This is a genomic window from Pseudonocardia sp. N23 (assembly GCF_002583555.1).
GTDB lineage: Bacteria > Actinomycetota > Actinomycetes > Mycobacteriales > Pseudonocardiaceae > Pseudonocardia.
In genome coordinates, this window is record NZ_BEGX01000052.1 from 266,068 (window position 1) to 321,717 (window position 55,650).

Sequence of the window (55,650 nt, forward strand, 5' to 3'; positions counted from 1 at the left end):
CGCACTGCGCGACCGCGAGGCCGCCAGTGTCGACCACTACCGGCGGCTCTTCGGGCGACGGCTGCGCGAACGCCTCGCCGACCGGCCCGACGGCGAGCTCGCGGCGGCCGTCACCGCCGCCGCGGTCGTCGCCGCGCACAACCACGCGCTGCGGACCTGGCTCGTCGACGGCGCCCGCCCCGGGGCCCGCGACGCCTGCCGGGCCGCGTTCCGCCGCGTCGAGACGATGCTGCCCGTCGCCCCCGACCGCTCCGCCGACGACCTTGCCGACGGCCTCACCGCGATCGCGACCCGCCTCGAACGCGCGGCCGCCCGCCTGGAACGGGCCGGCCCGCCGGACCGTTCCGGAACTGTCGGCCCGCCGTCGTAGGGTGCCCGGTATGTCGGAACTGGGCACTTCTTCTGAACTCAGCGGCCCCGCCGAGTACAGCGGCCCTTCTGCCTACATCGCCGCTCTCGACGAGCCCGGCCGCGGCGACGTCGCGGCGCTCGACGCACTGATCCGTGAGGCGCGCCCGACCTCGATCCGGTGATGGCCGGGCGGATGCTGGGCCCGGCCCGGCCCGGCCCGGGCAGTGCCGTGAGCGGGAGCCGACCGGCCCCGGACATACATGATCCCCGGGCCGCACCGGAGTGCGTGATCGGGCTGGACGGGCCCGAACCCGGGGATCACGGGTGACTGCCTGGAATTCGCCGGTACCACATTCCGGCTTCCATCGGCCGTCGGAGATCGTCCCGTGGTACTAGCGGACAGCCACCTCACATGAAGTCCAGTAGCTATTCAACGTTGGACCACCTCCTCTCCTGTGTGCCGCCACGCTACGTCCGGATCCGGCGCCTCTGCAACGACAATTCCGGGAGTCGTCTCAGAGGGTGCGAGGACGCTCCGGGGAGGTACGCGCGGCCTGCCGCAGCCGGGCGGCCTCGCGGGTCAGGTGGTCGCGTTCGGCGACGCTCGTCGCGGCACCGGCGGCCTCGACGTACCCGGTGGCGGCGCCCTCGAGATCACCGGCGCGTTCGAGGAGGTACGCCCGGGCCGCGGCGTACCGGGGCAGGCCGGGATCGACGTCGGCGAGCGCCGCGAGACCGGCCCGCGCACCGTCCGCCTCGCCGACGGCGACGGCCCTGTTGAGTGCCACGACGGGCGAGCCCGTGAGGGCCAGCAGCTCGTCGTACCACTCGACGATCTGCGTCCAGTCCGTCTCCGCCGCGGTGGTGGCGTCGGCATGCAGCGCGGCGATCGCGGCCTGCGCCTGATACTCCCCCAGCCGGTCACGGGCCAGGGCCGTCTGCAGCAGCGTCACGCCCTCCGCGATCATGCCCGTGTCCCAGCGCGACCGGTCCTGCGCGGCCAGCGGCACCAGCCGCCCACCCGGACCGGTGCGCGACGCCCGCCGCGCGTGGTGCAGCAGCATCAGCGCGAGCAGACCTGCGGCCTCGGGTTCGTCGGTGAGCGCGACGAGGCGCCGGGCCAGCCGCACCGCCTCGGCCGCCAGGTCGACGTCACCGCCGTACCCCTCGTTGAACACCAGGTAGAGCACGCGCACGACCGTCGACAGGTCACCGGGCGCGTCGAGCGGCACGCCCTCCAGCTTGCGTTTGGCCCGGCTGATCCGCTGAGCCATGGTCGCCTCGGGCACCAGGTGGGCGGTGGCGATCTGACGTGTCGTCAGGCCGCCGACGGCCCGCAGCGTCAGCGCGACCGCAGCCGCCTGAGGCAGGGACGGGTGGGCGCACAGGAAGTACAGCTGCAGCGTGTCGTCGGTGGCGGGCACCGGCCCGTCGGGCGGCTCGGCGTCGACGGCCAGCTCACGTCCACGGCGCGCCGACTCGGACCGGACGGCGTCGAGGAACTTGCGCCACGCGGCCGCGATCAGCCATGCCTTCGGATCCCGCGGCGGGTCCTGCGGCCAGATCTCGTACGCCCGGATCAGCGCCTCCTGCACGGCGTCCTCGGCCGACGCGAAGTCGGCACCGCGGCGGACGAGGACACCGATGACCGCGGGCACGAACTCCCTGACCAGCTCTCCGTTCAGCCCGAGGGTGTCCACCGACGGGTCACTCGCCGCCGGACGGGGCGTGGTTGAGGAACGGCCGCACCTCGAGCCACTCGTGGATGGGCTCACCGTCGGGGCCGGGCGCCGACGACAGCTCGCCCGCCAGCTCGACCGCCCGCTCCCACGACTCCACGTCGATGACCATCCAGCCCGCCACCAGGTCCTTCGTCTCGGCGAACGGGCCGTCGGTGACCGGCGGGCGCCCCTCGCCGTCGAACCGGACGAACGCGCCCTCCTGCGCGACGGCCTGCGCATCGACGAACTCCCCGGTCTCGACGAGCTTGTCGGCGAAGTCCCGCATGAACTGGATGTGCGCGTCGACCTTCTCGGGCGCCCACTGGTCGAGCGGCGCGAAGTCGACGACGGGGGCCGGTCCGCCGCGGTAGTGCTTGAGCAGCAGGTACTTCATGGTGTTCTCCCTCTCCTCCGACGACCCGGCAGGCCGATCGTGTACCAGGGACGGAGCCGGCGCCGGGTTCTCGACACCTCTCCCGGACTTCTTCGGGAGATTTTTCCGCTACTCGCCGCGGGCCGCGCGCAACGCCGCGTCCTTGGCCAGGACGGAGTCGGCGAGGTCACGCTGGAAGCGCACCATCCGGGCGCGCAGCGCGTCGTCGGACGCCGCGAGGATGCGCACCGCGAGCAGGCCCGCGTTGCGGGCGCCCCCGACCGCGACGGTGGCGACCGGCACACCCGCCGGCATCTGCACGATCGACAGCAGCGAGTCGAGCCCGTCGAGACGCGCCAGCGGGACCGGGACGCCGATGACCGGCAGCGGCGTCGCCGACGCGACCATGCCCGGCAGGTGCGCCGCGCCGCCCGCCCCGGCGATGATCACCCGCAGCCCGCGCGACTCGGCCTCGACGGCGTAGTCGAGCATCCGCTGCGGCGTGCGGTGCGCGGAGTAGACGCCCACCTCGCAGGCGATGTCGAACTCCGCGAGCGCCTCGGCGGCGGCCTCCATCACCGGCCAGTCCGAGTCGCTGCCCATGATGACGCCGACCTGCGGCTCCTCGGTGCTCGTCGCGGCGGCCATCAGGCACGCTCCGTTCCGGTCCGGGCGCCCGTCGCGGGGCCGTCGTGGACCGACCAGCCGTCGGCCCAGGTCGCGGTGGACAGCCAACGCGCCGCCAGCGCCGCTCGCTCGCGCACCGCCGCCGGGTCGTCGCCCAGCGCCGTCACGTGCCCGACCTTGCGCTGCGGCCGCTCGTCCTTGCCGTACAGGTGGACCTTGACGTCCGGGAAACGCGCCATCAGGTGGTGCAGGCGCTCGTCGGTCGACATCTCCGGCGCCTCCGCCGCGCCCAGCACGTTGGCCATGACCACCGCGGGCGCCGTCATCGCGACCGCGCCGAGCGGGTAGTCGAGCACCGCGCGCAGGTGCTGCTCGAACTGCGACGTCCGCGCGCCCTCGATCGTCCAGTGGCCCGAGTTGTGGGGGCGCATCGCCAGCTCGTTGACGACGAGCCCGTCCGCGGTGTCGAACAGCTCCACCGCGAGCAGGCCGACGACGTCGAGCTCGTGCGCCAGCCGCAGCGCGAGCTGCTGCGCGGCGATCGCGTCGGCCTCGGCGAGCCCCGGCGCGGGCGCGAGGACCTGCACGCACTGGCCGTCCTCCTGCACCGTCTCCACGACCGGCCATCCCGCGGCCTGGCCGAACGGTGACCGGGCGACCTGCACCGCCAGCTCCCGGCGCATCACGACGGCCTCCTCGACCATCAGCGGCGTCCCCGCGGCCAGCAGCTCGCCGACGAGCTCCGGGTCGGCGGCCGGCAGCATCCAGACACCACGGCCGTCGTAGCCGCCGCGCACCGCCTTGAGGACGACCGGCCAGCCGTGCTCGGCGCCGAACGCCTCCACCTGCGCGGGCTCGGTGATCTCGGCGTAGGCCGGGACGGGCGCGCCCATCGTCTCCAGCCGGCGGCGCATGACGAGCTTGTCCTGCGCGAACAACAGCGCGTCCGGCCCGGGACGCACCGCAGCACCCGCGGCCGCCAGCTCGCGCAGCCGCTCCTGCGGCACCTGCTCGTGGTCGAAGGTGACGACGTCGCAGCCGACGGCGAACGCCTTCATCGCCGCGGCGTCGTCGGCACCGCCGAGGTGCACGTCCGGCGTGACCAGCGGGGCAGGCTCGTCGGGGCGCACCGCCAGCACCCGCAACGACTGTCCCAGCGCGATCGCGGCCTGGTGGGTCATCCGGGCGAGCTGCCCGCCCCCGACCATCCCGACGACCGGCATCCGCGGTGTCCCGTCGCGCCCCACGCAGGCACCTCTCCCTCACCCGGGCGTCCTCCGAACGGCCACCCCGTCAAGCGCGTCAGCCTAGTTCGGACACACCGCACGGTTCCGGACCGGGGCAGGCCCCGGCGTCCGCGCTGCCGGCCGCTCTGGCACGATCGTCGAGGTGTCAGTGGTCGAGTCCGTCCTGCTGAGCATTCCTCAGCCCTACCGCGCTCTCGCGATCAAGCATCGCGAGCTGGTGAAGTTCGCCGTCGTCGGGGGCACCACCTGGGTGATCGACACCGCGGTCTTCCTGGTCCTCAAGGCCGGCGTGCTCGAGTCGAAGCCCATCACCGCCAAGGTCATCGCGGTCCTGGTCGCGACGATCGTGTCCTACGTCCTCAACCGCGAGTGGTCGTTCCGGACCCGCGGCGGCCGTGAGCGTCACCACGAGGCGGCGCTGTTCTTCGTCATCAGCGGTCTCGGCGTCGCCGTGTACACCGCGCCGCTGGCGATCTCGCGCTACCTGCTCGACCTGCAGGTGCCCGACGTCTCGATGTTCACCCAGGAGGTCGCCGACTTCGTGTCCGGGCAGATCCTGGGCGTGCTGGCCGGCATGGCGTTCCGCTGGTGGGCGTTCCGCCGCTTCGTGTTCCCCGACACCGATGTCCGCCGCCAGGTCGAGGAGCCGACGGGCCGCGACTGAGGGCCTCGCGCTCAGCGCGGGATCGCCGAGGGACGCGCCTTCCCGACGACGTCCTCTGCCCGCGCCACCGGCAGGAAGATCGTGAACAGCGGGGGCCGCGCCCGTGACAGCTCCAGCCGGCCGCCGTCGGCCTCCACGAGCGCACGCGCCAGCGCGAGGCCGATACCCGTCGACGAGTTCCCGGAGACACCCCGGTCGAACACGTGCGGGACCAGCTCTTCCGGGATGCCCTGACCGCTGTCGCTGACGTCGATGATCAGCAGGTCGTCGCGGGCGCGGGCACTGATCGTCACCGGCCCGGCGCCGTGGTGCATCGCGTTCTCCACCAGCGCGCCCACCGCCTCCCGCAGCCGCGCCGGCGTGACCCGGGCCATCAGGCCGTCGGGCACCCGGAACTTGAGCTGCCGGTTCTCGGCGCGCAAGGTCGGCCGCCACTCGTCCGCGACGTCGCCGAGGCCCTCCTTCAGGTCCAGCGGCTCGGCACCGGCGGCTCGCGCGAGCCTCGCCGCGTCCAGCAGCTCGTCGAGGACCGCGGTCAGCTTCTCCGTCTGCTCCAGCGCGGCCAGGGCCTCCCGGCGCGCGCTGGGGTCCGGGTGGGTGGACAGCTCGTCCAGGCGCAGCTGCAGCGCCGTCAGCCGGCTGCGCAGCTGGTGCGACACGTCACCGACCAGGGATCGTTCCCGCTGGACCAGCTCGGCCAGCGCGGTCGCCGACGCGTCGAGGACGTCGGACACCCGGTCGAGCTCAGGGATGCCGTGCCGGTGCGGCGCCGAGCGGAAGTCACCCGCGCCGAGCCGCGCGGCCCGGTCGGCGACGTCGGAGAGCGGATTGGCCAGCCGGCGCGCGGTGACCGTCGCGACGAACGCCCCCACCCCCACCGACAGCAGTACCAGCAGCAGCACGATGACCGTCACCTGTATCTGCTGGGTGCGCATCGTCGACAACGGCTCGGCCAGCGTCAGCGACGCGCCCGACCCGAACGGCAACGTCTCCGAGACGGTCGCGGCCTCGATCTCCGGGCCCACCGTGCCCACCGGCCGGCCGGGGATGCGGATCGTCAGCTGGCCGCCCGCGGGCACCGCCAGGCTGACCGCGGCCTGGTCGGCCTGGTCGAGCATCTGGTCGTCGTCGACGCGCGCGACGATCCGTTCCAGCGCCGACGTCAGCTCCGCGCGCGTGATGTCCTCGACGAGCCGCCACGTCGTGAACGCGAGCGGGCCACCGAGGACGAGCGCCGTGATCATCACGACGAGCAGCGTCGACTGGAGGATGCGGCGGCGCACGGGTCAGGCTGTCCTGGCCGGTCGCGGCCGGAGAGTCGTGCACTGGCGGGTCATGCTGCGACGCTAGTCGTGGTTGAAGCGGAACCCGACGCCCCGCACCGTGGCGATGCGCTGCTCACCGCCGATCTTGCGGCGCAGCCAGGACATGTGCATGTCGAGTGTCTTCGACGTCTTCAGATCCGGGTCGTTCCACACCTCGCGCAGGATCTCCTCGCGGGTCACGACCTGGCCCGCGCGCAGCAGCAGCACACGCAGCAGCTCGAACTCCTTGTTGGCCAGCCCGACCTCGACCCCGTCGACCAGCACCCGACGCCCCGACAGCTCCATCCGCACCCCCCCGACCTCGACGGTCTCCGGGGTGAGCCGCCGCAGCAGCGCCCGCACCCGGGCCAGCAGCTCGGCGAGCCGGAACGGCTTGCCGACGTAGTCGTCGGCCCCCGCGTCCAGCCCCACCACGAAGTCGACCTCGTCGGTGCGGGCCGTGAGCATCAGGACGGGCAGGTCCGGGAAGTCGATCCGCAGCCGCCTGCAGACCTCCAACCCGTCCATCCCCGGCAGCCCGAGGTCGAGGACGAGAAGATCGACCCCACCCTCACGGACATGGTCGAGCGCCGACGCACCGTCGCCGGCCACATCGACGTGGTACCCCTCACGTTGCAAGGCACGGGACAGCGGCTCGGCGATCGCCGTGTCGTCCTCGGCCAGCAGGACGGTCGTCACCAGCGCAGCTTATGCCCGTCCTCTGCCGGAGTGCGCGGACCCGCACAGCGACACCGGCCCGGAGCGCACCGGCCCTGGGCGTCGGGCCCTGGCGCAGCGTCGAGCAGGTCGGGATCGCCACCCTCGAGCACGTCGACCGGGCCAACCACCGCCGCCCACACCGCGCCGCCGCGGACATCCCGCCCGCCGAACCGGCGACCGCCCAGTACCGCCGACGAGTACCCGAACCGAGCCACGGGGCTCACACCGACAGCTCGCCGGACACACCGGGGCGGTTCAGTGGGCCCCTGACCGCCGCTGGAGACTGAACGCCGCGGCTGCGAGATCCTCGCTCGTGCAACTGGAGATGAACAGCGCCGCCACAGCGGTCGGCCTCGATCCGGTCACCAGGTGCCAGGGTCGGGCGATCGGCGTCCGCGCGACGCGGACCTGGACGAGCCGCCCCTCGGCGAGGTCGTCGGCGACCGCGTCGGCATGCACCAGGGTCACGCCGAGGCCCGCCTTCGCGCCGGCGATGACGGCACCCAGCGACCCCAGTGTCAGGGTGTGGGGATCGGCGTTGGCCTGGTCGAACAAGGACAGCGTGGTCTCGAGCGTTCCCGAACCCGGACCACGCATCAACCAGGTGGACTCGAACGGAGCACCCTGGTGCCCGGGCGCGGCGACGACGATCAGCCGGTTCGCGCGGGTGGCCCCGATCAAGAGTCCGGAGCCGCGCGGCGGGCGACCGGCGAAGACGACGTCCAGCTCGTGGCTGCGGATGGCGGTGAAGAGGTCGTCGCGGGGACTCACGGCGAGCGACACCTGCACGTCCGGATAGTGCGCGCGAAAGCGACCCAGCAGAGTCGGCACCAGGTACTCGCTCGCGGTGCCGACCGCTCCGAGACGGAGCTGACCCAGCCCCGCCCGCCGCACCGCCATCGCCGACTCCTCGAGCAGGCCCAGGATCTGTCGGCAGTAGTCGACGTACACCCGGCCCGCTTCGGTCATGACGATCCCGCGTCCCGACTTCGCTGTGAGCTGGGTGTGGAGCTGTCGCTCCATGCTCGTGATCGCGGCCGACACCGCCGGTTCCGACACATGCAGCTGCGCGGCTGCCGCCCGGACGCTGCCGGCGTCCGCCACTGCCACGAACGTCCGCATCCGTGACCAGGTGACCGGCTGCTCCATGGCGGGAGCATAACTGGCGTGTGGAGAGTACGACCGGATGGTTCACTGTCAGGTTCATCGTTGTCCCCGCCGATGTTCACGGGTTGTCACGCGCGAGGACACCACTCAGCGACGGGCTCGCACTCCGACCCGGGAAGCGCCGGTCACGTACGTGCGACTGCCGGGATCGAGACGCGGTCGATGTCGACCGCCACTCCCGTCGCCCCCGCCGCGATCGCGGGCCCGAGATCGTCGGGCCCCAGGCCGCCTCGGGCGAAGACCTGCAGCGGGCCGGCCTCGACGAGCCTTCGCAGCCCGTCCCAACCCAGCGGCTCATGAGCAGGACGTGCAGGAGTCGGCAGCACCGGCGATACGAGCGCCGCGTCGGCACCCAGCGCAGTGGCCCGAGCGAGGTCGCCGGAGTGGTGGACCGAGACCACCCACAGCGGGATGGGGGGACGCTCCGTCGCAGCCGACAGGGCCGTCGCGCCGGTGTGCAACCCGTCGGCCCCGGACTGCAGAGCCTCCAGGGGCGTTCCCGAGAGCACCAGCCTCAGCCCCGTTCCTCGGCTCACCCGCATCAGCCGACGACCGAGTTGCACCCGCTGCGCCGACGCGAGATCAGGCGCGCGCACGATCAGGAGGCGCACACCCCGAGTTGCCAGGGTGGGGATCTGATCCATGAGGTTCCCGGGACCGTCGGGGCCGCGGTCCACGCGGGCGACAGCCATCAGGTCGGGCAGGCCCAGGGCCGTCATGGCCAGTTCGTTGCTGGGCAGCAGCGGACCCACCGCAGGTTGCCGCGGATCCACCCATGCCAGCCGCTGCCCCTCCCGACCGGTGGGGTCGCCGGACCAGGAGCGCACGTGGAAGAGGTGGATGCGCAGACGCGCGGACGCGAAGTCGTGCGTGTGGACCCGCCAGGGTTCGAGCTCCTGGACGCGGACACCGAGCTCCTCCCAGAGCTCTCGCACCGCGGCCTGGGCAGGCGTCTCCCCGGGATCGATCTTCCCGCCGGGGAGCTCCCAGTAGCCGGCGCCGACCGTGCCGGGCCGACGTTCCGCGAGCAGAACCCTGCCATCGGAGGAACGGACGACTCCGACCGCGACATCGACCTCGGGACGCCCTACCGGGGCGCGACGACGACCGGGCAGCACTAGTCCGGCCAGACCCGCTCTGAATGCAGGATTCCGGGACGGCGCGGCGGCACCGCCTGTTCGGGCGACTCCGGCTCGGCCACCTCCTGCTCGGCCACCGGCTCAACTACCTCCGGCTCGCCGGGCGCGGCGTCCGTCGAAGCCGTGTCGTCCGCCGGTGTCGAACCGGTCGATGTGCTGTCGGCGTCCGCGGCAGCCGTTCGGCGCCGCCTCGGCCGGCCGGCGGCAGCTCCTGCCGAGCGTGCTCGGGGTGGCATCTCAGACAGCTTCCTTCGCAGAATAGGCCCCGGCGCGGACGGCGAACTCCCGCTCTTCCGCGCCGACTGCTCCTCCGTCGGGCCCGTTCACCGTCACGCGGACGTGGGTGCGGGCGAAAGCGAGATCCGGGTACAGTCCCAATTCCTTCGACAGCTCCTCGAGAAATGTGAGGAATCGACGCGTCTCGTCGTAGGTGTCGAACTCGAATCGGCGGTGCAACAACGATGGCCGCTCGGACTCAGTCCAGCCCGCGGGCACCGGGGACTCCGTCGTCATCACGTCCCTCTCTGTTGGGTGAAAATGGTCGCCGGCGCCAGCCGAGAATACGGCTGGCGCCGGCCGCACTGGAGAGCCTCTGCTCAGCCGACGGGAGCGCTGGGCTGGTTCGGCACAGGCGTGAAGAACTACCGCGCGGGGGTCTGACCGGCGGCGGGGTCGTTCTCGCCGGCGGGCAGGATCTGCTCCACCTCACTGTGCGGGCGGGCGATGATGTGTGCGGCAGCGAGGCCGTCACCAACCCGCTCGCAGGCGTCGGCGCCGGCGCGGACCGCAGCGTTGACCGCACCGGTCTCACCGCGGACCAGGATGGTGACGTACCCGCCACCGACGAACTGGCGCCCGATGAGCCGCACCTCAGAAGCCTTGGTCATGGCGTCGGCCGCCTCGATGGCCGGCACGAGCCCCCGGGTCTCGATCATCCCGAGTGCGATGCCGAACCTCTCGTCGCTGCGCGTCATTACTTTCCTTCCTTCGGACATTCGAGATGTGAACTCTGGTATTGGTCGTACGGAGTGGAGCCGAGACTCATGAGCGCCAACGCTCTTCACTCCAGTGGTCGATGATTCCGCCGATCGTCAGATCGGTCGTGATCGCTGCGTTGCCGGCCGCGTAACGCGCCGCCGACGTCGCAATGGTGAAGACGAAGTCTCCGGGCTTGGTTCCGACCGGGTCGGTGGCCACCTCGACATTGCCGCGGTCGTCCTCGACCACCTGCAACGACGTGAAGCCCAGTCCCGCGACCTGCTCGGTGGCGACGAGGTCGCGGGCGACCCGCTGGATCCTCATCCCTTCGCTCCGCCGCCGGACCCGCGGGCCGACGCCTGACCGGAGGGATGCTCGTCGTCCCAGTAGTCGATGATGCCGACGATCGTCAGGTCACTCGGGTACTCCTTGCTGCCGGCGGCATCACGCGCCGCAGAGCTGCCGACCGCGATCACCCAGTCACCCGGCTTGCAGCCCACCGGGTCGACCGCGACCTGCTTGCTGCTCGACCCGCGCTCCTGGACCACGAGCAGCCGGTGCCGGTCGAGGTTGCCGATGCGGGCGGTCGCGACGAGCGTCCCTTCGACTCTGAAGACCTTCATGCGTGCGCTGCCTCCTTCGGTCGTCCGAGGGTCGAGGTGCTGATCGCCGGTGCGACGGACGTCATGCCGACGCACCACCGGACAGGGTGATCCGGCTGGTCGTGTTGGTGGTCTGGCCCGACTGCCCGGTGATGTTCTGGCGCCGCTCCGACGGCGTGGACTTCTCACGGAAGCGGGTCGCGCCGGCCCAGGCGTGCGACTCACCACGGGCCTCGGTCGGGTTGCGCCCGGCCGAGATGTAGCCCTCGGTACCGGTGACCAGCTTGTTCGACGTCCACGCCGACCCGGTCACCTCGCGACCCTCGGTGCTTCCCTCGCCGGTGATCGACGTCGGCGGGGCGTCGCGACGCCGCCGGGGCCGGAAGACGAACTCGTTGTTGCCGGTGACCTTGCCCTCGGCGACAGCGAACGAACCCGTGACGCGATCCTGGTCCGACGCACCGTCCGGCACCTCGCCGGGGCCGCCGCGGCGGGCCAACGCGATCGGGAACGAGGAATCGGCCGACCATGGCCCCGGCACCGGCTCGGCAGCCCGCATGTCGTGGTGGTAGGACGTCCCGGTCACTGCTTGCGACCGACCGCGCTCGGTTCCCGTCACCGCCTCGGCGTGCATCGGCACGTCGCCGGTCACGGCCACACCTCCGGCGCGTGCGTCCAGTCGTTGCCCGGCCGCGTCACCTTCCGCGGTCTCACACCAGCCGATCGCGGTCCCCGGGCCCTGGTAAGGGGTACCGGTCACCGGTCGGCACGAGCCGGGCTCGTCCCCGGTGACGTTCGGGCTGTGCTCCACGTTCGGGCCGGTCACACGCTGTCCACGCCAGGTCAGCGCCTCCGTCACCTTGCCCCCGGTCACCGGGTCCAGCCGCGACCCGCCATGACCGGCTGCCGGAGCGGTGACACCGTCGGTGCCGGACCATTCGGTGGCGGACGACGGCCGCTGGTACTGGTCACCGGTCAGCGCACGTGATTCGCCGGCCTCGTTGCCGGTGACGCGCCCGCTGCGCCCCACCGCTGTGCCGGTCACATCCCGACCACCGTCGGAGGTCTCCAACGCCGAACCGGAACGAGGGCTCGGCGCCGGTCGCGGATCGTTCTTCCGCGGGAACTGCGCCTTCCGCGGGAACTGCCCCGAGCGATGACCGGCCGCCCCACTGCGCGGCGTGAGGTCGTCGTCGACCTTCTGGTCCGCCTCCCCGGTGATGGCGATGTGCTCGCCGAACTCGTCACCGGTGATCGCCACCTGGCTCCGCACCGCCGTACCCGACACGACCAGGCCCTTCGCGGTGCGCACCAGGCCGACCTTCGGCTTACCGGACACCGACTCCGCGGAACCGTCGGGGACGTACTGCGACCCCGACACCGCCATCCCGCGCCCGGGCTCGTCACCGGTCACCCGGACACCCGGACCGATTCGCACCCCGGTCACGCGCAGCCCGCCCTGGGTCGGCGACTCGAGCACCTTCGGCGCGTTGCCGAGCTGTCCCCCACGTTCTGGGCGGACCCGGCCGGAACCGGTCGCCTGCGCCGATGCCTCGGCGCCGGCGTTCAGACCACGCTTGCCCTGCGTCAGCTGCCGGCGCCGCTGCCGTGCCGAGGCCCGGCCCAGCTGCGCGTCGGCCACTGCACCGGACCCGGCCGGAGCCGGAGCAGGCGCCGGGGAGGCGGGCACCGGCGCCACGACGGCACCGTTCAGACCACGCTTGCCCTGCGACAGCTGCCGACGACGCTGCAGCGAGGACGCCCGGCCCAGCTGCGCGTCAGCGACCGCACCCGACCCCGAGGCGCCGGAAAGGGGCGCGGCGACCGGCGCCACGACGGCACCGTTCAGACCACGCTTGCCCTGCGACAGCTGTCGACGACGCTGCAGCGAGGACGCCCGGCCCAGCTGCGCGTCGGCCACCGCACCCGACGCGGCCCGGATCGGAGCCGGGCTCGGCGACGACACGACGGCGTGCACCCGCATCGGAGCCGAGTCGCTGAGCGACAACACATGACGCCGCGCCTTGGCCGCCGTGCGGCGGCCGGCTGTGGATTCCGGCGCGGCCGGAGCAGCCGACGCGGCGGGAGAGGGACTACCCGCCGACGCCAGGTGCCGCCGCGCCTTGGCCGAAATACGGCCGCCACCTGCGGTACGCGAGCCGGCCCCAGCCGGGGACACAACGCTGGGCGAAGGCACGCGAGCCGCCGGTCCCAGCGCCGCACGACCCGCCGACAACGCACGACGCCGCGCCTTGGCTGCGTCGCGGCCACCGGCTGCCGAACCCCTCGCGGCAGCCAACTCATCCGGGTCTGCGGTCTGCACCGCGTACATGCCCATGGGTCAGCGAGCCCCGTAGACGACGAAGGCCGTGCCCTGCGACTGCGTGAAGTTGTCGTACGCGATCAGGCGCACGAGGTGACCGGGATTGGCCCGGTGGCACGCCTCGAGCTCGCTCAGGACCCGGTCCACCGACTTCTCACCGAAGAACGGCAGCTTCCACAGGTACCAGAAGTTCGAGCCGGCCTTCTCGGGCTCGGTGTGCTCGACCGCCGGGTTCCATCCCTGCTGGAGCAGATAGGTGATCTGCGCACGCATGCGCTCGGGCGTCATCGGCGGAAGGTAGGAGAACGTTTCGACGCGCCCCGTCGTGGGCCCGTAGGCTTCCATGGTCATGTCCATCTCTCTGTGAGGGCTCGGGGGCCGGATCGGGCAGCCGGGTCACGTCAGGCGTCGAGCTTGTCCACCGTGTCGAACTCGAACTTGATTTCCTTCCAGGTGTCCAGAGCGACGGCCAGCTCCGGGCTGTGCCGGGCCGCCTCGGTGAGGATCTCCCGACCCTCACGCTCCACCGCGCGGCCCTGGTTGCGTGCTTCCACGCATGCCTCGAGCGCGACCCGGTTCGCGTGCGCCCCCGCCGCGTTGCCCCACGGGTGACCCAGCGTGCCGCCACCGAACTGCAGGCAGGAGTCGTCACCGAAGATCGCCACCAGCGCGGGCATGTGCCAGACGTGGATACCGCCCGAAGCGACCGGCATCACCCCCGGCATCGAACCCCAGTCCTGGTCGAAGAAGATGCCGCGCGAGCGGTTCTCCGGCACGAACGACTCACGCATGAGGTCGATCCACCCCAGCGTGGCCTGCCGGTCACCCTCGAGCTTGCCCACCACCGTGCCCGAGTGGAAGTGGTCGCCCCCGGACAACCGCAGACACTTGGTCAGGACCCGGAAGTGGATGCCGTGCATCGGGTTGCGGTCGACCACCGCGTGCATCGCCCGGTGGATGTGCAGCAGCATGCCGTTCTCGCGGCACCAGTTCGCCAACCCGGTGTTGGCCGTGAAGCCTGCGGTGAAGAAGTCGTGCATGATGATCGGCGCGCCGAGCGACTTCGCGTACTCGGCCCGCTTGTACATCTCTTCCGGCGTCGCCGCCGTGACGTTCAGGTAGTGGCCCTTCTTCTCACCGGTCTCGGCCTCGGCCTTCTGCACGGCCTCCATCACGAAGTCGAACCGGTGGTTCCAGCGCATGAACGGCTGGCTGCCGATGTTCTCGTCGTCCTTGGTGAAGTCCAGACCACCACGCAGGCACTCGTAGACCGCCCGGCCGTAGTTCTTGGCCGACAGACCGAGCTTCGGCTTGATCGTGCAGCCCAGCAGCGGACGCCCGTACTTGTTGAGCCGGTCGCGCTCGACCTGAATTCCCTGCGGCGGACCACCACAGGTCTTCACGTACGCCAGGGGGAACCGGATGTCCTCCAGTCGCAGGCTGCGGATCGCCTTGAACCCGAACACGTTGCCGACCAGCGAGGTCAGCACGTTGACGACCGAGCCCTCCTCGAAGAGGTCGATCGGGTAGGCGATGAACGCGAAGAACGCGGTGTCGTCGCCCGGAACGTTCTCGATCCGGTAGCACCGACCCTTGTAGTAGTCCAGGTCGGTCAGCAGGTCGGTCCACACCGTGGTCCACGTCCCGGTGGAGGACTCCGCCGCCACCGCCGCCGCGGCCTCCTCACGAGGCACACCCTCCTGCGCAACGACCTTGAACACCGCGAGCAGATCCGTGTCCAACGGCTCGTAGTCCGGCGTCCAGTAGGTAGCGGCGTAGTCCTTCACGCCGGCCTTGTAGGTCTTGTCTGACACGCTTCTCTCCTCGGCTTACGCCCGCTGCTGGGGACGGTCCCTTGCTCCCGCTGCGGGGCCCGCACGCTGGACTGTCTCAACCACCTGATCATCACACTAGGGTCTGGGAACCCTCATGAACAGTGAATCTTCGGTGCTAACACTTCAGTCATCGATTAACTGTTTGAGCGCACTCTGCCCCCTGGACCGACAACACGGATCTGCCGTCAGGGTCGCGAACGTCAGCGTTCGCACGACGTCGATGGACGACGAGGCAGCGCCGACATAGTCGTCGCCATCCCGACCACACCACACCCCCCGGACAGGGGATATCGGTGGGCGCCGTCCCCCACCGGCAAGAGGCCGACCGGTCGGCGTCGACGGCGGCCATGGTCAAGACGATCCGTCCTCGACGTCGACCATCTTCGGCCCCCACACCTCCCAGTAGGTGTCGCGGGGGTGCGGGTCGTCGGTGAACTCGACCGAGACCGGCCAACCGTTTCGCCGGCAGTAGTCGATCTGCAGCGCGATCTCGGCGCCGGTGAGGTCTGGCAGGCAGGAGAAGGCCCCCTGGGCGATGCGCACGTCGGGCTCCTCAGACGTTCGCCGGCGTCGCGGTCACGTCGGGATAGTCGGGAAGTCGGGAAGTCGGGAAGTCGGTGGGCTCGTGGTCGGACGCCACCTCGGTCCGCCTTGCGAGCGCCATCTCGAGCGGGCGGTTGTGCGTGGCCGCCCTCCTGAGGACCTCCGGCCCCTCGCGGAGGACGTCGACACCCTCGTTCCGCGCCTTGACCATCGCCTCGACGGCGACGTGGTCGGCCTCGGCGCCTGCGGCGATGCCCATCGGGTGCCCGGTGGTGCCGCCGTCGACTGCAGGACGACGCCCTCACCGAGGTGGTGCAGCAGGTGGTGCACCTGCCCGGTATGGATCCCACCGGACGCGACGGCATGACGCCGGGGGCCGAGGCCCAGTCCTGGGCGAAGTAAGGCCCCTGCAAGTGCCGCAAGCGTCGTCAACCCGAAGACGTTGCCGGCGACCACGCTCGCGAGGCTCGCGATCGAGCCCTCCTCGAAGAGGTCGAGGTCGAGGTCGTAGGCGATCAGCACGATCCACTGCCCGGGAGTGCCCGGCACGGGCTCGACCCGGTAGCACTTGGCCTGGTAGGTCTCGATGGCCGTGAGGCGGTCGGTCCAGGTGGCCGTTCCGGTGGCGGTGCTCGACTCGCCCGCGACAGCCGCGCCCGCTTCCTCCGGCGGCACCCCCGGCTGCGGTGTGATCCGGAATGCGCACAGGACGTCGGTGTTCTTCGGGACGTAGTCGGGCTGCCAGAACCCCGAGTCCGCGTACGGAATGAGGCCGGCCTGCGAGCGGACTGCCATGGATCAGATCCTTGCGGAGGGTTTTTCACCTGTCCATCGGCCCCTTACCGACTCCGACGTCAACCTGTGGCAAACGGCTTCGTCAACCTGTGTCATGCAACGTCGGACCCCCGACAGATCCTCCGGATGAGGGATGCCCACACGACCCCACGCCCCCAGCTCCTTCCTCCTTGTTCCTTGCTCCTCGACAACGAGTGAAGGGAGCCTGCTCGTGAGTGCGTGCCGGCATTCCGCCGCGCGGATGGTGGCGCCCGGTGAGGCTCCCCCACCGGCTCGACGTGCTGGTCGGCTGACCGGGGCGGGCCGGTCGGGCTCGCCAGGTGGCTTCGTACCGATCCGGTGAGAGCCAGCCGGGGCGGTCCTGGATGCGCTCTCGCGCACCCAGTCACCGATGTTGACGAACAGCGCGTTCTCCGTTTCCTTGCGACTGTCCGGGACGCGCGGTGGACGAACCCGGTCCTGAGCGGAGAGAACAATTCTCTACAAGCGCGTTGTCGTAAGGAATCGCCGAGCGACCCCATCGACGATGGACGAATCCCGTGATCCGCTGAGCGCTGCCGAATCGCAGCGAGTTGCAGTTTCGGGCCCGATCCGAATAAGCCACCCCGAAGCCGTCTTGGGCTCGGCGACGGATTTCACGACCTCTTCCTTGCCGGGTCCACCTCCTGGGCGAAAAGGGCGCTCGCCGCCTCGAGGATTTCGTTTGCCCGGCGGAGCTCGGCGTTCTCCTCGCGGAGCCGACGCGGTTCCTCGGCCTCGGCGGCGGCCGGCCGGTCGTGGCGCCCGCCGTGGTCGGCCCGGTCCCGGCGTCCCCGTTCCGCAACGCCTCGTGGTGCGCCCAGCTGCGCGGCCGGCCGGCGGGTCACGGGAAGGTGAAACGCTCCGTCGCCGACCATCGTCAGTCGTACATCCAGCCAGGCGTGGTCGTGGTCGAAGCGGACGCCGACCTGCCTGCCGCCGACCCACCGGGCCGGGGTCGGCGCGGCCACCTGCCGGGCCGCGCACGCGCGGTGGCTGGCAGAGTGCCCGCCGTGGACGAGTCACTGCCCGCCGACGACGATCTCACCCTCGCGCTGCGCCTGGCCGACATCGCCGACGCGATCACGCTCCCCCGCTTCCGCGCCGCGGACCTGCGGGTCGAGCGCAAGCCCGACCGCACCCCGGTGACCGACGCCGACACCGCCGCCGAGGACGCGCTCCGCACAGAGCTGGGCACAGCCGTTCCTGCCGATGCAGTGCTCGGTGAGGAACGCGGCGGGGAGGTCCCCGCCGGCGGGCGCGGCTGGGTGCTCGACCCGATCGACGGCACCAAGAACTTCTCCCGCGGCAACCCGGTGTGGGCGTCGCTGATCGCGCTGACCGTCCACGGCGCGCCTGTCGTCGGCGTCGTCAGCGCCCCGGCGCTCGGCCGCCGCTGGTGGGCCGCCACGGGGTCCGGGGCCTGGACCTCCGATGCCCCCGGCGCGGTCCCGCGACGCATCTCCGTGTCCGGGGTGGCCGATCTGGGCGACTCCTATGTCTCGACCACCAACCTCAACACCTTCCGCGAGCACGACATCCTCGACAGCTGGCTCGCCCTGACCGACCGCTGCTGGGAGACCCGCGCATTCGGCGACTTCTGGCAGCACTGCCTCGTCGCCGAGGGCACCATCGACCTGGCCGTCGAGCCCGAGGCCAACGCCTGGGACCTCGCCGCGGTGCAGGTCCTCGTCGAGGAGGCGGGTGGGCGGCTGACCGACCTCGGCGGTGTCACCACCTTCGCGGGCGGCAACTCCGTGACCTCCAACGGCGCCCTGCACGACGCCGCGCTCGGCTTCTTCCGCGGCTGAGTCCCCGCGAGGCGCGGGATCCGAGACAGCAGGCCGGTCCGAGGCAGCAGCGTGACACTGCCGCGGGTCAGCGGGCACGGTCCCGCTCCGGGTCGGTGGCGCCGCGCGATCCGAACAGGGAATGCGCTCCGGCTCCGGCCGCGAGCAGCGCGGCCCGGCGCACCGGCGCCGTGCCGTCGGGCAGCGCGGTGTGATCCGAGCCGGGCCCGCGGCGCAGACGGGACCGGCGACGTAGGGTCCGCCCATGCCGGAGCTCGCCTTCGAGGACCTCACCCCGGGCCGTGTGTTCGACCTCGGAACGATCACCGTCGACCGCGACGAGATGATCGCGTTCGCCCGCAGGTTCGACCCACAGCCGTTCCACTACGACGACGAGGCCGGAAAGAACTCGGTCTTCGGCGACGTCGCCGCGTCGGGCTGGTTCACCGCGTCGCTCTGGATGCGCGCCTACGCCGACGCCGTCCTGTTGCGCGCGACCAGCATCGCGTCGCCGGGCGGCGAGGAGATCCGCTGGCCTGCACCGGTGTTCGGCGGTGACGTACTCACCCCGACCCTGGAGATTCTCGACGCTCGGCGTTCCCGCAGCCGTCCCGAGATGGGCCTGGTGACCCTGGGCGCGCGGATGCACCGCGGTGACACCCTCGTCTACAGCGCCCGCTTCACCGGCATGTTCGGCCTCCGCGAGCCCTGACGAGATCCGGCGCCTCCGCCGAGGAGCGTGCCGGCCGGGCCCGTGCGAGACGGCACGTACGACACAGGCGCAGCCGGAGGACAGGCCAGAACCACCAGGCCCCCGGTCAGCGCCTCACGAGGAATGAAGTCCTGGTTCCGTACGCCCGGGTGTCGAGATCGGCGCGACGGCTCCGTCCCACGGACAGGGAGCGAGCACGGTTCGCTGGAAAGAGCTGAAAGGACCTCGGACATGGCCGTCGCCGATGATCTCGACCGCGCCACCGACTCGCAGTGGGACCGGGTCGCCGAGCAGACCAGGCGCTACCTCGCCTCGGACGGAACCGAGGGACACGAGACGGACGGGGTGCGCACACTCGTCCTCGTCACGACCGGACGCGTCTCGGGCAGGCCGCGGCGCACCTGCCTGGCCTACGGGCCGCCGGACGCCTCGGAGGGCGGCGCGGACGCCCGCAGGAGCGAGCGCCCGATCCCGGTCGTCCTGTCGGCACCTCGGGCCTGGCCCGTTCGACCGACCCAGCCGTGACACACGAGGAGCAGAGCTGATGCCCATCACGTTCGAGAACGTCGCCATCGCCGTCCGCGATCTCGAGGAGACGATCGCCTTCTTCACCGACCTCGGGCTGACCGTTCTCGGTCGCGACACGGTCAGCGGGGAGTGGACCGACACCGCCGTCGGGCTCGACGGCAACCACGCCAAGATCGCCATGCTGCAGACCCCGGACGGCAAGGGCCGCATCGAGCTCTTCGAGTACATCCATCCCGACGCGATCGAGACGAGCCCGACCCTGCCCAACGAGATCGGGATGCACCGCATCGCGTTCTCGGTCGACGACATCGAGGAGTCCCTGGCGATCGCGGCACGGCACGGCTGCCACCCGTTGCGCGGTGTCGCGACGTACGGGGACGTCTACAAGCTCACCTACGTCCGCGGCCCGAGCGGCATCATCGTGATGCTCGCCGAAGAGCTGAACAAGGGCTGACCACAGGTCGACGATCCGCTGCCGGTCGCCCGCCCCGCACGGGCGACCACAGTGGACGGCCGGCGGGCCTACATCTCCTCGACCGCCGTCAGCCGTCCCACGTCCGGGATCTGGGCCCGGGAGATGACGAGCAGCGCCTCGGCGGTGCCGTCCTCGGCACGGTACATGTGGGGGCCGTCGGCGGTGAAGCGGATGTAGTCGCCCGCGTGCAGGGTGACGGGGTCGGCGGTGGGCCCGGCGAGGATGGTGCCGGAGAGCACGTAGAGGCTCTCGACGGCGTTGGCCTCGTGCCCGTCGTCGGAGTAGCCCTCCTCGCTGATGATCGCGACGAAGACGTAGACGAGGTCGGCCCCGTACATCGTGCCGAGCGGCCGGATCCGCAGCGTGCCGAGCGGGTGCCACTCGGCGTCGGCCATGCGGCGCACGGTGGTGGCGACGCCGCTGGTGGCGTCGGTGAGCAGGTCGGTGATGGTCACGCCGAGGGCGGTGGCGAGCGCCTGCAGGGTGTCGACTGTCGGATTGGCCTTCCCCAGCTCGATCGAGAGCACGGTGGCCTTGGAGATCCCGGCCTTGCGGGCGAGCTCGGAGGCCGACATCTTGCGCTCGATCCGCAGGCCGCCGACGTTGCGGCCGACGACGGCGTTCGCGCTGGACATGACGTCCATCGTCGCAGGTCCGCGACGCCGTCGAGCCGCGGGCCCGCCGTGGGCGGAACCGGTGCGGCCTTGCCGAGTCGACGTCACGATGGTTACTGTACCGACCGCACGATCAGTAAAACGACCACCCGGAGGACTCGACGATGAGCGACGACCGAAGCGGCCCCGAGACGAGCTGGTTCCCGGTACCGCGGGTGTCCGACCTGCCGTCGCCCCTGCAGTCGTTGTGCGGCAAGGCCGAGGAGCAGCTCGGTTTCGTCCCGAACGTCTTCCGCGGCTACTCGCACCGCCCTGAACGGTTCTCCGCGTGGTTCGCGCACTACTCACAACTGCACGTCCCGACCGACAACCTCTCGGCGGCCGACCGCGAGATGATCGCGGTCGTGGTGTCGGCGATCCACAGCTGCACCTACTGCCTGACCTCGCACCTGTACGCGCTGCGGGAGGAGCTCGGTGACGTCGTCAAGGCCGATCTGATCATGCACAACTGGCGCCACGCCGGTCTCGACGAGCGCGAGCTGGCGATCTGCCGCTACGCGGACAAGCTCACCCGGGAGCCGGCGACGATCTCCCGCGAGGACCTGGAGACACTGGCGAAGGTCGGCCTGACCGAGGACGAGGTCTGGGACGTCGCCGAGCTGACGGCGATGTACTCGTTCACGAACCGGCTCGCGCTGGCGATGGGCTTCGTCCCGAACACCGAGTACCACCACCTGGCCCGCGCGACCCCGGCGGACGCCGCGGGCGCGGTCGCGGGCTGACGGCCGGGAGGCACAGCATGCAGTCGCAGGCAGCGGTCCTCTTCTCCGCACCCGGCAAGTTCGAGATGACGACGATCGAGCTCGACTCCCCGCGCCAGGACGAGCTCGTGGTGAAGATGGTCGCGTCCGGCATCTGCCATTCCGACGATCACATCGCGGTCGGCGACCTCGAGGTCAACCTGCCGATGGCGGGCGGTCACGAGGGCGCGGGGATCGTCGTCGAGGTCGGCCCGAACACGCGCGGCTACGAGGTCGGTGACCACGTCGTGCTGGCGTGGATCCCGTCGTGCGGCCGGTGCCGCTGGTGCGCACAGGGCAAGCAGAACCTGTGCGACCTCGGTGCACAGACCCTGGCCGGTGCCCGCGCCGACGATCCGGACAGCTACCGGTTGCGGCTCGACGGCGAGAACCTCGCGCAGGCCGCGGGCGTGGCGAGCTTCTCCGAGTACACCCTGGTGTCGACGAGCTCCGCGATCCGCATCCCGAAGCACCTCCCGCTGGACGCGGCGTGCCTGGCGGCGTGCAGCGTCGGTACGGGGTGGGGCTCGGCGGTGAAGGTCGGCAAGGTCTCCGCCGGTCAGGTCGCGATCGTGATGGGCGTGGGTGGTGTCGGCATCCACGCCGTCCAGGGCGCGGCGATGGCGGGCGCGGCACACGTGCTGGCCGTCGACCCCGTCGAGCTCAAGCGGACCGCCGCGCTCGGCGCCGGCGCCACCGCGGCGTACGCCGACATCGTCGAGGCCACCGAGGCCGCGAAGGACCTGACGAACGGGCAGGGCGCCGACGTCGCGATCGTGTGCGTCGGGGTCACGACCCCCGACCACATCGCGGCGGCGTTCGCGGCGATCCGCAAGGGCGGCACGACGGTCGTGACGGGCCTGGGCAAGGGCTCGACCGTGGGTATCCCGGTGTCGCCGATCGAGCTGGCCCTGTTCGAGAAGAAGCTGGTCGGGTCGCTGTACGGATCGTGCGTGCCGACCTGGGACATCCCGATGCTGCTGGACCTCTACGACCAGGGCCGTCTCAAGATCGACGAGTTCATCACCCGCCGCTACCCGCTGGAGCGGGTCAACGACGGCTTCGCGGGCATGCACGCCGGCGAGAGCGTGAAGGCGATCGTCGAGTTCACCTGACGGACGCAGCGGAGTACCCGACACACGTACGGCGAACGACCGGAACCGACGACAACGGAGTTGATCATGACCGAGACCGCAGTGCGCGCCACCGAGCGCATCTCCCGCCTGGGCATCGCCGACGAGGACAACCTGCCCCCGCGGGTGGCCGCCCTCTACAAGAACTTCGAGGGCGCTCCCGGCGGCGTGCCGAACTGGATCAAGGCCCTCGCCGTCCACCCGGATGTGCTGCGCCGGTTCCTCGGCTACTACGAGGCACTGTTCACCCCGACCAACGGCACGATCCCGATGCTGGAGCGCGAGATGATCGCCGCGGTCGTCTCCGGCATCAACGGCTGCACCTACTGCACGATGCACCACACCGGCGGCATGGCGGGGCACCTGGGCAGCAGCGAGCGCGCCCAGCGCATCGCGCACAACTACCGCGAGGTCCAGCTGTCCGACCGCGAGCGCGCGATCTGTGACTTCTCGGTCAAGGTCACCGAGGCACCGGACCGCATGCACGACAGCGACTTCGAGGAGCTGCGCACCGCCGGCCTCACCGACGAGGAGATCTTCGAGGTCCTGGAGGTCGCGGCGTTCTTCTCGTTCTCCAACCGGCTGGCGACGCCGCTGGCGATCCTGCCCGACTCGGCGCTCTACGACTTCCAGCGTTCCTGAGCCCGCACCGACGTCGACAAGGACTGCGATGACCACTCACGGAACACCGACCGCCCACGAGCTGGGCGCTGCGATCTACGACACGGCCGCCTCGTTCATGCTGGCCCCGCCGACGGCGGCGAAGGCCACCGAGCTGGGCTTCCCCGACCCGCTGCAGCTCTACATCGCGGGGCGGCTCGGGGTCCTCGGCGACACCACGCCCGAGGTCGCGGCGGCGGCGCACGGGTTCCTCTCGCCCGCGGCGGCGGCGCAGGCGTGGCCGGGCGTCGCCAAGGTGTGCAGCCGCGAGACCGCGACGCGTGTCTTCGCCGAGGCCTGCGCGGAGTACGGCGAGGACAAGCTGGCGTCGCTGCCCGAGGACGAGGCCTCCCGGCTGGCGGACCTCGCGGAGAAGATCGTCGACGATGCGCCCGCGACGGCCCTGTTCGCCGCGTGGCGGGCGCACCCACGCCCGTCGAGCCCCCGGGCCCGCGCCGCGCACCAGCTGAACCTGCTGCGCGAGTGGCGCGGCGGCGTCCACGTGGCGGCGGTGTCGGCGGCGGGGCTGCGGCCGCTGGAGGCGATCATGTCCGACGGCGGCGAGTTCTACGCCGGAGCGTTCGGCTGGGCGAAGCCGTGGCCGGCGGAGGGATCGCAGTCCGAGGAGATGGCCGCGATCCATGCGCGCGTCGACGAGGCGTGCGGCCGCGTCATCGGCGAGGTCCTCACCGCGGACGAGGCGCAGGAGCTGGTCACGTTGGCGCGCAAGGCCTGCGCCCTGCTGCCCTGAGGTCGCGATGCAGATGAACATCGGTGCCTGGCCCGGCGCTCAGGCCCACCGGAACCCGCACCGCACCGCGCTCGTCGACGGGGACAGCGGCGCCCGCACGACCTACCGGGAGCTCGACGACCGGGTCCTGCGGGTCGCCGCAGCGCTACGCGGGGCCGGGGTGGGCCGGGGCGACCGGATCGCGCTGCTGTCGACCAACCATCCGGACATGCTCGTCGTCATCTTCGCGGTGGCCGCGGTGGGCGGGGTGTGCGTGCCCGCGAACTTCCGGCTCACCGCCGAGGAGATCGCGTTCGTGTTCGACGACGCGGGGGCGTCGCTGCTCGTCGTGTCCGCCGACCTGGTGGGCTCCGGGCGCGACGTGGCCGAGCGCGTCGCGGCGATCGGCCGGACCGTCGTGCTCGGCGGCGAGCCCGCCGCGCCCGACTCGCTCGACACCTTCGTCAACGGAGTGACGCCGCTCGCCGAGCCGGAGCCCGCGACGGCCGACGACCTCGTGTTGATCATGTACACGTCCGGGACGACGGGCCGGCCCAAGGGCGCCATGCTGACCCACGGCAACATCACGTGGAACGCGGTGAACATGCTGTCGGCGGGCGAGGGCCTGCTGTGCAGCGACGTCACGCTCTCGGTGGCGCCGCTGTTCCACATCGGGGCGCTCGGCATCTTCACGTTCCCGCTGCTGTACCTGGGCGGGACCGTCGTCACCGTCTCGAGGTTCGACCCTGCGCAGACCGCGGCGCTGATGGCCCGCGAGCGCGTCACCGTGCAGTTCCTCGTCCCCGCGATGTGGACGATGCTCATGCGCTGCGACGACCTCGACCGTGTCGACGACGCCCGGGTCCGCTGGGTGCTGTCCGGCGGGGCACCGTGCCCGTTGCCGGTGATCCGCTTCTTCGCCGACCGCGGCTGGGCGTTCCTGGAGGGTTTCGGGCTCACCGAGACCAGCCCGACGTGCACGGTCATGGACGCGGCCGCGCTGCCCGACAAGGCGGGATCGGTGGGTCGGGCGCTGCGTCACGTCGACTGCCGGATCGTCGCCGACGACGGCACCCCCGTCCCCGACGGCACCCCCGGCGAGCTGACCGTGTGCGGCCCCAACGTCTTCGCCGGCTACTGGAGGCTGCCGGAGGCGTCGGCGGAGGTACTCGTCGACGGCTGGTTCCACACCGGCGACGTCGCCGTCCGCGACGCCGAGGGCTACGTGACGATCGTCGACCGCAAGAAGGACATGGTGATCACGGGCGGCGAGAACGTGTACCCGGTGGAGGTCGAGCGGGTCCTCACACAGATGCCGGGCGTCGCCGACGCCGCGGTCATCGGGGTGCCCGACGAGAAGTGGGGCGAGCGCGTCACCGCTGTGGTCGTGCCCGCGCCCGGGTCCGGCCTCGGCGCCGACGACGTCGTCGCGTACTGCCGGGAGCGGCTCGCCGGCTACAAGTGCCCGCGCGCGGTCGAGATCGTCGACGAGATCCCCCGCAACGCCACCGGCAAGATCCTCAAGAGGACCCTGCGCGGCCGGTACGGGTCCGAGGCGTCGGTCAGCCGCTGAGCGCGCGCACGACCCGCGACGGCGAGGGCCGGCCCAGCGCCGCCGCCATCCACACGCTGGTGTCGACCAGTCTTCCCAGGTCGGCGCCGTGCGCGATGCCCAGTCCGTCGAGCATCCAGACGAGGTCCTCGGTGGCGAGGTTGCCGGTCGCGGACTCCGCGTACGGGCAGCCGCCGAGCCCGCCCGCGCTGGCGTCGACCGTGGTCACCCCGCGCCGGAGGGCCGCGAGCGTGTTGGACAGCGCCTGGCCGTAGGTGTCGTGGAAGTGCACCGCCAGGGTGTCGACGCCGACACCGGCCGCGGCGCAGGCGTCGATCACCGCGTCGACGTGCCCGGGGGTGCCGGTGCCGATCGTGTCGCCCAGCGACAGCTGCCCGCAGCCCATCTCGACCAGGCGCCGCCCGACCCCGGCGACCTGTGCGGGGTCGACCGTGCCCTCCCACGGGTCGCCGAACGCCATGCTGACGTAGCCGCGCACCCGCAGGCCCTCGGCGCGCGCCCGTGCGACGACGGGGGCGAACATGGAGAACTGCTCGTCGAGGGTGCGGTTGAGGTTCTTGCCCGCGAACGTCTCCGTGGCGCTCGCGAAGATCGCGACGTGCTCCACCCCGGCCTCGAGCGCGCGGTCGAGACCGCGCTCGTTGGGGACCAGGACCGGGTAGTCGACGTCCGCGCGGCGGTCGAGGCGTTCCAGCAGGTCGGCGGCGTCGGCGAGCTGCGGCACCCATTTCGGGTGCACGAAGCTGGTGGTCTCCAACGTCGTCAGGCCGGCATCGGCGAGGCGTTCGACGAACTCCGCCTTCACCTCGACGGGCACGATCCCCGACTCGTTCTGCAGCCCGTCGCGCGGCCCGACCTCGTAGATCGTCACCCGCGACGGCAACCCGTCGGCGGGGACGAGCTGCGGCAACCCGTTCACGCTCACCAGCGGTCCCCGTCCCGGCGTTCGTCGTAGCGGTCGTAGGAGCGGCGCTCGCGGCGCTCGTCGACCTCGGCCATCTGCGAGTAGAGCAGCGAGTGGACCGACTCGACGCCCGGCACGTCGTCGAACTCCAGCGGCTCGTCGGACGCCGACTCGATCACCAGCGTGCCACAACCCAGCATCCGCTCGACGATCGTGTGCCGGAACTGCACGGAGTTGATGCGCCCCATGGGGATGTCGATGCCCTGGCGCGACAGCACGCCCTCGCGGACCAGCACCCGGCGGCTGGTGACGACGAAGTGCGTCGTCCGCCAGCGGATCAGCGGGACGAGGGTGAACCAGGCGACGACCACGACCGCCACGACGGCGATCACGATCCAGGCGACGGGCGCCCAGCTCAGATTGCGCGCCAACGCCGCCAGGTAGGCCGCGAGGCCGACCGTCACCAGGAAGACGAGCACCGGCAGCGCCAGCATCTTCGGGTGCGGATGCTTGTGGACGAGGACCTCCTCGTCCTCGACGAGGAGCTCGTCGGGGTAGGCCATCGGGCCAATCTAACGGTGCCGGGGTCTCCTACCGGTCAGGTGACGGGCCTCAGGTGCACCACGTCGCCCGCCGCCACCGGCCGTCGCGCCCCGGCTGCGCCCAGGACCAGCAGCCGGCCGTGCGCGTCGACGTCCTCGGCCATCCCGATGATCGCGTCGCCGCCCGGCAGCTCGACGCGCACCTGCGCGCCCAGGCTCAGGCAGCCCGACCGGTAGTCCGACCGCAGGCCGACGGCCTCGGCGTCGCCCCGAGCATCGCGCCAGCGCAACTCCCGCTCGGCGAGCCTGCGCAGCAGTGCGACCAACAGCTCCGCCCGGTCGATCCCGGCGGCACCCTCCTCGGCCAGCGACGTCGCCCCCGCGGGCAGCTGCGGGATCGTGGCGTTCACGTTGAGCCCGATGCCGAGTACGACCCCCGGCCCGCCCCCGGTCACCGCGGTCATCTCCGCGAGGATGCCGGCCGCCTTGCGACCTTCCGAGCCGAGCAGCAGGTCGTTGGGCCACTTCAGCCCGGACGGCGCCGCGCACACCTCGCGGACCGTGTCGAGCAGCGCGAGGCCCGCGAGCATCGGCAGCCAGCCGAAGCGGTCGGCCGGGACGCCCTCCGGACGCCACAGCACGCTCACCGTGAGCCCGGCCCCGGGCGGCGACTCCCAGCTGCGGGCCAGCCGGCCGCGCCCGGACGTCTGCCGTTCCGCGACGAGGACCGATCGGTCCGGCGCGCCCGCCGCCGCGGCAACCAGCAGGTCGGCGTTGGTCGACCCGGTCTCGGCGACCAGCTCGACCCTGTTCCACGGCCCGACCGGAGCCACGAGGGCTGGACGCAGCACGTCGATGTCGAGCGGTGCGGCCTGCCTGGTCATGGGCGGACGCTAACCGCTCACCGACGGCCTGCCGCCACGCCGCGAGCGGGCACGCGACGGACGGTGCGCCCCCGTCGCCGAACATGCGCGCGACCCGGCCCGACGTGCGACCGGCGTGACGGAGACCGCTCCCCGACACCCACCTGACGGGGGAATCGTCGGGTTAGGCTCCGAGCCCATGAGCGCCGCGAGCGAACCGACGGGGGTTGCGCCGCACGCCGAGGTCGGCGACGAGGCCCCCGATAACGACATCGACATCCACACCACGGCCGGCAAGCTGGCCGACCTGCACCGACGTTACGACGAGGCCGTGCACGCGGGTGCGGAGGCCGCGGCCGAACGCCAGCACGCGAAGGGCCGCCAGACCGCCCGGGAGCGCATCGAGCAGCTGCTCGACCCCGGGTCGTTCGTCGAGCTCGACGCCCTGGTCCGGCACCGCTCCACGAACTTCGGGATGCAGGACAAGCGACCGTTCGGCGACGGTGTCGTCACGGGCACCGGCACGATCGACGGCCGGCCGGTCGCCGTGTTCAGCCAGGACGCCACGGTGTTCGGCGGCTCGCTCGGCGAGGTCTACGGCGAGAAGATCGTCAAGGTCATGGACGTCGCGGCCAAGGTCGGCTGCCCTGTCATCGGCATCAACGACGGCGGCGGCGCGCGCATCCAGGAGGGTGTCGTCGCGCTCGGCCTCTACGGCGAGATCTTCCTGCGAAACGTCCGCAGCTCCGGGGTCATCCCGCAGATCTCGCTGATCCTCGGCCCGTCGGCCGGTGGCGCGGTGTACTCCCCCGCGCTGACCGACTTCGTCGTCATGGCCGACGAGACCAGCCACATGTTCATCACCGGCCCCGACGTCATCAAGACCGTCACCGGTGAGGACGTGGACATGGAGGAGCTCGGCGGCGGCCGGGCCCACAACACCCGTTCCGGCGTGGCCCACTACCTCGCCGACGACGAGGCCGACGCCCTGTCCTACGTGCGGGACCTGCTGAGCTACCTGCCGTCGAACAACCTGTCCGAGCCACCGTCGTTCGCCGCGCCCGAGCCCGTGGCCGGCTCCATCGAGGACTCGGTCACCGACACCGACCGCGAGCTCGACACGCTGGTCCCCGACTCCCCCAACACCCCCTACGACATCCGCGAGGTCATCTCCCGGGTCGTGGACGAGGGCGAGTTCCTCGAGGTCCAGGAGCTGTTCGCGGCCAACATCGTGTGCGGCTTCGCCCGCATCGAGGGCAACAGCGTCGGCATCGTGGCCAACCAGCCCACCCAGTTCGCGGGCTGCCTCGACATCCACGCCTCCGAGAAGGCCGCCCGCTTCGTCCGCACCTGCGACGCGTTCAACGTGCCCGTGGTGACCTTCGTCGACGTACCCGGTTTCCTCCCCGGCACCGAGCAGGAGTGGAACGGCATCATCCGCCGCGGCGCGAAGCTGATCTACGCCTACGCCGAGGCGACCGTCCCCAAGGTCACGGTCATCACGCGCAAGGCCTACGGCGGCGCCTACGACGTCATGGGCTCCAAGCACCTGGGTGCCGACGTCAACATCGCGTGGCCGACGGCCCAGATCGCCGTCACCGGGGCCTCCGGGGCGGTGGGCATCCTGTACCGCAAGCAGCTCAAGGGCCTGGAGGGCGACGAGCTCGCCGTCAGGCGCGCGGAGCTGCAGACCGAGTACGAGGACACCCTCGCCAACCCCTACATCGCCGCCGACCGCGGGTACATCGACGCCGTCGTCCCGCCCTCGCACACCCGCGGCTACGTGGGCCGGGCGCTGCGGATGCTCTCCACCAAGCGTGGAGAGGTCCCGACGCGCAAGCACGGGAACATCCCGCTGTGAGCACGCCCGAAGAGCGTCGGGCCTTGTTCAGGGTGGTCCGCGGCGAGCCGTCCGACGAGGAGGTCGCCGCGCTGACGGCGGTCCTGCTCGCGGCGGCGGCGGCGTCGGCAGGATCGGGCGACGTCCCGCGCCAGCGCGACCGCTGGTCCGACCCCGCCCGCCGGATGCGCGGGACCCTGCGCCCGGGCCCCGGCGCCTGGCGTGGTTCCGCGCTGCCCCGCTGAGGCCCCGACAGGGTCCCGGCGAGGCACGGGCCGCCGGGTCGGCGGCCGGACGTCAGAGGCCGCGCTCCGCCTCGACCCGGCCGTCGGCGACGGCCGTCACCAGCGCCTGGTGGTCACGCTCGTTCTGGTCCGCGTACGACCGGGCGAAGGTGCCGACAGCCCGGTCGAAGGAGTCCCCCGACCCGAGATACGCCGCGATGGCCACGCGGTCGCCCGAACGCGCGTGCGCCTTCGCCAGGGTCCACCCGCACAGCTCGCCGTAGATGCCCATCCCCGTCGCCACCATCGACCCGACCTCGGCCGACCCCTTCCAGTCCCGCAGCTGCCGCAGGTAGAAGTCCCGCTCCCGTCCGTCGAGTCCCCGCACCCGCACCCAGCCGAGGAAGATGTCACCGGCGCTCTGCATCAGGCGTTGGCCGACCACGACCCGCTGGCCGTGGTTCGGCAACGGGCTCGGCGCGAGGAACTCCTGCAGCACGGAGGGGCCTGCCTCCTTCGCCTGCAGAACCAACGGATCGCGCAGGTCGTCGCCGATGAGCAGCATCATGTACGCGCGCGTCCCGACACTGCCGACGCCGACGACCTTGCGGGCGATGTCCACGAGTCGGTACTGGTCGAACAGCGCCTGGCGTTCCGGGCCGAGACTCGACCGGTACGAGGCCAGGACACCGCGTAGTTCCTCCTCCACACCGCCCTCGTAGATGTCGTCCCCGACGAGATCACGTAGGGGCGTGACCAGCGGAGGGTCCGCGACGAACCGCGGCGCGCCGTCGTGGACGCCGACGAAGCGGTCGAGCGCGCCCAGGTTGTCCTTCGTGTACGCCTTCGCGACCGTGCGGGCGATGTTCTTGCGGTGCCGACGTTCGAGCCGTGGCGCCAGGCGCGTCCGCTCGGCCTCGATGTCGGCGGTCGCGTACCAGACGTCCAGCGTGGGCATCTCCGCGAACTCGCGCATCGCCCGCCGGTAGCCGGCGACCGACGACTCGACGATCTCGCGTCGTGCGTCCCGCGGGTACCCGTTGTCCCGACCTGCGATCTCCAGGCTCGCCGCCAGCCGCTTCACGTCCCACTCCCACGGCCCGGCAAGGGTCTCGTCGAAGTCGTTGATGTCGAACACCAGACGACGTTCCGGGCTGCCGAACAGGCCGAAGTTGGCCAGGTGCGCGTCGCCGCAGGCCTGCACGACGAGGCCGGTCCGGGGCGTGTCGGCGAGGTCGGCCGCCATGGGCAGCGCAGCCCCCCGGAAGTAGGTGAAGGCGGACACCGCCATCCGGCCGTAGCGGACCGGGAGCAGCTCCGGGACGCGCATCGCGTCCTGTCGTCGCAGGAGGGTCAGCGGGTCCGGCCCGTCGGGGCGTCGGCTGAACCCGGAGTGGTCGGCGCGCCTGGCGACGTGTCGGGCGGCCCTGCCCCGTGCCACCCGCTCCTCTCGGCCAGGACGCGGCGGCGTCTCGGTGGTCGGCGGGGTTCGGCGGCGCCGGGTCGCGGAGCGTGGGGGCATCGAAGTCCTTCCGTTCGGTTCGGCCCCGGTCCGGCTCACCTCGAGGTCCGACACCGGGCCGCTCCGTTCGACGATGTGCGGACATGTCGTGCCGAGCGTCCGCACCTACGCGCACCGTGGCATCACCCGGTGAGGGCGATCGGGCGGTACCGCCGGGCGCGACGTTGCGAGCTCGCCCGCCACGGGTGACGCCGCGGCGCCGTCCCCCGACGATGGTTGCGCCGACAGCGGAGGCCGTGGCCCGCGTGAGGCGTGCGGCACGGGAGAGGACTCGTCGCATGGCTGCAGGAGTGCTCCGCAGGCAGGAGCCGGTGCCGGGCCGCGGGACGCGGACACCCGCCGGGCCGCGTCTCGACCCGTTCGCGCCGCAGTGACCGCCGCGTCGCACTCCCCGCAGGAAGGAGCGGACCCCCGTCCCCCGTGGCACGAGCGCGTCGGCCGGCGTTGGTCCGAGGAGGGCGAGCTCTCCCATGCCATCCACGGCATCGTGGTCGGGTCCGCGGTGATGATGGCCGCGAGCCTGCACGGGACCCTCGGTCAGGTCGTCGTCAGCGTCGCCGCCACCCTGCTCGTCTACTGGGCGACCGAGCGCTACGCCGACCTCCTCGCGGCCGGCGCGCGAGGGAAGGGGCTCGACCGGCGCCGTGTCGTGACGGCGCTCGGGCGGGGATGGCCGATGCTGCAGTCCTCCTACGCCCCCGTGGTCGTGCTGCTCGTCGCGTCCGCGCTGGGCGCGGAGCTCCGGTCGGCGGTGCTGACGGCGCTGGGCCTGTCCACCGTCATGCTCGCCGGCCTCGGGTACGACGCCGCCCGCCGACGCGCCCTCGCCCCGGCACGCGCACTCGGCTGGGCCGGGCTGAGCGCGCTGCTCGGTGTCGCGGTGATCGCCCTCAAACTCGTCCTGCACTGAGTCCCGCATCGTCCTGCACCGGGTCCCACCGGGTCCCGCTGGGGGTTCCGCCCCGCCCCTGCGCCGGGGCCGGCCCGCTCAGGGGACCGGGAGCACCGACACGACCGTGATGCCCAGCGCGTGGAACTGGGCGATGATGCCGTGCAGATGCGACTCGTCCAGCACCTCGCCGTCGATCACCACCTGCGGCGGTTCCTCGGTGATCCGCATGTCGGAGAACGCTGCCCGCGCCTCGTCCGTCAGCCGACCGTCGACCCGGAACTCGTAGCGCCTCGTTCCCATCCGGCCACCTCTCGTCGGTGAGCACGGAGCCTGTTCCCCGGACCTCCGTGCCGGCACCCTGCACCGGCGCCTCCCACGGTGGCATCGCCCGGGCCGGATGAGGTGGGCGACGGCCGGTCCCCGGCGCCGGTCTCATCCCGGCCGGGTGACGACATGCCCGGTCGGCATCCGCAGGGTGGGGATCTCGTCAGCCGCTCTGGGAGGTACAGGACCATGAACGTTCCGGAGGACGGTCCGGGCGACGCGCCGGCAGCCGCCGCGGCGCCCTCACCGGCACCGTCGACGCTGCGCCGGGTGGCGGCAGCCGGTTCGTTGCTGGCGTTCGCAGCCGCGATCGCGATCGCCGTCTCCGGCTTCCTGCAGGAGCCCGTCCGGTTGGTCGGGGCGCTGCTGCTGCTCCTCGCGAGCCTGACAGCGGGGTGGACGGCATTGGTGCACCGCGGCGCGGTCCGGGTCGTCACGTCCGTCGTCACGGTCGCGGCCCTGGCCGGGCTCGTCGTGCTGCTCGTCTCCGGCTCACCGGTGCGGCTCGCCCTGCTCGTGGTGCTGGTCCTGCTCTCGTTGGCCGCCGCGCGGGTGGCGGTCGGGCACGACATGGCCGACGCGCCGCCGGGGATACGGGAGGTCGGACCGGCGGCCCACGGCGTCCTCGTCATGAACCGCTGGTCCGGTGGTGGGAAGGTCCACCGGTTCGGGCTCGAGGCGCAGGCGCGTCTCCGCGGGGTCACTCCCGTCCTCCTGGAGCGCGGGGACGACCTGCGGGCGCTCGCCGAGGCCGCGGTGGCCGGCGGCGCCGACGTCATCGGGATGGCCGGCGGGGACGGCTCGCAGGCCCTCGTCGCCGACGTGGCGCGACGCCACGACGTGGCCTTCGTGTGCGTACCGGCGGGGACGCGCAACCACTTCGCACTCGACCTCGGTCTCGACCGCGCCGACGTCGCTGCCGCGCTCGACGCCTTCAGCGACGCCGTCGAGCGACGCGTCGACCTGGCGCTGCTCGGCGAGCGGGTCTTCGTCAACAACGCCTCCCTCGGCGTCTACGCCACCGTCGTCCAGTCCGACGCCTACCGCGACGCGAAACTCGCGACCACCGCGCAGGTCCTACCGGACATGCTCGGCCCGGGTGGGCGCCGCTCGCCGCTGCGCTTCACCGGTGGGGACGGCGAACCCGCGTCGCCCGCCGACGTCCTCCTCGTCTCCAACGGCGCCTACCGGCTCGACTCCCTCAACGGGTTCGGGACCCGGGAGCGGATCGATGCGGGTGTCCTCGGTGTCGTCACCGTGACCGTCGACGGGGCGCGCGACCTTCCCGTCCTGCTCGCCGCGGAGAGCAGCGGGAACCTCGGACGCTTCCGCGGCTACCGGTCGTGGACCACGCCGGAGTTCGAGGTCGACTCGTCGGAGGAGCTGATCGACGTCGGCGTCGACGGTGAGGCGCTGCGGCTGCCCCCGCCGCTGCGGTTCCGCTCGCTGCCCGGCGCGCTGCGCGTCCGGATACCGCGGCACGCCCCCGGGCTCGCGCCGGCCGCGGTCGCTCCCCACGGCATCGGGACTGCGGTCCTCGCCCTGTCCCGGGTCCTCGTCGGACGTTCGGCGCGCTGATGTTCGGCGCGCTGACGTCGGGGCCCGCCGGCTCGGGCGCGGTCCCGGCGCGCCGGGCCAGGCAGCGCAGCGGTCAGGCCGGTCCGGGCAGCCGCCGGACCGACACGACCTCCAGCCCCATCGCCCTGCACAGCGCCAGGAGGCCGGGGAGATCGGCGACCTCGGCCAGCGCGAGCTCCCCGGAGACGATCGTCTGCCGCGGGACCGCAGTGACGTCGAGGGTGCGGAACGCGCTGCGCACCCGCTCGGACACCGCTCCGTCGATCCGGATCTCGTATCGCGTTGAGACCATCGCGCCCGACTCCTCCGACGTGGACCTGGGGCAGCCGACCCTGCCCCCGGGTGGGCCCGCCGGCATCGCCCGCCGAGGATGAACCGGGCGTCGCGTGATCGCCGTCGCCCGCCACCCGGTGGAGCGGACGTCAGACACGCGTGGCGTCCCTGTGCCGGGCCACGACCCAGATCACCGCGACGCAGACGAGCATGATCAGAACGGCGCCGACGGGGAAGGTGATCAGGCGCCCCGACGCGAGGGCCGCCGGCCCGTCGGCGACGTTCCACACGCCGAGCACGACCAGCAGGACGGCGACCGCGACGACCGCCGCGGACCAGCGGTTCCTGCGCTCCCCGGGTGCTGTGCTCATCCGCCTGCCCGACGTCCGCCCGGGCTCTGCCCGGCAGCGCCGGTCACGACGCCGCGTCCCGGTCGTACACGCACAGTGCCCAGATCACGACGATGTCCAGTGCGATCACGAGGAGCGACCACACCGGGTAGTACGGGATGAACGCGAAGTTCGCGAGGGCGCTCAGGGTGGCGAGTGCGATGCCGACGGCCCGTCCCCAGAGCCGCCCCGCGAGGACGCCCGCGCCGGCTGCCGTCAGGAGAATCCCGATCAGCAGGTGGACCCATCCCCAGGTCGTCAGGTCGAAGGTGAACACGTACTCGCGGGCCGCGACGTACACCTCGTTGCGGAAGAGCGCGACGATCCCCTCCACCGCACCGAAGACCCCGATGATGATCATGAGGATGCCGGCGAACCTGCTGGCCCCGACGACCCAGCCGGCGGGGTGGGCCGGACGGTGTGGAGCCGCGGGGGCGCCGGCATCACGCGTCGGCTGCTGGGATGACGACATCCGGACCTCCTGGACGAGACGGCACGTGCGCTGCGCAGGATGGTGTCGCCCGGGCCTCGTCGTCCCCTCATCCGTGGCGGGTGAGCCGGCGGGCGGCGGCGGGAGCCGGGACGTGGCGCCGGCCTCCTTCGAACAGCGGTGTCCGGTACCGACGAATGGCCCTGTCGGGACCCGGTAGGTGCCGAGTTGACTGGATCGGGAGCAGCCGAGGCGCCGGTCACGAACGACCTGTCGGTCCCAGTCACTCAGCACGACCGCGGCCCGCGCACCATCTGCCCTCGACTCGAGGGGAGGACGCAGGTGCATCCCGACGCCGGGCCTGCGTGCGCGGACACGACCGAGGGGCCGGGATGACGGCCGTCCCTGCACGCATCCCGACAGCGGACCGCGCCCCCGCGGTCGACCGTGCCCCCGCGGTGGACCCGGCCGATCCCCGCTTCGCCGTCCCGGTCGTGACGAACGTGGCCGTCCGGCCACGTCTGCACGATCGGATGTCGGCGGCGAACTCGGCACCGTGCACGTTGATCTCGGCACCCGCAGGGTGGGGCAAGACCGTCCTCGCGGGCTCGTGGCTCGTCGGCACGACGGGCGACAGGATCGCGTGGATCGCACTCGATCCGGCGGACGACGACCTGCGCCGCTTCTGGTCCTCCGTCGTCCACGCGCTGTTGCCACACCTCGACGCGGGGGCTGCGGTGACGCTGCGCGCGACCGGCGGTGACGACGACCTGGAACGGATGCCCGGCCAGATCGCCAGGGCTCTCGCCCTGCACGAGGGCACCGTCATCCTCGTGCTCGACAACCTGCACGAGATCGCCGAGCCGGCGGTGCACGAGAGCCTGCTCCGGCTGGTCCGTCGGCCGCCGGCGGGTCTACGACTGGTCGTGACGACGCGCCGGGACCCGCCGTGGCCCCTGAACCAGCTCCGCCTCGCCGGCCTGCTCCTCGAGCTGCGCACCTCGGACCTGGCGTTCCGCCGCGACGAGGCGGGCGCGCTGCTCGCCGGGCTCGGTGTCCACCTCGACCCGGCCGACCTGGAACGGCTGGTCACCCGGACCGACGGCTGGGCCGCCGGCCTGCGGCTGGCCGCCGTCGAGCTGCAGCGCTCGAGGAACCCTGCCGACGTCGTTGCGGAGTTCTCCGGGAACGACCATTCGATGGCGTCCTACCTCCTGGAGGACGTCCTCGGGGGGCTCGCCCCCGAGCTGCTCGGGTTCCTCGTACGCGTCAGCATCCTCGACGTGGTCTGCGCCGAGCTGGCCGATGCGATCACCGGCCGCAGGGACGGTGCCGTCACCCTGGCCGAGCTGGCCGCCGAGAACCTCTTCGTACAGGCGGTCGGCGGCGGGCGGTGGTACCGGCTGCACCGGCTCATCGCGGACGTCCTGCGGCCGCGGCTCGTCCGGCCCAGGACGGTGCGGGAGCTCCATCGCCGGGCGGCCGTCTGGTACCTGCAGCAGGGGATGCCCTACGAGGCCATCCGGTACGCGCTGCGCGGGCGGCTGTGGCCGTTCGCCGCGGAGATGCTCGGGGTTCACGTCCTCTCCCTCGGGGTCCGGGGCGGTTTCAGGGACATCGACGTGCTCCTGACATCGGCCCCGCGTGCCGTGCTGCTCAGCCATCCGGAGCTCGCAGCCGCCCTCGCCACCACGCGGATCCTGCAGGGTTCACCGGCCGAGCTCGGGGTGCTGACCGCTGCCACCCGCGCGGGCCTCGACAGTCTCTCCGCGCCCCGGGCGAGGCGACTGCGCGTCGTCCTGGACCTCATGGAGATCGGGAACGGCCGGGCCGACGGCGATCTCGCGCGGGTCGCAGCCGCGTGCCGTCGCGTGCCGGGCGACCCCACCACCCTCGCCGGCCTCGGGCTCGCCGGCTGGGACGTGATACCGATGCTGGTGCTGGGCAATGCGGGGACGGCCGAGTTCTGGACCGGCGACCTGGTCGGCGCCGAGGAGCACCTGCGGGCCGCCGTTGACGTCGACCGGGCCGGCGGCATGCTCCGCCCCCGGCTCAACGCCGCGGCCCATCTCGCCCTGCTCCACTGCGAACACGGGGAGCTGGACGTGGCGGCCACGCAGGCGCAGGCGGTGGTCGACCAGGCGGCGGCGACCGGTTGGACGGTCTCGGCCCAGGTCGTGGCCGCGTACCTGGCGCTGGCTCAGCTGGCGTTGGACCGTGACGACCCGCAGGGCGCGGACAGCTGGCTGGTCCGCGTCGCCGAGGTCGAGGCGCTGGTACCCGAGCCTCATGTCCAGCTCGCCGCAGCGGTGCTCGGTGCGCTGCGGCGCGCCGACTCCGGCGACCTCCCCGGAGCACTGTCCGGCCTCAGGCTGGCCGTCGCCTCCGCGGGTGTGCACGTGCCCGCCCCACTCACGGACCGGGCGTCGCAGGTCGAGGCCGCGCTGCTGTGCCGGACAGGTCACCTGGCGACGGCGCGGCAGGTGCTGGCGGGGCTGCGGGGTGGCGTCACCGCGTGCTCGGCGAGGGCTGCCGCCCGCGTCGCGTTGTCCGCGAAGGACCACGTCGCCGCGGGCGAGTCGCTCGCGTCGGTCCCGGGCGACGGGGGGACGGTGCGCGGCCAGGTGGAGGGTGCCCTCCTGCGCAGTGCCGTCGCGGCGCCCTCCGACGGGGCCGCCGCGCTCGCGCAGCTCGACCTGGCCCTGCGGATCGCGGCGCCGCTGGGGTTCCGCCGCCCGTTCCTCGACCTGGCGACCGAGCTGCGGCCCCTGCTCGGTGAGCGGATCGAAGCCGGAACCGCCTCCGCGGGTTTCGCCGAGGACCTGCTCCTGCGGATGTCGGATCGGGTCCTCGAACCGAGGCCCGCACGAGGCGTCACTCTGACCGACCGGGAGCAGCTCGTCCTGCGCTATCTCTCGGGAACGCTGTCCAACGCCGAGATGGCCGCGGAGATGTACCTGTCGGTCAACACGATCAAGACGCACCAGCGGATGATCTACCGCAAACTCGGCGCGGCCGGGCGGCGCGATGCCGTCCGGCGGGCGAAGCGGTCAGGGCTCCTGTGAGCGTGTCCCCTTCATTCCGTGAGGATGACCCGCACTCACCCCCGGTGGCGACAGGATGTATGCCCTCGCGGACTCCCCGGAGGGGACGCGCGTACCGCCGGACCGACCGCCTGCCCGGCAATTCCTGCATTCCGGAAACAATTCCGACCCCCGTTTCGCGCCGCAGCGGTCCCGCATATCGGCTTCACCATTCGCCGGTCGCATTTCCAGCCACCCCGGGCGGGTGATGCCACCCCTGCCGTCCACCGGAACACTCCGGACGGCTTCACGGCCGACTCGTGACGGAGGCGAACAATGGCATTCCCAGGTCTTGCACCTGCGTCCGGACGACGCCGGGCCGAGGCGTGGACCCACTCCTTGACCCGCATCCTGACCATTGAGATCCGCGAGGCGATCCACACCGGGACGATCACCGTGGCGGAGGCGGAGGAACTCCTCCCGCGCCTCGTCCTGGTGATCGACCAGGCAATCGGTGACGCCGGATCCTGACCCGGCCGACGCCATTCCATCGATCCTCGATCGACCATTCAGCGCCGCCGACCGGCGCAATCGGAGGTAAAATCGAGCACATCGTTTGGTCATTGCCACCCCCGCGCCTATCGTGGACCGACAGCATCGCCCGGCGACGTCGATCAGCCGGATTCTCGGGACGTACGGCCAACAGGAGCTGATCGTCATGCCGATCGTTCCGGGCGCGAAGATCTCGGTTCCGGCCCTGCCGCCCGAATTCGTGGGGCGTCCGCATCTCTCGGCGGCGCTGGACGCCCCGGGCGGGCCCGACGTGGCCCTCGTCTGTGCGCCCGCGGGCTACGGGAAGTCGCTGCTGCTCGCGGACCGGGCGCTGGCCGACTCGGCGACGGAGACCGTGTGGGTCACCCTCGACGCCGACGACAACGCACCCGGGCGTCTGTGGGCCGCGGTCCTGGCAGCCCTCACCCAGTGCCCGTCGGTGTGCTCGCTGGAGCCCCTGCACGAACGGAGCACGACGCGGCCGGAGTTCGTCGCCGAGCTCGCCGAGGCGCTCCAGGACCTCCCGAGCCGGGTCCGCGTCATCCTCGACGACGTCCACGAGCTGGTGGATCCGCAGGTCCTCCGGCAGGTGCAGAGCTTCGTCAGGGCGAAGCCGGTCACCGTCCAGCTCGTCCTCGCGAGCCGGCTGGACCCGCCGTTGTCACTCCCGCGGCTCCGGCTGACCGGACGCCTCTGGGAGCTGCGCGCCGCCGAGATGGCCCTCACCCGGGAGCAGGCCGCCGCGATGCTCGAACGGTCGGGACTGTGCCTGTCCCCCACCGAGATCGAGGTGCTGCACCGGCGTACCGGCGGGTGGGCGGCCGGGCTTCGGCTCGCCGCGCTCGGGTTGCGGGAGTCGTCGAGTCCGGACGAGTTCCTCGCCCAGTTCTCGGGGGACGACCGCTCCGTCGCGGACTACCTGATCGGGGAGATCCTCTCCGGCCTGCCCTCGGACATCCGAGGTTTCCTCCGGGTGATCAGCATCAGCGATCCCGTCCCCGTCGGGCTCGCCGCCGAGCTCACCGCCAGGGACGAGGCCGGCAGCGTGCTGCACGGTCTGGAGCGCCGGACGTCGCTCGTCACGGCTCTGGACCCGCTGCACGAGGTGTACCGCGTCCAGGAGCTCCTGCGTACCCACCTGACGGCAGACCTCCATCGACAAGGCGCCAAGCGGCTGGAGAGCCTGCACCGTGACGCGGCGCGATGGTGGGCGGGGCAGGACCAGCCCCTGCGCGCACTCGACCATGCCGCGCGCAGCCGCGACCCGGAGCTGCTGCTGGAGGTCCTGCGTCGGTCCGCCATCCGGCTCGTCCTCACCGGGGAGCACGCGGCACTGCGCCGGGCGCTCACCGGTGCCCATTCCTCCTTGTCCACGGACGACCCGTGGCTCCTGCTCGCCTCGGCGCTGGCGAACCTGGAGGCGGGCGACCTGTCGGCCGCGCACGAGGATCTGAACCGGGTGTCGACCTCATGGGACTCCCGACCGGACACGGCGGAGCTCGCCGTCCTGCACGTGGTCGCCGAGCAGTTCGAGACCGACCGCACGACCGTCGCGGCGAGGACGTCCGAGCCGGTCCGCGCGATCCCGACGGAGCCGGAGTTGGAGGCCCTCGCGCGGCTGAGCCGGGGTGGTGTCCAGCTGGAGCAGAACGATCTCGTGGCGGCCCGGTCCAACCTGGACGCGGCGCTGGCCCTGAGTCGCCGCCACGACTTCGACTTCCTCGAGCTCCAGTGTCTCGTCCTGCTCGGTGTCGCCGCGAGCGGCACGGGTGATCTCCGCACGATGCGGTCCGTGAGCACAGAGGCGCTGGCCGTCGCTGACGGGCACGCCTGGGAGGGGTCGACCTGGTCGGGCGCGGCTGCCGCCATGCTCGGGTACTCCGACCTCCTCCGCGCCGATCCCGTCGCCGCCGCGCGCCGGACCGAGCGCCGCCCGGAGACGGACGCGGCGGAGTCGGTGCCCTTGTTGCGCTACGTCCTGCGCGCGGTCCACGGTGCCGCGCTCTTCGATCTGGGCGAACGGGCAGCAGGGTTGGCCGAGCTCCAGCAGTCGCGCTCGGACTTCGGCGACCACGAGGCGGCGGTCGAGCGTGTCGCCGCGATGGCGGTCCTGGAGTTCTGCGCGGCGCGGACGCTCGGTCACTCCGTCGCGGCCCGCACCGTTCTCACGTGGTTGACCGAGCAGGCGGACGGCAGCGGCGAGGTGTCGGTGATGCAGGCGTGGTCCGACAGCGCCGCCGGTCGCCACGAGCGCGCGCGCTCGCTGGTGCGTTCCGTGCTGGACGGCGATGCCCCACCGCTGCTCCCCGCCACGATGGTCGACGCCTGGTTGCTGGAGACGTCGATCGCGCTGGCCGCGGGCGAACGGCACACGGCGCGCCACGCACTGCGCAGCGCGTTGGCCGTCGGCGACCTCCTCGACGCGGTCCGGCCGTTCGCCCAGGCCGATCCGATCGTCCGCGAGCTGTTGGTGGCGCAACGCGGCAGCTTCGGTCCGTCCGGCGGGTTCGCGGACCGCGTGCTCGCCGCCCGGGCGGGCGAACCGCAGGAGACGATGTTGAGCGAGCGGGAGATCACGGTCCTCGGTCTGCTGCCGTCCATGTTGTCACTCGACGAGATCGCCACCGATCTGACGGTGTCGGTCAACACCGTGAAGACCCATGTCCGGTCGATCTACACGAAGCTCGGTGTGAGCAGCCGTCGGCTCGCGGTTCTCGCCGCCCACCAGCGGGGCCTCATCGCCACGGGCGTGCGCTGACCCCGGCTTCGGACCCACCCGGGGCGCAGGTCAGCGCGACGCCGCGGGTGAGGGCCCCGCCGGCGGCGGACCCTGCGGCTCCGCGACGGGCCGCCCGCGGCCGGTTCGACGGCGCCGCCGCGGGCGGTCCGGGGCCTCCCCCGGTTCCGGCACCTTCGCCGATGCGCGCAGCAGGGCGTCGGCCCACGCGGCCTTGGGGTCCACGTCCACCAGCACCGCCTTCGCCAGGAGCGTCAGCGGGATGGCGAGGATCGCACCGAGCGGACCGAGCAGCCACGCCCAGAACACGAGCGCGACGAAGGTGACGGTCACGGACAACCCGACCGCGTCGCCGATGAAACGCGGCTGGATGATCGACTGCACGACGAAGTTGAGTACCCCGTAGACCGCGATGACGATCAGCATCCGGCTCGGTCCGCCCGAGAGCAGTGCGAGCAGGGCCGGTGGCACCACCCCGATGATGAAACCGACGTTCGGGATGTAGTTGGTGACGAACGCCAGCAGCCCCCAGGTCACCGCGAGAGGGATTCCCAGCAGCGCCAGGGCGACCGAGTCCAGCACCGCGACCACGAACCCGAACACGGTCGTCACGACGAGGTACTGACGTGTGCCCCGGGCGAAGCTCCCGAGCGCCTCGGTGATCCTCGGCCGGTCGACCGCGATCGACGCGAGCCTGTCCCGCGCCCCGCCCGCCTCGATGCTGAGGAACAGCAGCAGCGACAGCAGGAACACGAAGTTCGAGGCGAGTCCCGCGACGCTGCTGAGGAGGACACCCAGGATCCCCGCCAACCTGCCGAGGTTCAGCGAGCCCGCCACCTGCTGGAGCTGCTCCGGCCCGACGCCGAGCTGCAGCAGCCACGAGGACAGGGACGTGACGAGCTCGTCCGCCGACGTGGCGTACTGGGGCAGCTCGGCCGCGAGTCGGGCCACCGAGACGATGACGCCCAGCGCGAGGCCGAACAGGATCGCGTAGACGAGCACGACGACCACGAGGCTCGTGGCCCAGGCCGGCCACCCGCGGCGGATCAGCCATCCCTGCACGGGTGACACCGCGATCACCACGACCAGCGCCATGAACGCGGGGCCGATCAGCCAGGCCACGGCATGGACACCCGCGATCACCACCACGACCGCCGCGGCCCCGAGCAGGACCACCAGTGCGCGCGGGATGGCTCCCGGCCGGCGCCCGGCCGGCACCGCGACGGCTTCGGACGTGGGGTGCTCGGGCCGCTGAATGGTCACCGGGGAACGCTATGGCGGCCCGCGGCCCGGGTCCTCACCCGTCGCGGGCGAAAGACCTGGACAGCCCGCGGCCCGGGTCGCCCTTCGAGGGTGATGCCGGGGTCCGACGCGGGGACCACGGTGTGGGGCGTCGGCAGCGGCATCGCGCCGGGAGTGCGCACGTCCGGATGAAGGAGTTCTCGTGTCGTTCTGGGACATCGTGCTGTCCATCGGATGGTTCATGATCTTGTTCACGTGGGTCTGGATGCTCATCGCCATCTTCGGCGACATCCTCCGCGACCACGAGCTGTCGGGGTGGGCGAAGGCACTGTGGACCCTGTTCCTCGTCGTGCTGCCGTGGGTCGGTGCCCTGGCCTACCTGATCGCCCGGGGCCGGTCGATGAACGAGCGGGCGAGAGCCCGCGCGCGGCACCAGGAGGAGGCATTCGACCAGTACGTCCGGCAGACCGTCGCGACGTCGGGGGCGTCGAGCACCGCCGAGGAGATCGCCAAGCTGGCCGATCTGCGCGACCGGGGAGCGATCACGGCCGAGGAGTTCCAACAGGCGAAGACGAAGGCGCTCGAGGGGCCGGCCGGCCGCACGGACCGGGCCCGGCGCGACGAGCACCCGGTCCGTACCGGCTCCTGAACCGCGCCGGTCCGGTAGTCCGCCGTCGTGATCAGGTGTTCGCCCGCTGAGGGTGATCCCGCCGGTCCGGGGCCGACCGACGATGGCCGCGACAGCCGCGGCCTGGTGCACAGGTCGCTCCCCCGACCGATCCGGAGCAGCGATGAGCGACGGCGCGACGGCGCGACGAGCGGGAGCGGCGGTGGGCGGGGTCCTGCTGACCCTTGCCGCCGGCCAGTTCCTCATGACCCTCGACAGCTCGGTCATGAACGTCGCGATCGCGACCGTGGCGCGGGACGTCGGCACCACCGTGACCGGGGTCCAGGCCGCCATCACCTTCTACACGCTGGTGATGGCGATGTTCATGGTGGCGGGCGGGAAGATCGGCACGATGATCGGCAGGCGGCGTGCCTTCGCCGTCGGATGCGTCATCTACGGCCTGGGCTCGCTCACGACGGCGCTCGCCCCCAACCTCACCGTTCTGGTGCTGGGCTGGTCCGTGCTCGAAGGCCTCGGCGCCGCGCTGATCCTGCCCGCGATCGTCGCGCTCGTCGCCGGGAACTTCCCCGCGGAGGGCAGGCCGCGCGCCTACGGCCTGGTGATGGGGGCCGGTGCCGTCGCGGTCGCGGTCGGACCTCTGATCGGCGGCGTCGCGGCCACGTACTTCTCGTGGCGCTGGGTGTTCGTCGGCGAGGTCCTCGTCGTCGTCGCGATCCTGGCTCTCGCCCGCCGGATGCAGGACACCCCGGCCGAGAACACGCGGACCTTCGACGCGCTCGGCGCCGCGCTGGCCGCCGTCGGTCTCGGCGCGGTGGTGCTGGGGATCCTGCGGTCGGCCGAGTGGGGCTGGGTGGCGCCCAAGCCCGGGGCGCCGTCGCTGTTCGGGGTGTCGCCCACCCTCTGGCTGGTCCTCGTGGGAGCACTGGTGACCTGGGCGTTCTTCGAGCACGAGTCCCGGCTCGAGGCGGCCGGCGCCGAGCCACTGGTGGCGCCGTCACTGTTCGGCAACCGGCAGATGGCCGGTGGTCTGGTGATGTTCTTCGTGCTCTACCTCGTGCAGGCCGGGGTCTTCTTCACCATCCCGCTGTTCCTGTCGGTGTCGCTCGGGCTGTCGGCGATCGACACCGGCGTGCGCATCCTGCCGCTCTCGGTGACCCTGCTGATCGCGGCGGTCGGCATCCCCCGGTTCCTCCCCGACGCATCGCCCCGTCGCGTCGTCCGGCTCGGGCTCCTCGCGATGTTCCTGGGCATCGTGGTCCTGCTCGTCGCCATCGACCCGGACGCCGACGCCCGCATCGTGACCGTCCCGCTGCTGCTGCTCGGGCTCGGGATCGGGGCCCTCGCCTCGCAGCTCGGCGCCGTCACGGTCTCCGCCGTTCCCGACGAGCAGAGCCCTCAGGTGGGCGGCCTGCAGAACACTGCCACGAACCTGGGGGCCGCCGTCGGTACCGCGCTGGCGGGTTCGCTGCTCATCACCGCGCTCACGACCTCGTTCCTCCAGGGCGTCCAGGACAACCCGGCCGTCCCCGAGCAGGTCACCACCGCGGCAACGGTGCAGCTCGCCGGCGGAGTTCCGTTCCTCTCCGACCTCGACCTGCAGGACGCGCTGACGACGGCGCAGGCCGCCCCGGAGGTCACCCGGGCCGTGCTGGAGGCCAACCGGCAGGCCCGCGTCGACGGACTCAGGACGGCACTGGCCGTCCTCTCCCTGATCGCACTGCTCGGGGTGGTCGTCGCCCGCCGGGTGCCCGAGCGGCCGCCGCGCTCCACCGTCGGGACCTCGCCGCCGGTCGCGGAGGAGAGCTGACGGTCAGGTCGTCGGCGGCGGTGCCACCGCTGCTGACGCTGCCGCGGGGCGCGCCAGGAACTCGATCACCGCGAGCACGACGAGCAGCACCGTCACGATGACGAGGATCGCCGCTCCCGTGGGCTGCGGCAGGAACACGAACACCAGCGCGGCGACCGCGACCGCAGCGACCCGCAGGCCCCGCACGTGGGAACCGACCCACGTGCCCACCGGACCCCCTGTCGACCGACCTGCGCGGACCCGGCCCAGGACGCCGCTCGCGCGCCTGCGCACACCGGTCGCCGTCGCCGACGGTCCGGCCAGGAACGCACCGAGCGCGACCACCAGTGCGAGGACGAGCAGCACCCGCCCCGACGCCCGCAGGGAGCCGACCAGGATGTCGAAGCCGGACGCGGCGGCGGCCGCACCCGTCACCGGGACCGCGCCCACCAGCAGGCCACGCACCACGAGCAGCCCGCCCGCGAGCACGACCAGGCCGAGACCGGCCCCGAGGGCAGCCACCGTCAGCGCCCGGGACCGGCGCCGAGCGAGATACACGCCGACGGCCAGCGACAGCAGCGCCACCCAGGGCAGGACGGTGGACACGGAGTCCAGCGCGTCGTAGGCAGACCGGGCCCGGACCAGCTGATCGGCAGGTGCGAGCTCGATGGTCGGGTGCACCTCCGGGATCGCGCCCGCCGCGGTCAGGCCCTCGGCGACGAGGCGCTGCTTCGCCGCCTCGACCAGCGGCGCGAGGTCGAGGTACACCGTGCCGCCCTGCACGACGACCCCCCGGCCATCGCCCGCGAGCACTCCGACCATCTGCTGGTGGGCGATCCGCAGCGCCTGGTTCCACGCGTCGGAGAACTGAGGGCCGGCGACCAGGCGGCCCACCTTGTCGCGCACGAACCTGGTCGCCGCGGTGGCCAGCGTCGGTGTGAACGCCGTCAGCCGCTCGACGAGCCGGGGTGGCAGACCCTGGGTCGCGAGCGCCGCGATCGACTGCTCGGCCAGGTCCTGCACGTCGACGTACTCGAACACCGTGGTCGTGATCCGGTTCGTCAGGGTCTCCTGCACCGACGGGTCGTCGATCAGCGGCCCGACGGACGCGACGAACCGATCGGTGTCCGAGACCTGGTCGTGGGTCCAGACGGACAGCAACGACACCGGTACCGACACGCAGCCGATCACGATCAGCACGGCGGCGACGATCGACCGCCCCCGGAGCCGCCTGCGTCGCGGCGATCCGGCGCGCAGCGCGGAGTTCTCCTCCCGCAGCCGTTCGAGCTCCGCGCGCTCGTCAACGCGCAGGGGGTCCGCCACGTCGAGCGGTGCGTCCTGTGCCTGGGTCATCTCGGCCTCCCACTCGTCGGCGGCGCGGGTGCAGACTCCTGCCTTCGCGGCGCGCCCGCGTCACCCCCGCGGGATGACCCGGGCGCAGGGACATCCACGCCCGCTGTGGCGGGGTGGGGGTCACCCGGCCCGGGTGACGACGTCGCCGACGCTCCCGGTGTTCGCTCGCAGCCGGGGTGTCCGGCGGGCGGAGGGGGACGGCTGTGGCGAAGCTGGCTCCGGCCGCCGGGTACGGACCGACGAGCTACACGGACCTCCCTGCCGGCGCCCGCCGGCGTCTGCTGGCCGGGTCCGTCCTGCGGTCCGCGCTCACCGTCGCGCTCCTGCTTGTCGTCTACTACGGGGTGCCGCTCGACCGGCAGCTCGACGGCGGCACCTGGCTCCGGTTCGGGCTCGGGCTGGTCGTCTTCGCCGTGGTCGTCGCATGGCAGGTGCGGTCGATCACCCGGTCGATCGTCCCTCGGCTCCGCGCGATCCAGGCCATCACCTCGGGGCTCACGCTCCTGATCGTGCTCTACGCCGCCACCTACTGCGTGATCTCGATCAACCTGCCGGACAGCTTCTCCGAGGTGCTGAGCCGGACCGGCGCCCTCTACTTCACGGTCACGGTCTTCGCCACGGTCGGGTTCGGCGACATCGCGCCACGGACCGACGTCGCGCGGGTCGTCACGATGAGCCAGATGCTCTGCGGGCTGGTCGCGCTCGGGTTGGTGGCGAAGGTCCTGTGGGGCGCGGTGGAGCTGGCCGTCCGGCGTCGCGAGGTCGCGGGCTCCACGGCTCCCCCCGGCGTCGGCGGGGCGACGAGGGCTGACCCGCGAGGGCGCGACGAACGATCACCTCGAGCCGCCGACGTCGAGTAGTTGTTCCCGCACGCAGCCCGGGAGAGTGGACGGTGCGACGGATGGGGCGTCCGTAGGCTCACGGGGTGCGTCTCGTCCTCGCCTCCGCGTCCCCCGCCCGGCTCTCGGTCCTGCGCGCCGCCGGGCTCGACCCCGTCGTGTCGGTCTCCGACGTCGACGAGGACGCCCTCCTCGCCATGATCCCGGACGCCTCGGCAGCCGAGAAGGTCACCGCGCTGGCCGGCGCCAAGGCCACCACCGTCGCCCGTCGCGTCGCGGGCCCGCACCCGGACGCGGTCGTCGTCGGCTGCGACTCGATGCTGCTGATCGACGACGAGCTGGTCGGGAAGCCGCACGACGTCGACACCGCCCGCCGGCGCTGGAAGGCGATGGCCGGCCGCACCGGGGAGCTGGTCACCGGCCACGCCGTGCTGCGTCTCGACGACGGCGACATCGACCGGGTCGCGGAGGGCCACTCGGTCACGACCGTGCGCTTCGGCGAGCCCACCGACGCCGAGCTCGAGGCCTACCTGGCGACGGGCGAGCCGCTCGCGGTGGCGGGCGCGTTCACCCTCGACGGGCTGGGTGGCTGGTTCGTCGAGGGGATCGACGGCGACCCGTCCAACGTCATCGGGATCAGCCTGCCGCTGGTACGACGACTGCTCGGCGCGGTCGGCCTCTCGCCCGCGGGCCTGTGGGCCGACCGGACCGGGTGACGGCGCTCCGGGTGTCGGTGCCGCGGACTATCGTCGGAGCCATGGCGCTGCCCGCAGACACCGACCCGAAACTGGCCGACTACGCCCACCCGGAGCGGTTGGTCACCACCGAGTGGCTCGCCGCGAACCTCGGCACCGAGGGCCTCGTGGTCGTGGAGTCCGACGAGGACGTCCTGCTCTACGACACCGGGCACATCCCGGGCGCGGTGAAGGTCGACTGGCACACCGAGCTGAACGACCCGGTCACGCGCGACTACGTCGACGGCACCCGTTTCGCCGAGATCTGCGGCGAGCGTGGCATCGGCCGTGACACCACCGTCGTGTTCTACGGCGACCGCAACAACTGGTGGGCCACCTACGCGCTGTGGGTGTTCGCCCTGTTCGGCCATGCCGACGTGCGCATCCTCGACGGCGGCCGCGCCAAGTGGGTCGCCGAGGGCCGCGAGATGACCACCGAGCAGCCGACGCCGGCGACGGTCGAGTACCCGGTCGTCGAGCGTGACGACGTGACGCTGCGCGCGTTCAAGGACGACGTGCTCGCGCACCTGCCGAAGGTGCGGTCGGGCGACGGCGCCCTGGTCGACGTCCGCTCGCCCGGCGAGTACTCCGGCGAGCTGCTGCACATGCCCGACTACCCCCAGGAGGGGGCGGTCCGCGGCGGCCACATCCCCGGCGCGGCGAGCGTGCCGTGGGCGCGGGCGGCGGCCGAGGACGCGACCTTCAGGTCCCGCGCCGAGCTCGAGGCGATCTACCTGCAGGAGCAGGGCCTGTCGGCCGACGACGACGTCGTCGCCTACTGCCGGATCGGGGAGCGTTCCAGCCACACCTGGTTCGTGCTCACCCACCTGCTGGGCTTCGCCCACGTCCGCAACTACGACGGCAGCTGGACCGAGTGGGGCAACGCCGTCCGCGTGCCCGTCGCCCAGGGGTCCGAGCGTGGCTGAACTCCCCGAAGCGCTCGCGGAGCTGGTCGACGACTTCTCGGCCGTCGGGCCCAAGGACCGGTTGCAGCTGCTGCTCGAGCTGTCGCAGGAGCTGCCCGGTCTCCCCGAGCGCTACGCCGACGCGGCCGACTCGATGGAGCAGGTGCACGAGTGCCAGTCGCCGCTGTTCCTGGCGGTCGAGGTCGACGACGCGGAACGTGTGCACCTGTTCTTCTCGGCACCGCCCGAGGCCCCGACCACGCGGGGCTTCGCGTCGATCATGCACACGGGTCTCGACGGTGAGCCCGCCGCCGACGTCCTGGCCGTGCCCGACGACTTCTACATCGCGCTCGGGCTCGGCGAGGCGGTGAGCCCGCTGCGGCTGCGCGGGATGGCGGCGATGCTCTCCCGGATCAAGAAGCAGGTCCGGGCGCACACGGCCTGAGCACGACGGAGCGCGGCGACGATCTCGAACCTCAAGTCTTGGTGAGGAACGTTCCGTCCGGTCCATGACGGCCGACACACTGTGCCTCGTCCCACGAGGACGAGTCACAGGGGGTGCGTTGACATGAGGCCACTCGCCGCCGCAGGGGACACCTGGGGCATCAGCAGCCAGACGTTCATCATCTTCTACCTGCTCCTGGCCGTCGCCGTCTGGATCGCCGCGGTCCGCACGCGCAAGGCCGCCACGGGCCGGCGCCGCGGGGACCGGCCGTCGGTGGACCTCACCGCCCAGCCGTACGACATCGCCTATCTCAACGGCGGCGCCGACCTGGCCGTCTTCGCCGCGTTGTCGTCGATGCGCGTCGCGCAGACGATCGCGACGGCCGGGCGCGGCACCGTCGTGGCCGCGGGCACCCTGCCCGCGGGCGCCGACGACCTGGAGAGGGCGGTCCACCAGACCGCGTCGTCGCCGGTCGCGCGGACCCGGCTGCGGCTGCACACGCCGATGCGTGACGCCCTCGACCGGATCGAGCGCCGCCTCGTCGACGACGGGCTGCTCCTCGACGCCGACGAGCGGCGCGCCGTCCGGACCTCGGGCGCCTGGATGCTGGCCGTCGCCGCCCTCGGCCTCCTGCGCCTGATCGCCGGGATCGCCAACGGCAAGCCGGTCGGTTTCCTGGTCGCGGCGTTCCTCGGGGTGACCGTCGTCGGCCTCGTGCTGACCCTGCGTGTGCCGCGGCGCACCCCGCTGGGCGACGACACCGTCTCGATGCTGCGGGCCCGGCACCACCGGCTGTCCCCGGCCAACCGGCCCGACTGGATCACCTACGGCGCGGCGGGGGCCGCGCTGGGGGTCGGGGTCTACGGGATGAGCGCCCTGTGGGCGTCCGACCCTGCGTTCGCCTCCGAGCTCGAGGCGCAGCGCGCGGCGGCCGCCGGCGGCGGCAGCTCCGGGGGCGACTCCGGCAGCAGCTGTGGCGGGGGCGGCAGCGACGGCGGAGGGGGTGGCTGCGGCGGGGGTGGTGGTGGCTGCGGTGGCTGATCCTGCACGCGACCCCGCGCGCCGCGTGCAGGGGACGGGCGTCGGCTGGCGCCCCGAGATCGCCGGTGTGGTCGCCGACCTGCCGGGGCTGGGCTTCTGCGAGGTCATCGCAGAGTCGGTCGATCCCGCAGCTCCACCTCGAGGGGTGGTGGAGCTGCGGGATCGCGGAGTCCCGGTGGTCCCGCACGGCGTGCGGCTGTCGCTGGGCAGCGCCGACGGGCTCGACCGGCGCCGCGCCGAGCACCTCGCCGCGTGCGCCGCCGCGGTCGGCGCGCCTCTGGTCAGCGAGCACGTGTCGTTCACCCGGGTCGCGGGCCGCGACGCCGGGCACCTGCTGCCGGTGCCGCGCACCCGCGAAGCGCTCGACGTCCTCGTCGCCAACGTGACCACCACCCAGGCCGAGCTGGACGTGCCGCTCGCCCTGGAACCGATCGCCGCGCTGGTCGACTGGCCGGGCGAGGAGTTCACCGAGGCCGAGTTCCTGACCCGGCTGCTCGACCGGACGGGTGCGCTGCTGCTGCTCGACGTCGCCAACGTGCACGCCAACGCGCTCAACCGCGGCGCCGACCCGCGTGCGGTGCTCGACGCGCTGCCGCTCGACCGGATCGCGTACGTGCACGTCGCGGGCGGGTCCGAGCACGACGGCGACGCCGCCGCGGGCGACCCCGGCGTCTACCACGACACCCACACCGACGCGGTGCCCGACGAGGTCCTGGCGCTGCTCGGGGAGCTGTGCGACCGGGCGCGGCCGGCCGCGGTGATGCTGGAGCGCGACGGCCACTACCCACCCGCGGCGCAGCTCGCCGCGGAGGTCACGTCGATCGCACGCACCGCCGGGTTCCGGGACCCGCGACCGACGAGCCCTGCCGTATGAGCGAGCAGCTGGCCGCGGCGCAGGCCGCGCTGGTCGACGCCCTCGTCGGCGAGGCCGCGGTGCCCGACGGGTTCGACGCCGTCCGGCTGGCGACGGTCCGCCGGGCGTTGCTGCGCAAGCGCGCGGGGGAGGCGGCCCGGGCCTGGCCGCTGCTCGCCGCGGCCCTCGGACGGCGCTGGCCCGCCGCCGTCGCCGAGCACCTCGACGGGGTGGCCCCGGGCGGGTCGCTGCGCGACGGCTGGGACGTCGCCCGCGCCCTGCGTGCCAGGGGCGCGCTGCCCTCGTCCGCCGCCGGCGAGCTCGCCGAGCGCGAGGCCGGGTGGCGCCACGACGGCACGTCCGCGCCCACGCGGCGCCGGTTGCCCGCGGTCCGTCGCGGCGGCGGGCATCTGTTCGTGCAGGTCGGGGGCCGTACCCACCGTCTCGGCGGCCGCGGCGCCTGATCCGGCCACGAATTGCGACCTGCGCCACACCGCTGACACGATCAAGACGTCGTGGACACCGTGATGCGGCCCGCAGAGTCGGAAACGCCACAGAACTCCGCCCCCGGACCGGGCCGCCGGTCCTCTTAGACTCGCGGGACCACTGCGCCGGCGCAACGGGTCGGCCGACCATGGAGGAGCGGACGTGCCCGAGCTGACCAAGGTCCTCGTCGCCAACCGGGGAGAGATCGCGGTCCGCGTGATCCGCGCCGCGAAGGACGCGGGTCTGACCTCCGTGGCGGTCTACGCCGACCCCGACCGTGACGCCCCCTTCGTCCGGCTCGCCGACGAGGCCTTCGCGCTGGGCGGCAGCACCGCCGGCGAGACCTACCTCGACATCGACAAGGTCATCGGCGCCGCGAAGCAGGCCGGGGCCGACGGCATCCACCCCGGCTACGGCTTCCTGTCGGAGAACGCCGACTTCGCCCAGGCCGTCATCGACGCGGGCATCACCTGGATCGGGCCGTCCCCGCAGTCGATCCGCGACCTCGGTGACAAGGTCACCGCCCGGCACATCGCGATGCGCGCCGGCGCCCCCCTCGTGCCCGGCACGTCCGACCCGGTGTCGGGCGCCGACGAGGTGATCGCGTTCGCCAAGGAGCACGGCCTGCCCGTCGCGATCAAGGCGGCGTTCGGGGGTGGCGGGCGCGGCATGAAGGTGGCGCGCGAGGAGAAGGACATCGCCGAGCTCTACGAGTCGGCGGTCCGCGAGGCCACCGCGGCGTTCGGCCGTGGCGAGTGCTTCGTCGAGCGCTACCTCGACAAGCCGCGCCACGTCGAGACCCAGGTCGTCGCGGACCAGCACGGCAACGTGATAGTAGTCGGCACCCGCGACTGCTCGCTGCAGCGCCGCTTCCAGAAGCTGGTCGAGGAGGCCCCCGCGCCGTTCCTCACCGACGAGCAGCGCGCCACCCTCTACGAGTCGTCCAAGGCGATCTGCAAGGAAGCCGGGTACTACGGCGCCGGGACCGTCGAGTTCCTCGTCGGCCAGGACGGGCTGATCACGTTCCTCGAGGTCAACACCCGGCTGCAGGTCGAGCACCCGGTCTCCGAGGAGACCTCCGGGCTCGACCTCGTCCGCGAGATGTTCCGCATCGCGGAGGGCAAAAAGCTCGACCTCACCGAGGACCCGGCTCCCCGCGGGCACTCCATCGAGTTCCGCATCAACGGCGAGGACGCAGGCCGCGGCTTCCTGCCCGCGCCCGGCACCGTGTCGTCGATCAGCTACCCGGCGGGCCCCGGCGTGCGGGTCGACGCGGGCGTCGAGGCCGGTTCGGTGGTCGGGGGCAACTTCGACTCACTGCTGGCCAAGCTGATCGTCACCGGCTCCGACCGGGCGCAGGCCCTCGAGCGGTCCCGGCGCGCGCTCGCCGAGTTCCAGGTCGACGGCATGGCCACGGTGCTGCCGTTCCACCGGCTCGTCGTCGCCGACCCGGCGTTCACCGCCGGCACCGAGGAGGACTTCACCGTCCACACCCGCTGGATCGAGACGGAGTGGGACAACACCGTCGAGCCCTTCACCGGTGCCGGCGACGAGGAGTCCGACGAGGCGCCCCGCCAGTCGGTCGTCGTCGAGGTCGGCGGGCGACGCCTGGAGGTGTCGCTGCCCGGCGACCTCGCGATCGGCAACGGCGGGGGCGGCGCGGCGAAGCCCGCTCCGCGCAAGCGCGGGAAGTCCGGGGGCGGCGGCACGAAGGCGTCCGGCGACTCGGTCACCGCGCCCATGCAGGGCACGATCATCAAGGTGGCGGTGTCCGACGGCGACACCGTCTCCGCCGGCGACCTCGTCGTCGTCCTCGAGGCGATGAAGATGGAGAACCCCGTCACCGCGCACAAGGACGGCACCGTCACCGGCCTGTCCGCCGAGCCCGGCGCGTCGATCACCCAGGGCTCGGTCATCTGCGAGATCAAGGACTGACCCACTGGAACCCGTCGAGATCAACGCGGGCGCCTGGTACCTGCGGGCGCCGCGCTCCGACGACCGTGTCGACGACCGGCCCGCCTACACCGACCTCGGTGTCGACGACGGAGCCGGCGTCGCGGCCGCCGCGGCGGGCTGGGCGGACGACACGACGTGCACCTGGGCCGTCTGCGAGCCGACGACCGGGGAGATGGTCGGCGAGATCGCGCTGGTCGGGGCGCTCGCGGACACCTCGGCCGACCTGCGGGTCCGCGAGCGGCCGGCATGGCCCGGTGCGGTCGGCGACTGCCTGCCCCCGGTGCTGAGGTTCGCCGCGGGCGCGCTCGGGGTCGACCGGGTCCGGTGGTCGGCCGACAACACCGCGCCCGCAGCGGACTTCGGCCTGGTCACGGGCCCAGGAGCGATCGTAGGCGCCGCTTGACCCGATGATCGACTGCTGGCTACCGTGACCGGCACGTCGTCCGTCACGCAGGTGACGGCGGCCGGGCGTCCCGCCGCACGGCAGCGCGCCTGACAACTCCACACCCGTGTGACCATCCACGGGGCCGGTACTTCCGCCACGCGGAGTGACCGCGCCGCGGATCCCGTTCACCGCGTCGGCCGAGCCACGCCACGAACGCGTCCATCGACACTCCGGACTCCAGGATCCGTCATGCCCCACGAGAACGTGTTCGTCAGCAACCACATCCACGTCGAAGGTCCGATCCCCGGCCCGTACTCGCTGCTCACCGTGGCGTCGGCCGCGCACCGCGCGGACGGCACCCTGGTGTCGACGTTCACCGTCAACCTGCGAGAGCTGCCCGGGGCCACGATCCACCCGATCGCGCTGAGGTCCTGGCGCGGCCGGGCCGACGACTGGCTCACCACCCGGCGGGCACCCCGTCCGCCGGCCGCCGCGACCAGTGCGTATGTGCGCTGGGTCGATGCGCTCCCGGCGCCGGCGGTGTTCGTCGCCGGCCCGGAGGCACAGGACCACGTGTTCCTGTACTGGTACGTGCAACGCTTCGTCGGCCACTGGCCGTTCGTCGCGACCAGCACGGACCCCGCGGTCAGGGACACGCTGCCCGACGCCGCGGTCTGCCCGTTGCCGGGCTGCCGCCGCGGCGTCGCCCGCTCCGCGTAGTACCCACGAGACCCCCGCCCGGTTCGCCGGTGCGGGGGTCTCGTCGGTTCGGGTCGGTCCTGGAGCAGGTCAGTCCGTGAGCGCCTGGTTCTTGCGGCCGATCACCGCACCCGCCACACCCGCGACGAGCGTCGCCGTCGCGAGGATCATGCCCAGCCAGCCGAAGCCGCCGACCAGGAGCCCGATGCCCGCCGACACGGCGCCGACCGCGAGACCGGTGCGCGCCACCGACGGCCCGGTCAGCTTCCGGGTGACGACGCGGGCGCCGACCGCCGTCAGCAGCACCGCGAGGAAGGCCGACACCGGCGCGATGATCGCGACGGGCGGCAGGACGAAGTAGGCGAGGTCGTCGACGAACTGCGACGCGACGGCCGCGGCCACGACGGGGACGACCGGCACCCGGGTCATGGCGTTCTGCAGTGTGGTCATGCCGTCGAGCATCGCCCCGGCGCCGGGCCCGGGAATCGGGGTTGTCCCCGATCCGCCCCCGGGATCCGCGCCACGATCCTCACATCCCGGCCGCAGATGTGTCGTCAGTCGAGGTCGTCGTGCTGCATGAGCTGGCGGCCCGCCTCGGTGATCGACCCCGACAGCGAGGGGTAGACGGAGAAGGTGTGGGCGAGGTCGTCGACGGTGAGACCGTTCTGCACCGCGAGCGCGATGGGCAGGATCAGCTCGCTCGCCACCGGCGCCACCACGACGCCGCCGATGACCGCGCCCGTCGCAGGCCGGCAGAACAGCTTCACGAAGCCCCGGCGCAGG

60 protein-coding genes and 2 pseudogenes (1 of these 62 only partly in view) are annotated in these 55,650 nt (G+C 72.4%); 31 read left to right on the plus strand and 31 right to left on the minus strand.

The features are described 5' to 3' along the window. Positions 1-370 (plus strand): annotated as a pseudogene (locus TOK_RS14750) (hypothetical protein); the annotation flags it as partial. 10 nt (positions 371-380) lie between these two features. Beyond that, positions 381-533, plus strand: a complete 153-nt coding sequence (locus tag TOK_RS32635; protein ID WP_172457571.1) for a hypothetical protein — start codon at positions 381-383, stop codon at positions 531-533. Between the two features lie 333 nt (positions 534-866). Here TOK_RS32635 and TOK_RS14755 read toward each other — a convergent pair whose 3' ends face one another. From TOK_RS14755 to TOK_RS14770, 4 genes are all read right to left on the minus strand, one after another. Next, the gene (locus TOK_RS14755; protein WP_098958704.1) at positions 867-2,036 is read right to left on the minus strand and encodes an RNA polymerase sigma factor; all 1,170 of its coding nucleotides are present in this window, start codon (positions 2,034-2,036) and stop codon (positions 867-869) included. A gap of 22 nt (positions 2,037-2,058) precedes the next feature. Further along, on the minus strand, positions 2,059-2,466 hold the full coding sequence (locus TOK_RS14760; RefSeq protein ID WP_098958417.1) for a YciI family protein: 408 nt from the start codon (positions 2,464-2,466) through the stop codon (positions 2,059-2,061). A 108-nt stretch (positions 2,467-2,574) separates the two neighbouring features. Then, entirely contained in the window at positions 2,575-3,093 is a 519-nt protein-coding gene (gene purE / locus TOK_RS14765) for a 5-(carboxyamino)imidazole ribonucleotide mutase (protein ID WP_098958418.1), read from the minus strand. Further along, on the minus strand, positions 3,093-4,295 hold the full coding sequence (locus tag TOK_RS14770; protein ID WP_098958705.1) for a 5-(carboxyamino)imidazole ribonucleotide synthase: 1,203 nt from the start codon (positions 4,293-4,295) through the stop codon (positions 3,093-3,095). The genes purE and TOK_RS14770 overlap by 1 nt, the downstream gene beginning before the upstream one ends. Positions 4,296-4,461: 166 nt before the next feature. On the opposite strand from TOK_RS14770, the gene TOK_RS14775 reads away from it, so the two are divergent. Further along, the gene (locus TOK_RS14775) at positions 4,462-4,983 is read left to right on the plus strand and encodes a GtrA family protein (RefSeq protein ID WP_098958419.1); all 522 of its coding nucleotides are present in this window, start codon (positions 4,462-4,464) and stop codon (positions 4,981-4,983) included. Between the two features lie 11 nt (positions 4,984-4,994). On the opposite strand, the gene TOK_RS14780 is transcribed toward TOK_RS14775, so the two are convergent. The 14 genes and pseudogenes from TOK_RS14780 to rbcL all read right to left on the minus strand — a co-directional run. Continuing rightward, complete coding sequence (locus TOK_RS14780) at positions 4,995-6,266, minus strand: ATP-binding protein (RefSeq protein ID WP_098958420.1); 1,272 nt, start codon at positions 6,264-6,266, stop codon at positions 4,995-4,997. 63 nt (positions 6,267-6,329) lie between these two features. Then, entirely contained in the window at positions 6,330-6,986 is a 657-nt protein-coding gene (locus tag TOK_RS14785; protein ID WP_098958421.1) for a response regulator transcription factor, read from the minus strand. A 276-nt stretch (positions 6,987-7,262) separates the two neighbouring features. Then, on the minus strand, positions 7,263-8,156 hold the full coding sequence (locus TOK_RS14795; RefSeq protein ID WP_098958423.1) for a LysR family transcriptional regulator: 894 nt from the start codon (positions 8,154-8,156) through the stop codon (positions 7,263-7,265). Between the two features lie 143 nt (positions 8,157-8,299). Further along, positions 8,300-9,292 (minus strand): Nudix family hydrolase, encoded by a 993-nt coding sequence (locus TOK_RS14800; protein WP_172457572.1) that lies wholly within the window; start codon positions 9,290-9,292, stop codon positions 8,300-8,302. A gap of 258 nt (positions 9,293-9,550) precedes the next feature. Then, positions 9,551-9,808, minus strand: coding sequence for a 4a-hydroxytetrahydrobiopterin dehydratase (locus TOK_RS14805; protein WP_216361975.1), 258 nt, complete (start codon positions 9,806-9,808; stop codon positions 9,551-9,553). Positions 9,809-9,954: 146 nt separating this feature from the next. Further along, on the minus strand, positions 9,955-10,287 hold the full coding sequence (locus TOK_RS14810; protein ID WP_098958425.1) for a BMC domain-containing protein: 333 nt from the start codon (positions 10,285-10,287) through the stop codon (positions 9,955-9,957). 67 nt (positions 10,288-10,354) lie between these two features. Continuing rightward, positions 10,355-10,615 carry a carboxysome peptide B gene (locus tag TOK_RS14815; protein WP_098958426.1) on the minus strand — a complete coding sequence of 87 codons (261 nt, stop codon included), beginning with the start codon at positions 10,613-10,615 and terminating at the stop codon, positions 10,355-10,357. Continuing rightward, positions 10,612-10,914: a carboxysome peptide A gene (locus tag TOK_RS14820; protein ID WP_098958427.1), complete on the minus strand. Its 303-nt coding sequence runs from the start codon at positions 10,912-10,914 to the stop codon at positions 10,612-10,614. The genes TOK_RS14815 and TOK_RS14820 overlap by 4 nt, the downstream gene beginning before the upstream one ends. Before the next feature lie 61 nt (positions 10,915-10,975). Then, positions 10,976-12,877 carry a CsoS2 family carboxysome shell protein gene (locus tag TOK_RS14825; RefSeq protein ID WP_172457573.1) on the minus strand — a complete coding sequence of 634 codons (1,902 nt, stop codon included), beginning with the start codon at positions 12,875-12,877 and terminating at the stop codon, positions 10,976-10,978. 357 nt (positions 12,878-13,234) lie between these two features. Next, complete coding sequence (locus tag TOK_RS14830) at positions 13,235-13,573, minus strand: ribulose bisphosphate carboxylase small subunit (protein ID WP_306305142.1); 339 nt, start codon at positions 13,571-13,573, stop codon at positions 13,235-13,237. A 44-nt stretch (positions 13,574-13,617) separates the two neighbouring features. Further along, on the minus strand, positions 13,618-15,030 hold the full coding sequence (locus TOK_RS14835; RefSeq protein WP_098958429.1) for a form I ribulose bisphosphate carboxylase large subunit: 1,413 nt from the start codon (positions 15,028-15,030) through the stop codon (positions 13,618-13,620). Positions 15,031-15,402: 372 nt separating this feature from the next. Continuing rightward, positions 15,403-15,594, minus strand: a complete 192-nt coding sequence (locus TOK_RS14840) for a ribulose bisphosphate carboxylase small subunit (RefSeq protein ID WP_098958430.1) — start codon at positions 15,592-15,594, stop codon at positions 15,403-15,405. A gap of 10 nt (positions 15,595-15,604) precedes the next feature. Then, on the minus strand, positions 15,605-15,853 hold the full coding sequence (locus TOK_RS34100; protein WP_253258390.1) for a hypothetical protein: 249 nt from the start codon (positions 15,851-15,853) through the stop codon (positions 15,605-15,607). A gap of 212 nt (positions 15,854-16,065) precedes the next feature. Further along, positions 16,066-16,389 (minus strand): annotated as a pseudogene (rbcL, locus tag TOK_RS34105) (ribulose-1,5-bisphosphate carboxylase/oxygenase large subunit); the annotation flags it as partial. 1,031 nt (positions 16,390-17,420) lie between these two features. Here rbcL and hisN point away from each other — a divergent pair. The 4 genes from hisN to TOK_RS14865 all read left to right on the plus strand — a co-directional run bounded on the left by hisN (position 17,421) and on the right by TOK_RS14865 (position 19,891). Next, positions 17,421-18,218 carry a histidinol-phosphatase gene (gene hisN, locus TOK_RS14850; RefSeq protein ID WP_172457574.1) on the plus strand — a complete coding sequence of 266 codons (798 nt, stop codon included), beginning with the start codon at positions 17,421-17,423 and terminating at the stop codon, positions 18,216-18,218. A 244-nt stretch (positions 18,219-18,462) separates the two neighbouring features. After that, positions 18,463-18,909, plus strand: coding sequence for a MaoC family dehydratase (locus TOK_RS14855; RefSeq protein ID WP_098958431.1), 447 nt, complete (start codon positions 18,463-18,465; stop codon positions 18,907-18,909). 231 nt (positions 18,910-19,140) lie between these two features. Continuing rightward, positions 19,141-19,434 (plus strand): nitroreductase/quinone reductase family protein, encoded by a 294-nt coding sequence (locus TOK_RS14860; protein ID WP_098958432.1) that lies wholly within the window; start codon positions 19,141-19,143, stop codon positions 19,432-19,434. A 19-nt stretch (positions 19,435-19,453) separates the two neighbouring features. Continuing rightward, complete coding sequence (locus TOK_RS14865; protein ID WP_098958433.1) at positions 19,454-19,891, plus strand: VOC family protein; 438 nt, start codon at positions 19,454-19,456, stop codon at positions 19,889-19,891. 68 nt (positions 19,892-19,959) lie between these two features. Here TOK_RS14865 and TOK_RS14870 read toward each other — a convergent pair whose 3' ends face one another. After that, positions 19,960-20,547 carry a helix-turn-helix domain-containing protein gene (locus tag TOK_RS14870; protein ID WP_172457575.1) on the minus strand — a complete coding sequence of 196 codons (588 nt, stop codon included), beginning with the start codon at positions 20,545-20,547 and terminating at the stop codon, positions 19,960-19,962. Positions 20,548-20,690: 143 nt separating this feature from the next. Between TOK_RS14870 and TOK_RS14875 the strand changes: the two genes are divergently transcribed. The 5 genes from TOK_RS14875 (at position 20,691) to TOK_RS14895 (ending at position 25,422) form a co-directional block, all read left to right on the plus strand. After that, positions 20,691-21,308: a peroxidase-related enzyme gene (locus TOK_RS14875; protein WP_098958435.1), complete on the plus strand. Its 618-nt coding sequence runs from the start codon at positions 20,691-20,693 to the stop codon at positions 21,306-21,308. 17 nt (positions 21,309-21,325) lie between these two features. Further along, on the plus strand, positions 21,326-22,441 hold the full coding sequence (locus TOK_RS14880; RefSeq protein WP_098958436.1) for an NDMA-dependent alcohol dehydrogenase: 1,116 nt from the start codon (positions 21,326-21,328) through the stop codon (positions 22,439-22,441). Positions 22,442-22,507: 66 nt separating this feature from the next. Then, complete coding sequence (locus TOK_RS14885) at positions 22,508-23,101, plus strand: peroxidase-related enzyme (RefSeq protein ID WP_098958437.1); 594 nt, start codon at positions 22,508-22,510, stop codon at positions 23,099-23,101. Between the two features lie 28 nt (positions 23,102-23,129). Continuing rightward, complete coding sequence (locus TOK_RS14890; protein WP_098958438.1) at positions 23,130-23,870, plus strand: hypothetical protein; 741 nt, start codon at positions 23,130-23,132, stop codon at positions 23,868-23,870. A gap of 7 nt (positions 23,871-23,877) precedes the next feature. Beyond that, complete coding sequence (locus TOK_RS14895; protein ID WP_098958439.1) at positions 23,878-25,422, plus strand: long-chain fatty acid--CoA ligase; 1,545 nt, start codon at positions 23,878-23,880, stop codon at positions 25,420-25,422. Here TOK_RS14895 and TOK_RS14900 read toward each other — a convergent pair. From TOK_RS14900 to TOK_RS14910, 3 genes are read right to left on the minus strand one after another with little or no spacing between them, the layout of a single operon-like run. Beyond that, on the minus strand, positions 25,412-26,347 hold the full coding sequence (locus tag TOK_RS14900; RefSeq protein WP_098958440.1) for a hydroxymethylglutaryl-CoA lyase: 936 nt from the start codon (positions 26,345-26,347) through the stop codon (positions 25,412-25,414). The genes TOK_RS14895 and TOK_RS14900 overlap by 11 nt on opposite strands. Beyond that, positions 26,344-26,889, minus strand: a complete 546-nt coding sequence (locus tag TOK_RS14905) for a PH domain-containing protein (protein WP_098958441.1) — start codon at positions 26,887-26,889, stop codon at positions 26,344-26,346. Before TOK_RS14905 ends, TOK_RS14900 begins: the two co-directional genes overlap by 4 nt. A gap of 35 nt (positions 26,890-26,924) precedes the next feature. Further along, positions 26,925-27,752, minus strand: a complete 828-nt coding sequence (locus TOK_RS14910) for a biotin--[acetyl-CoA-carboxylase] ligase (protein ID WP_098958442.1) — start codon at positions 27,750-27,752, stop codon at positions 26,925-26,927. 178 nt (positions 27,753-27,930) lie between these two features. On the opposite strand from TOK_RS14910, the gene TOK_RS14915 reads away from it, so the two are divergent. Both TOK_RS14915 and TOK_RS14920 read left to right on the plus strand, forming a co-directional pair. Further along, positions 27,931-29,592 carry an acyl-CoA carboxylase subunit beta gene (locus TOK_RS14915; RefSeq protein WP_172457576.1) on the plus strand — a complete coding sequence of 554 codons (1,662 nt, stop codon included), beginning with the start codon at positions 27,931-27,933 and terminating at the stop codon, positions 29,590-29,592. After that, complete coding sequence (locus tag TOK_RS14920) at positions 29,589-29,816, plus strand: acyl-CoA carboxylase subunit epsilon (protein WP_098958443.1); 228 nt, start codon at positions 29,589-29,591, stop codon at positions 29,814-29,816. The genes TOK_RS14915 and TOK_RS14920 overlap by 4 nt, the downstream gene beginning before the upstream one ends. 52 nt (positions 29,817-29,868) lie before the next feature. Here TOK_RS14920 and TOK_RS14925 read toward each other — a convergent pair whose 3' ends face one another. After that, positions 29,869-31,236 (minus strand): DUF2252 domain-containing protein, encoded by a 1,368-nt coding sequence (locus TOK_RS14925; RefSeq protein ID WP_253258391.1) that lies wholly within the window; start codon positions 31,234-31,236, stop codon positions 29,869-29,871. Positions 31,237-31,804: 568 nt separating this feature from the next. On the opposite strand from TOK_RS14925, the gene TOK_RS14935 reads away from it, so the two are divergent. Beyond that, the gene (locus TOK_RS14935; protein WP_141566404.1) at positions 31,805-32,227 is read left to right on the plus strand and encodes a hypothetical protein; all 423 of its coding nucleotides are present in this window, start codon (positions 31,805-31,807) and stop codon (positions 32,225-32,227) included. Between the two features lie 78 nt (positions 32,228-32,305). On the opposite strand, the gene TOK_RS14940 is transcribed toward TOK_RS14935, so the two are convergent. After that, a complete protein-coding gene (locus TOK_RS14940; RefSeq protein ID WP_098958447.1) occupies positions 32,306-32,509 on the minus strand; it encodes a hypothetical protein in 204 nt (67 codons plus the stop codon). Between the two features lie 213 nt (positions 32,510-32,722). Between TOK_RS14940 and TOK_RS14945 the strand changes: the two genes are divergently transcribed. Next, the gene (locus TOK_RS14945) at positions 32,723-34,111 is read left to right on the plus strand and encodes a diacylglycerol kinase family protein (RefSeq protein WP_098958448.1); all 1,389 of its coding nucleotides are present in this window, start codon (positions 32,723-32,725) and stop codon (positions 34,109-34,111) included. Between the two features lie 73 nt (positions 34,112-34,184). Here TOK_RS14945 and TOK_RS14950 read toward each other — a convergent pair whose 3' ends face one another. The 3 genes from TOK_RS14950 to TOK_RS14960 form a co-directional block, all read right to left on the minus strand. Beyond that, positions 34,185-34,403 carry a hypothetical protein gene (locus TOK_RS14950; protein ID WP_098958449.1) on the minus strand — a complete coding sequence of 73 codons (219 nt, stop codon included), beginning with the start codon at positions 34,401-34,403 and terminating at the stop codon, positions 34,185-34,187. A 130-nt stretch (positions 34,404-34,533) separates the two neighbouring features. Next, positions 34,534-34,755: a hypothetical protein gene (locus tag TOK_RS14955; RefSeq protein ID WP_098958450.1), complete on the minus strand. Its 222-nt coding sequence runs from the start codon at positions 34,753-34,755 to the stop codon at positions 34,534-34,536. 43 nt (positions 34,756-34,798) lie between these two features. Then, positions 34,799-35,245 (minus strand): hypothetical protein, encoded by a 447-nt coding sequence (locus tag TOK_RS14960; RefSeq protein ID WP_098958451.1) that lies wholly within the window; start codon positions 35,243-35,245, stop codon positions 34,799-34,801. A gap of 350 nt (positions 35,246-35,595) precedes the next feature. Between TOK_RS14960 and TOK_RS14965 the strand changes: the two genes are divergently transcribed. The 3 genes from TOK_RS14965 (at position 35,596) to TOK_RS14970 (ending at position 41,536) form a co-directional block, all read left to right on the plus strand. After that, positions 35,596-38,268, plus strand: a complete 2,673-nt coding sequence (locus TOK_RS14965; protein WP_098958452.1) for a LuxR C-terminal-related transcriptional regulator — start codon at positions 35,596-35,598, stop codon at positions 38,266-38,268. Between the two features lie 357 nt (positions 38,269-38,625). After that, complete coding sequence (locus tag TOK_RS34705; RefSeq protein WP_256387976.1) at positions 38,626-38,757, plus strand: hypothetical protein; 132 nt, start codon at positions 38,626-38,628, stop codon at positions 38,755-38,757. A 187-nt stretch (positions 38,758-38,944) separates the two neighbouring features. Then, positions 38,945-41,536 carry a LuxR C-terminal-related transcriptional regulator gene (locus tag TOK_RS14970; protein WP_141566405.1) on the plus strand — a complete coding sequence of 864 codons (2,592 nt, stop codon included), beginning with the start codon at positions 38,945-38,947 and terminating at the stop codon, positions 41,534-41,536. 30 nt (positions 41,537-41,566) lie between these two features. Here TOK_RS14970 and TOK_RS14975 read toward each other — a convergent pair whose 3' ends face one another. Next, positions 41,567-42,778, minus strand: a complete 1,212-nt coding sequence (locus TOK_RS14975) for an AI-2E family transporter (RefSeq protein WP_098958454.1) — start codon at positions 42,776-42,778, stop codon at positions 41,567-41,569. A gap of 181 nt (positions 42,779-42,959) precedes the next feature. Here TOK_RS14975 and TOK_RS14980 point away from each other — a divergent pair, with 181 nt between their 5' ends. Both TOK_RS14980 and TOK_RS14985 read left to right on the plus strand, forming a co-directional pair. Continuing rightward, positions 42,960-43,406 (plus strand): SHOCT domain-containing protein, encoded by a 447-nt coding sequence (locus TOK_RS14980; RefSeq protein WP_098958455.1) that lies wholly within the window; start codon positions 42,960-42,962, stop codon positions 43,404-43,406. A 142-nt stretch (positions 43,407-43,548) separates the two neighbouring features. Next, the gene (locus TOK_RS14985; RefSeq protein ID WP_098958456.1) at positions 43,549-45,192 is read left to right on the plus strand and encodes an MFS transporter; all 1,644 of its coding nucleotides are present in this window, start codon (positions 43,549-43,551) and stop codon (positions 45,190-45,192) included. Between the two features lie 3 nt (positions 45,193-45,195). Here TOK_RS14985 and TOK_RS14990 read toward each other — a convergent pair whose 3' ends face one another. Then, positions 45,196-46,524 (minus strand): hypothetical protein, encoded by a 1,329-nt coding sequence (locus TOK_RS14990; RefSeq protein ID WP_098958457.1) that lies wholly within the window; start codon positions 46,522-46,524, stop codon positions 45,196-45,198. A gap of 203 nt (positions 46,525-46,727) precedes the next feature. On the opposite strand from TOK_RS14990, the gene TOK_RS14995 reads away from it, so the two are divergent. The 10 genes from TOK_RS14995 to TOK_RS15040 all read left to right on the plus strand — a co-directional run bounded on the left by TOK_RS14995 (position 46,728) and on the right by TOK_RS15040 (position 54,888). Next, a complete protein-coding gene (locus TOK_RS14995; RefSeq protein ID WP_253258392.1) occupies positions 46,728-47,384 on the plus strand; it encodes a potassium channel family protein in 657 nt (218 codons plus the stop codon). Between the two features lie 65 nt (positions 47,385-47,449). Then, positions 47,450-48,079: a nucleoside triphosphate pyrophosphatase gene (locus tag TOK_RS15000; protein WP_098958458.1), complete on the plus strand. Its 630-nt coding sequence runs from the start codon at positions 47,450-47,452 to the stop codon at positions 48,077-48,079. Between the two features lie 41 nt (positions 48,080-48,120). Then, positions 48,121-49,023, plus strand: coding sequence for a sulfurtransferase (locus tag TOK_RS15005; protein ID WP_098958711.1), 903 nt, complete (start codon positions 48,121-48,123; stop codon positions 49,021-49,023). Continuing rightward, positions 49,016-49,447 carry a SufE family protein gene (locus TOK_RS15010; RefSeq protein WP_098958459.1) on the plus strand — a complete coding sequence of 144 codons (432 nt, stop codon included), beginning with the start codon at positions 49,016-49,018 and terminating at the stop codon, positions 49,445-49,447. The genes TOK_RS15005 and TOK_RS15010 overlap by 8 nt, the downstream gene beginning before the upstream one ends. Before the next feature lie 123 nt (positions 49,448-49,570). Continuing rightward, complete coding sequence (locus tag TOK_RS15015; RefSeq protein ID WP_098958460.1) at positions 49,571-50,488, plus strand: TIGR04222 domain-containing membrane protein; 918 nt, start codon at positions 49,571-49,573, stop codon at positions 50,486-50,488. Beyond that, positions 50,481-51,362, plus strand: coding sequence for a DUF692 domain-containing protein (locus tag TOK_RS15020; RefSeq protein ID WP_098958712.1), 882 nt, complete (start codon positions 50,481-50,483; stop codon positions 51,360-51,362). Before TOK_RS15015 ends, TOK_RS15020 begins: the two co-directional genes overlap by 8 nt. Further along, entirely contained in the window at positions 51,359-51,805 is a 447-nt protein-coding gene (locus TOK_RS15025; protein WP_098958461.1) for a hypothetical protein, read from the plus strand. The genes TOK_RS15020 and TOK_RS15025 overlap by 4 nt, the downstream gene beginning before the upstream one ends. Before the next feature lie 184 nt (positions 51,806-51,989). Next, positions 51,990-53,762 carry an acetyl/propionyl/methylcrotonyl-CoA carboxylase subunit alpha gene (locus TOK_RS15030; RefSeq protein WP_098958462.1) on the plus strand — a complete coding sequence of 591 codons (1,773 nt, stop codon included), beginning with the start codon at positions 51,990-51,992 and terminating at the stop codon, positions 53,760-53,762. A gap of 193 nt (positions 53,763-53,955) precedes the next feature. Beyond that, positions 53,956-54,186 carry a hypothetical protein gene (locus TOK_RS33390; RefSeq protein ID WP_216361977.1) on the plus strand — a complete coding sequence of 77 codons (231 nt, stop codon included), beginning with the start codon at positions 53,956-53,958 and terminating at the stop codon, positions 54,184-54,186. 231 nt (positions 54,187-54,417) lie between these two features. Continuing rightward, positions 54,418-54,888: a hypothetical protein gene (locus TOK_RS15040; RefSeq protein ID WP_098958464.1), complete on the plus strand. Its 471-nt coding sequence runs from the start codon at positions 54,418-54,420 to the stop codon at positions 54,886-54,888. 69 nt (positions 54,889-54,957) lie between these two features. Here TOK_RS15040 and TOK_RS15045 read toward each other — a convergent pair whose 3' ends face one another. Beyond that, the gene (locus TOK_RS15045) at positions 54,958-55,317 is read right to left on the minus strand and encodes a hypothetical protein (RefSeq protein ID WP_141566406.1); all 360 of its coding nucleotides are present in this window, start codon (positions 55,315-55,317) and stop codon (positions 54,958-54,960) included. A gap of 104 nt (positions 55,318-55,421) precedes the next feature. Next, positions 55,422-55,650, minus strand: the end of a protein-coding gene (locus TOK_RS15050) for an NAD(P)H-quinone dehydrogenase (protein WP_098958466.1). The gene runs 1,172 nt beyond the window's last position; the window shows 229 of its 1,401 coding nt (coding positions 1,173-1,401); the start codon falls outside the window, past its right edge — the gene reads right to left on this strand; it ends in the stop codon at positions 55,422-55,424.

Bases quoted from the DNA above. Each gene is read 5' to 3' on its own strand.
- TOK_RS14940 (WP_098958447.1), bottom strand. From the start codon at position 32,509: ATGGGAACGAGGCGCTACGAGTTCCGGGTCGACGGTCGGCTGACGGAC.
- TOK_RS14950 (WP_098958449.1), bottom strand. From the start codon at position 34,403: ATGGTCTCAACGCGATACGAGATCCGGATCGACGGAGCGGTGTCCGAG.
- TOK_RS14955 (WP_098958450.1), bottom strand. From the start codon at position 34,755: ATGAGCACAGCACCCGGGGAGCGCAGGAACCGCTGGTCCGCGGCGGTC.
- TOK_RS14910 (WP_098958442.1), bottom strand. From the start codon at position 27,752: ATGACCAGGCAGGCCGCACCGCTCGACATCGACGTGCTGCGTCCAGCC.
- TOK_RS14965 (WP_098958452.1), top strand. From the start codon at position 35,596: ATGACGGCCGTCCCTGCACGCATCCCGACAGCGGACCGCGCCCCCGCG.
- TOK_RS14770 (WP_098958705.1), bottom strand. From the start codon at position 4,295: ATGCCGGTCGTCGGGATGGTCGGGGGCGGGCAGCTCGCCCGGATGACC.
- TOK_RS14960 (WP_098958451.1), bottom strand. From the start codon at position 35,245: ATGTCGTCATCCCAGCAGCCGACGCGTGATGCCGGCGCCCCCGCGGCT.
- TOK_RS14880 (WP_098958436.1), top strand. From the start codon at position 21,326: ATGCAGTCGCAGGCAGCGGTCCTCTTCTCCGCACCCGGCAAGTTCGAG.
- TOK_RS14870 (WP_172457575.1), bottom strand. From the start codon at position 20,547: ATGTCCAGCGCGAACGCCGTCGTCGGCCGCAACGTCGGCGGCCTGCGG.
- TOK_RS14860 (WP_098958432.1), top strand. From the start codon at position 19,141: ATGGCCGTCGCCGATGATCTCGACCGCGCCACCGACTCGCAGTGGGAC.
- TOK_RS14885 (WP_098958437.1), top strand. From the start codon at position 22,508: ATGACCGAGACCGCAGTGCGCGCCACCGAGCGCATCTCCCGCCTGGGC.
- TOK_RS15005 (WP_098958711.1), top strand. From the start codon at position 48,121: ATGGCGCTGCCCGCAGACACCGACCCGAAACTGGCCGACTACGCCCAC.
- TOK_RS14820 (WP_098958427.1), bottom strand. From the start codon at position 10,914: ATGAAGGTCTTCAGAGTCGAAGGGACGCTCGTCGCGACCGCCCGCATC.
- TOK_RS15040 (WP_098958464.1), top strand. From the start codon at position 54,418: ATGCCCCACGAGAACGTGTTCGTCAGCAACCACATCCACGTCGAAGGT.
- TOK_RS15045 (WP_141566406.1), bottom strand. From the start codon at position 55,317: ATGACCACACTGCAGAACGCCATGACCCGGGTGCCGGTCGTCCCCGTC.
- TOK_RS14795 (WP_098958423.1), bottom strand. From the start codon at position 8,156: ATGGAGCAGCCGGTCACCTGGTCACGGATGCGGACGTTCGTGGCAGTG.
- TOK_RS14895 (WP_098958439.1), top strand. From the start codon at position 23,878: ATGCAGATGAACATCGGTGCCTGGCCCGGCGCTCAGGCCCACCGGAAC.
- TOK_RS34100 (WP_253258390.1), bottom strand. From the start codon at position 15,853: ATGGGCATCGCCGCAGGCGCCGAGGCCGACCACGTCGCCGTCGAGGCG.
- TOK_RS14990 (WP_098958457.1), bottom strand. From the start codon at position 46,524: ATGACCCAGGCACAGGACGCACCGCTCGACGTGGCGGACCCCCTGCGC.
- TOK_RS15015 (WP_098958460.1), top strand. From the start codon at position 49,571: ATGAGGCCACTCGCCGCCGCAGGGGACACCTGGGGCATCAGCAGCCAG.
- TOK_RS14905 (WP_098958441.1), bottom strand. From the start codon at position 26,889: ATGGCCTACCCCGACGAGCTCCTCGTCGAGGACGAGGAGGTCCTCGTC.
- TOK_RS14945 (WP_098958448.1), top strand. From the start codon at position 32,723: ATGAACGTTCCGGAGGACGGTCCGGGCGACGCGCCGGCAGCCGCCGCG.
- TOK_RS14985 (WP_098958456.1), top strand. From the start codon at position 43,549: ATGAGCGACGGCGCGACGGCGCGACGAGCGGGAGCGGCGGTGGGCGGG.
- TOK_RS14830 (WP_306305142.1), bottom strand. From the start codon at position 13,573: ATGGACATGACCATGGAAGCCTACGGGCCCACGACGGGGCGCGTCGAA.
- purE (WP_098958418.1), bottom strand. From the start codon at position 3,093: ATGGCCGCCGCGACGAGCACCGAGGAGCCGCAGGTCGGCGTCATCATG.
- TOK_RS14825 (WP_172457573.1), bottom strand. From the start codon at position 12,877: ATGCGGGTGCACGCCGTCGTGTCGTCGCCGAGCCCGGCTCCGATCCGG.
- TOK_RS14890 (WP_098958438.1), top strand. From the start codon at position 23,130: ATGACCACTCACGGAACACCGACCGCCCACGAGCTGGGCGCTGCGATC.
- TOK_RS14915 (WP_172457576.1), top strand. From the start codon at position 27,931: ATGAGCGCCGCGAGCGAACCGACGGGGGTTGCGCCGCACGCCGAGGTC.
- TOK_RS14970 (WP_141566405.1), top strand. From the start codon at position 38,945: ATGCCGATCGTTCCGGGCGCGAAGATCTCGGTTCCGGCCCTGCCGCCC.
- TOK_RS14760 (WP_098958417.1), bottom strand. From the start codon at position 2,466: ATGAAGTACCTGCTGCTCAAGCACTACCGCGGCGGACCGGCCCCCGTC.
- TOK_RS15025 (WP_098958461.1), top strand. From the start codon at position 51,359: ATGAGCGAGCAGCTGGCCGCGGCGCAGGCCGCGCTGGTCGACGCCCTC.
- TOK_RS32635 (WP_172457571.1), top strand. From the start codon at position 381: ATGTCGGAACTGGGCACTTCTTCTGAACTCAGCGGCCCCGCCGAGTAC.
- TOK_RS14875 (WP_098958435.1), top strand. From the start codon at position 20,691: ATGAGCGACGACCGAAGCGGCCCCGAGACGAGCTGGTTCCCGGTACCG.
- TOK_RS14810 (WP_098958425.1), bottom strand. From the start codon at position 10,287: ATGACGCGCAGCGACGAGAGGTTCGGCATCGCACTCGGGATGATCGAG.
- TOK_RS14855 (WP_098958431.1), top strand. From the start codon at position 18,463: ATGCCGGAGCTCGCCTTCGAGGACCTCACCCCGGGCCGTGTGTTCGAC.
- TOK_RS14865 (WP_098958433.1), top strand. From the start codon at position 19,454: ATGCCCATCACGTTCGAGAACGTCGCCATCGCCGTCCGCGATCTCGAG.
- TOK_RS33390 (WP_216361977.1), top strand. From the start codon at position 53,956: ATGGTCGGCGAGATCGCGCTGGTCGGGGCGCTCGCGGACACCTCGGCC.
- TOK_RS14815 (WP_098958426.1), bottom strand. From the start codon at position 10,615: ATGAGGATCCAGCGGGTCGCCCGCGACCTCGTCGCCACCGAGCAGGTC.